Origin of the sequence: Paenibacillus hubeiensis, assembly GCF_032334105.1 — a bacterium.
In the GTDB taxonomy this organism is placed as follows: Bacteria; Bacillota; Bacilli; order Paenibacillales; family Paenibacillaceae; genus Paenibacillus; species Paenibacillus hubeiensis.
Genome location: NZ_JAVYAE020000026.1, coordinates 1 through 52,333, shown reverse-complemented (window position 1 = coordinate 52,333; position 52,333 = coordinate 1). Strand labels below are relative to the sequence as shown.

Annotated in this window: 47 protein-coding genes, 1 tRNA gene, 1 other RNA gene and 1 riboswitch; of the genes, 11 read left to right on the top strand and 38 right to left on the bottom strand. The window is 49.0% G+C overall.

Annotated elements, in window-relative coordinates:
- Window positions 1-185: 185 nt before the first annotated feature.
- The 12 genes from recR to rpoE form a co-directional block, all read right to left on the bottom strand.
- A complete protein-coding gene (recR, locus tag RSX24_RS31510; protein ID WP_236421511.1) occupies window positions 186-785 on the bottom strand; it encodes a recombination mediator RecR in 600 nt (199 codons plus the stop codon).
- Window positions 786-819: 34 nt separating this feature from the next.
- On the bottom strand, window positions 820-1,131 hold the full coding sequence (locus RSX24_RS31505) for a YbaB/EbfC family nucleoid-associated protein (RefSeq protein ID WP_236421510.1): 312 nt from the start codon (window positions 1,129-1,131) through the stop codon (window positions 820-822).
- 55 nt (window positions 1,132-1,186) lie between these two features.
- On the bottom strand, window positions 1,187-2,944 hold the full coding sequence (dnaX, locus tag RSX24_RS31500) for a DNA polymerase III subunit gamma/tau (protein ID WP_343262797.1): 1,758 nt from the start codon (window positions 2,942-2,944) through the stop codon (window positions 1,187-1,189).
- A gap of 171 nt (window positions 2,945-3,115) precedes the next feature.
- Window positions 3,116-3,383, bottom strand: an RNA gene (ffs, locus tag RSX24_RS31495) — signal recognition particle sRNA large type.
- Window positions 3,384-3,546: 163 nt separating this feature from the next.
- Complete coding sequence (rpmE, locus tag RSX24_RS31490) at window positions 3,547-3,744, bottom strand: 50S ribosomal protein L31 (RefSeq protein WP_236421508.1); 198 nt, start codon at window positions 3,742-3,744, stop codon at window positions 3,547-3,549.
- Between the two features lie 99 nt (window positions 3,745-3,843).
- Window positions 3,844-5,121, bottom strand: a complete 1,278-nt coding sequence (locus RSX24_RS31485; RefSeq protein WP_236421507.1) for a radical SAM family protein — start codon at window positions 5,119-5,121, stop codon at window positions 3,844-3,846.
- A 97-nt stretch (window positions 5,122-5,218) separates the two neighbouring features.
- Complete coding sequence (gene rho / locus RSX24_RS31480) at window positions 5,219-6,544, bottom strand: transcription termination factor Rho (RefSeq protein WP_236421506.1); 1,326 nt, start codon at window positions 6,542-6,544, stop codon at window positions 5,219-5,221.
- A 516-nt stretch (window positions 6,545-7,060) separates the two neighbouring features.
- The gene (gene murA, locus RSX24_RS31475) at window positions 7,061-8,314 is read right to left on the bottom strand and encodes a UDP-N-acetylglucosamine 1-carboxyvinyltransferase (RefSeq protein WP_236421505.1); all 1,254 of its coding nucleotides are present in this window, start codon (window positions 8,312-8,314) and stop codon (window positions 7,061-7,063) included.
- A 149-nt stretch (window positions 8,315-8,463) separates the two neighbouring features.
- A complete protein-coding gene (gene fba, locus RSX24_RS31470) occupies window positions 8,464-9,318 on the bottom strand; it encodes a class II fructose-1,6-bisphosphate aldolase (protein WP_236421504.1) in 855 nt (284 codons plus the stop codon).
- Window positions 9,319-9,590: 272 nt separating this feature from the next.
- On the bottom strand, window positions 9,591-9,977 hold the full coding sequence (locus RSX24_RS31465; protein WP_290371514.1) for a response regulator: 387 nt from the start codon (window positions 9,975-9,977) through the stop codon (window positions 9,591-9,593).
- A 370-nt stretch (window positions 9,978-10,347) separates the two neighbouring features.
- Entirely contained in the window at window positions 10,348-11,955 is a 1,608-nt protein-coding gene (pyrG, locus tag RSX24_RS31460; RefSeq protein ID WP_236421503.1) for a CTP synthase, read from the bottom strand.
- 482 nt (window positions 11,956-12,437) lie between these two features.
- Window positions 12,438-12,995: a DNA-directed RNA polymerase subunit delta gene (rpoE, locus tag RSX24_RS31455; RefSeq protein ID WP_236421502.1), complete on the bottom strand. Its 558-nt coding sequence runs from the start codon at window positions 12,993-12,995 to the stop codon at window positions 12,438-12,440.
- Window positions 12,996-13,427: 432 nt separating this feature from the next.
- On the opposite strand from rpoE, the gene RSX24_RS31450 reads away from it, so the two are divergent.
- Complete coding sequence (locus RSX24_RS31450; protein ID WP_236421501.1) at window positions 13,428-14,582, top strand: S8 family peptidase; 1,155 nt, start codon at window positions 13,428-13,430, stop codon at window positions 14,580-14,582.
- Between the two features lie 119 nt (window positions 14,583-14,701).
- On the opposite strand, the gene argS is transcribed toward RSX24_RS31450, so the two are convergent.
- The 7 genes from argS to speE all read right to left on the bottom strand — a co-directional run bounded on the left by argS (window position 14,702) and on the right by speE (window position 21,014).
- Window positions 14,702-16,381, bottom strand: coding sequence for an arginine--tRNA ligase (argS, locus tag RSX24_RS31445; protein ID WP_343262796.1), 1,680 nt, complete (start codon window positions 16,379-16,381; stop codon window positions 14,702-14,704).
- Window positions 16,378-16,803 (bottom strand): YwiB family protein, encoded by a 426-nt coding sequence (locus tag RSX24_RS31440; protein WP_236421499.1) that lies wholly within the window; start codon window positions 16,801-16,803, stop codon window positions 16,378-16,380. Before RSX24_RS31440 ends, argS begins: the two co-directional genes overlap by 4 nt.
- Window positions 16,804-17,103: 300 nt before the next feature.
- Window positions 17,104-17,391 (bottom strand): DUF6171 family protein, encoded by a 288-nt coding sequence (locus tag RSX24_RS31435; protein ID WP_236421498.1) that lies wholly within the window; start codon window positions 17,389-17,391, stop codon window positions 17,104-17,106.
- Window positions 17,392-17,399: 8 nt separating this feature from the next.
- A complete protein-coding gene (locus tag RSX24_RS31430; RefSeq protein ID WP_343262795.1) occupies window positions 17,400-18,890 on the bottom strand; it encodes an alpha-N-arabinofuranosidase in 1,491 nt (496 codons plus the stop codon).
- Window positions 18,891-19,091: 201 nt separating this feature from the next.
- A complete protein-coding gene (locus RSX24_RS31425) occupies window positions 19,092-19,238 on the bottom strand; it encodes a hypothetical protein (protein WP_343262794.1) in 147 nt (48 codons plus the stop codon).
- A gap of 64 nt (window positions 19,239-19,302) precedes the next feature.
- The gene (speB, locus tag RSX24_RS31420) at window positions 19,303-20,172 is read right to left on the bottom strand and encodes an agmatinase (protein WP_236421496.1); all 870 of its coding nucleotides are present in this window, start codon (window positions 20,170-20,172) and stop codon (window positions 19,303-19,305) included.
- Window positions 20,173-20,186: 14 nt separating this feature from the next.
- Window positions 20,187-21,014 carry a polyamine aminopropyltransferase gene (speE, locus tag RSX24_RS31415; protein ID WP_343262793.1) on the bottom strand — a complete coding sequence of 276 codons (828 nt, stop codon included), beginning with the start codon at window positions 21,012-21,014 and terminating at the stop codon, window positions 20,187-20,189.
- Window positions 21,015-21,424: 410 nt separating this feature from the next.
- On the opposite strand from speE, the gene RSX24_RS31410 reads away from it, so the two are divergent.
- The gene (locus RSX24_RS31410) at window positions 21,425-23,503 is read left to right on the top strand and encodes a transglycosylase domain-containing protein (protein ID WP_343262792.1); all 2,079 of its coding nucleotides are present in this window, start codon (window positions 21,425-21,427) and stop codon (window positions 23,501-23,503) included.
- Window positions 23,504-23,680: 177 nt separating this feature from the next.
- On the opposite strand, the gene RSX24_RS31405 is transcribed toward RSX24_RS31410, so the two are convergent.
- Entirely contained in the window at window positions 23,681-24,184 is a 504-nt protein-coding gene (locus tag RSX24_RS31405) for a YwhD family protein (protein ID WP_236421493.1), read from the bottom strand.
- 100 nt (window positions 24,185-24,284) lie between these two features.
- Here RSX24_RS31405 and RSX24_RS31400 point away from each other — a divergent pair, with 100 nt between their 5' ends.
- From RSX24_RS31400 to RSX24_RS31380, 5 genes are all read left to right on the top strand, one after another.
- A complete protein-coding gene (locus RSX24_RS31400) occupies window positions 24,285-26,276 on the top strand; it encodes a M1 family metallopeptidase (protein WP_343262799.1) in 1,992 nt (663 codons plus the stop codon).
- A 10-nt stretch (window positions 26,277-26,286) separates the two neighbouring features.
- Window positions 26,287-27,129 (top strand): hypothetical protein, encoded by an 843-nt coding sequence (locus RSX24_RS31395; RefSeq protein WP_236421492.1) that lies wholly within the window; start codon window positions 26,287-26,289, stop codon window positions 27,127-27,129.
- A gap of 252 nt (window positions 27,130-27,381) precedes the next feature.
- Window positions 27,382-27,519, top strand: a riboswitch (cyclic di-AMP (ydaO/yuaA leader).
- A gap of 4 nt (window positions 27,520-27,523) precedes the next feature.
- On the top strand, window positions 27,524-27,994 hold the full coding sequence (locus RSX24_RS31390; protein WP_438286911.1) for a C40 family peptidase: 471 nt from the start codon (window positions 27,524-27,526) through the stop codon (window positions 27,992-27,994).
- Between the two features lie 278 nt (window positions 27,995-28,272).
- Entirely contained in the window at window positions 28,273-28,725 is a 453-nt protein-coding gene (locus RSX24_RS31385) for a GNAT family N-acetyltransferase (RefSeq protein WP_236421515.1), read from the top strand.
- Window positions 28,726-28,916: 191 nt separating this feature from the next.
- On the top strand, window positions 28,917-29,273 hold the full coding sequence (locus RSX24_RS31380; protein ID WP_236421491.1) for a c-type cytochrome: 357 nt from the start codon (window positions 28,917-28,919) through the stop codon (window positions 29,271-29,273).
- 132 nt (window positions 29,274-29,405) lie between these two features.
- On the opposite strand, the gene rbsK is transcribed toward RSX24_RS31380, so the two are convergent.
- The 3 genes from rbsK to RSX24_RS31365 form a co-directional block, all read right to left on the bottom strand.
- Entirely contained in the window at window positions 29,406-30,386 is a 981-nt protein-coding gene (rbsK, locus tag RSX24_RS31375; RefSeq protein WP_343262791.1) for a ribokinase, read from the bottom strand.
- Between the two features lie 44 nt (window positions 30,387-30,430).
- Entirely contained in the window at window positions 30,431-30,727 is a 297-nt protein-coding gene (locus tag RSX24_RS31370) for a 4a-hydroxytetrahydrobiopterin dehydratase (RefSeq protein WP_236421489.1), read from the bottom strand.
- Between the two features lie 189 nt (window positions 30,728-30,916).
- The gene (locus RSX24_RS31365) at window positions 30,917-31,210 is read right to left on the bottom strand and encodes a hypothetical protein (protein ID WP_236421488.1); all 294 of its coding nucleotides are present in this window, start codon (window positions 31,208-31,210) and stop codon (window positions 30,917-30,919) included.
- A gap of 231 nt (window positions 31,211-31,441) precedes the next feature.
- Here RSX24_RS31365 and motA point away from each other — a divergent pair, with 231 nt between their 5' ends.
- Entirely contained in the window at window positions 31,442-32,242 is an 801-nt protein-coding gene (gene motA, locus RSX24_RS31360; protein WP_236421487.1) for a flagellar motor stator protein MotA, read from the top strand.
- Entirely contained in the window at window positions 32,229-33,050 is an 822-nt protein-coding gene (gene motB, locus RSX24_RS31355; RefSeq protein WP_339275500.1) for a flagellar motor protein MotB, read from the top strand. Before motA ends, motB begins: the two co-directional genes overlap by 14 nt.
- Before the next feature lie 148 nt (window positions 33,051-33,198).
- On the opposite strand, the gene rluF is transcribed toward motB, so the two are convergent.
- Together rluF and RSX24_RS31345 are read right to left on the bottom strand one after the other, a co-directional pair.
- Window positions 33,199-33,900, bottom strand: a complete 702-nt coding sequence (gene rluF / locus RSX24_RS31350; RefSeq protein ID WP_343262790.1) for a 23S rRNA pseudouridine(2604) synthase RluF — start codon at window positions 33,898-33,900, stop codon at window positions 33,199-33,201.
- An 18-nt stretch (window positions 33,901-33,918) separates the two neighbouring features.
- Window positions 33,919-36,267, bottom strand: a complete 2,349-nt coding sequence (locus RSX24_RS31345) for a PAS domain S-box protein (RefSeq protein ID WP_343262789.1) — start codon at window positions 36,265-36,267, stop codon at window positions 33,919-33,921.
- A 332-nt stretch (window positions 36,268-36,599) separates the two neighbouring features.
- Between RSX24_RS31345 and tadA the strand changes: the two genes are divergently transcribed.
- On the top strand, window positions 36,600-37,100 hold the full coding sequence (gene tadA, locus RSX24_RS31340) for a tRNA adenosine(34) deaminase TadA (protein ID WP_343262788.1): 501 nt from the start codon (window positions 36,600-36,602) through the stop codon (window positions 37,098-37,100).
- Between the two features lie 32 nt (window positions 37,101-37,132).
- On the top strand, window positions 37,133-37,702 hold the full coding sequence (locus tag RSX24_RS31335; protein WP_236421482.1) for a GNAT family N-acetyltransferase: 570 nt from the start codon (window positions 37,133-37,135) through the stop codon (window positions 37,700-37,702).
- 67 nt (window positions 37,703-37,769) lie between these two features.
- On the opposite strand, the gene RSX24_RS31330 is transcribed toward RSX24_RS31335, so the two are convergent.
- From RSX24_RS31330 to guaB, 13 genes are all read right to left on the bottom strand, one after another.
- Window positions 37,770-38,810, bottom strand: a complete 1,041-nt coding sequence (locus RSX24_RS31330) for an ABC transporter substrate-binding protein (RefSeq protein ID WP_236421481.1) — start codon at window positions 38,808-38,810, stop codon at window positions 37,770-37,772.
- A gap of 100 nt (window positions 38,811-38,910) precedes the next feature.
- Window positions 38,911-39,780, bottom strand: coding sequence for a helix-turn-helix domain-containing protein (locus RSX24_RS31325; RefSeq protein ID WP_343262787.1), 870 nt, complete (start codon window positions 39,778-39,780; stop codon window positions 38,911-38,913).
- Window positions 39,781-39,934: 154 nt separating this feature from the next.
- Complete coding sequence (locus RSX24_RS31320; protein WP_236421479.1) at window positions 39,935-41,029, bottom strand: hypothetical protein; 1,095 nt, start codon at window positions 41,027-41,029, stop codon at window positions 39,935-39,937.
- 260 nt (window positions 41,030-41,289) lie between these two features.
- The gene (locus tag RSX24_RS31315; protein ID WP_236421478.1) at window positions 41,290-41,445 is read right to left on the bottom strand and encodes a small acid-soluble spore protein P; all 156 of its coding nucleotides are present in this window, start codon (window positions 41,443-41,445) and stop codon (window positions 41,290-41,292) included.
- Between the two features lie 23 nt (window positions 41,446-41,468).
- Window positions 41,469-41,645 (bottom strand): hypothetical protein, encoded by a 177-nt coding sequence (locus RSX24_RS31310; protein ID WP_236421477.1) that lies wholly within the window; start codon window positions 41,643-41,645, stop codon window positions 41,469-41,471.
- 25 nt (window positions 41,646-41,670) lie between these two features.
- Window positions 41,671-42,012 carry a hypothetical protein gene (locus tag RSX24_RS31305; RefSeq protein WP_236421476.1) on the bottom strand — a complete coding sequence of 114 codons (342 nt, stop codon included), beginning with the start codon at window positions 42,010-42,012 and terminating at the stop codon, window positions 41,671-41,673.
- Between the two features lie 531 nt (window positions 42,013-42,543).
- A complete protein-coding gene (locus RSX24_RS31300; protein WP_343262786.1) occupies window positions 42,544-44,130 on the bottom strand; it encodes a hypothetical protein in 1,587 nt (528 codons plus the stop codon).
- Window positions 44,127-45,425, bottom strand: a complete 1,299-nt coding sequence (locus RSX24_RS31295) for a hypothetical protein (protein ID WP_343262785.1) — start codon at window positions 45,423-45,425, stop codon at window positions 44,127-44,129. The genes RSX24_RS31300 and RSX24_RS31295 overlap by 4 nt, the downstream gene beginning before the upstream one ends.
- A 583-nt stretch (window positions 45,426-46,008) precedes the next feature.
- Window positions 46,009-46,097: transfer RNA gene (locus RSX24_RS31290), tRNA-Ser, on the bottom strand.
- A 149-nt stretch (window positions 46,098-46,246) separates the two neighbouring features.
- A complete protein-coding gene (gene serS, locus RSX24_RS31285; RefSeq protein WP_236421475.1) occupies window positions 46,247-47,530 on the bottom strand; it encodes a serine--tRNA ligase in 1,284 nt (427 codons plus the stop codon).
- A 263-nt stretch (window positions 47,531-47,793) separates the two neighbouring features.
- The gene (gene pdxT / locus RSX24_RS31280) at window positions 47,794-48,387 is read right to left on the bottom strand and encodes a pyridoxal 5'-phosphate synthase glutaminase subunit PdxT (RefSeq protein WP_236421474.1); all 594 of its coding nucleotides are present in this window, start codon (window positions 48,385-48,387) and stop codon (window positions 47,794-47,796) included.
- A 248-nt stretch (window positions 48,388-48,635) separates the two neighbouring features.
- A complete protein-coding gene (locus RSX24_RS31275) occupies window positions 48,636-50,024 on the bottom strand; it encodes a D-alanyl-D-alanine carboxypeptidase family protein (RefSeq protein WP_438286910.1) in 1,389 nt (462 codons plus the stop codon).
- A gap of 459 nt (window positions 50,025-50,483) precedes the next feature.
- The gene (guaB, locus tag RSX24_RS31270) at window positions 50,484-51,941 is read right to left on the bottom strand and encodes an IMP dehydrogenase (RefSeq protein WP_236421473.1); all 1,458 of its coding nucleotides are present in this window, start codon (window positions 51,939-51,941) and stop codon (window positions 50,484-50,486) included.
- Between the last annotated feature and the right edge of the window lie 392 nt (window positions 51,942-52,333).

Sequence of the window (52,333 nt, the reverse complement as noted above, 5' to 3'; positions counted from 1 at the left end):
TCCCTCCACCCGCATAGCAGGTGGTTTTTTGTTTCGCGCGTTTCACGCACTCAACTGGCTAAAGCCATAACAAAAAAGAGAGCCTTTCGGCTCTCTCCACCCCCATAATCAGACACAGGGCTGTTATTCCTTGTGAAACACCTTCAAACCCGGATTAACCCCAAGCTAAAGCAACCAAGGGATGCTTACCGAATCTCTCTTCTTCCTTCCAACGCCTTGGACAGTGTAACCTCGTCCGCGTATTCCAGGTCTCCCCCCACAGGTAACCCATGAGCTATACGGGTGACGGTGATCTCGAACGGGCGAACAAGACGGGAAATATACATCGCCGTCGCTTCTCCTTCAATGTTCGGGTTCGTAGCCAGTATAAGCTCCTTGACCCGTTCATCGCTAAGACGGACCAAAAGTTCCTTTAACCGAATGTCGTCAGGCCCAACCCCCTCCATCGGCGATATGGCCCCCTGCAGCACATGATAATATCCGTCAAATTCCTTCGTCCGCTCCATGGCCACGAGATCCTTGGAATCCTGAACCACACAGATGACCGATCCATCCCTGGATTTGTCCTGGCATATCCGGCACGGATCTGTATCCGTAATATTGCAACACACGGAACAGTAGTGAAGATTGCGCTTCACACTGACCAACGCTTTAGCAAAATCAATAACATCGTCTTCCTTCATGTTCAACACATGAAATGCTAATCGAGCAGCCGTTTTGGGGCCAATCCCCGGCAATCGGGTAAAGGCATCAATCAGCTTCGATATCGGTTCGGGATAATACAATCGCGCGAGTCTCCTTTGGCAGGATCAATTTCAATTAAAACAATCCCGGAATTTTCATGCCGCCAGTGAATTTGCCCATATCCTGGTTGGCAAGTTCGTCAGCTTTGCTCAGTGCATCGTTCACAGCCGTCATCACGAGATCTTGCAGCATTTCGACGTCGTCCGGATCTACCGCTTCAGGTTTGATCGTAACAGAGAGCAATTTTTTGTGTCCGTTCACTTCTGCCGTAACCACGCCGCCTCCGGAAGTACCTTGAACCGTTTTGTCGCCCAGTTCTTCCTGCGCTTTCAGCATTTGTTCCTGCATTTTCTTCACTTGCTTCATCATTTGGTTCATGTTATTCATCTGTAATCATCTCCTTAATAAAATGATATTGCATTGACAACAAGACATTGCGACATTATTCCTTAATAATGACCAAGTCTTCCCCAAAGAGCTGAATAGCCTCGTCAATCCACGGCTGCTTGCCTCCCGAGCCTCCATCCGCATGTTCGGGTTCGAGCTTAAATTCCTCCTTCGGGGACTCAACAGCTCCCTCTATGACGCCATTCCAATCCTTCAGCATCATGGTTACGAGACGCATCGGACGTCCTATTTGTTCCGCAAGCACCCGTTCAATCACTTCGCGATTCGCCTGTTTCTCGGTCGTTTCCCGGTGAATGTTGTTTTTAAACGCAACCAGAACGTTGTCTTCCAGTACCGACACCGGCTCGCCATCCATAAACCAGGCATGAACGGTAACCTTTTCTTCCTTCACTCGCTGCAATATTTGCCCCCAACGCTTGCTGACATCCGCAAATTCCGGCGACCCTTTCCGTGCCACATACTGATCCAGATGCGACGGAAGTTTGGCAGGTGCGTTGCCTCTGGACACAGGAGCACGCGTCGCAGGACGCGCAGGACCACTAGAAGCAGCCTCGCCTCCACTCAACCCGGCTTTAAGCGCTCGATCAAGTTTCTTCTCAAGCTCCGATACCTGCTGTTTCAAACGCTGGATTTCCCCATGATCGCCAGGCATGGAAGCAGATTGCGCAGAAACGCCCGCCGCCGCTTCGCCATCCGACCCTTGTTGACCAGGAATGCTGCACAGCTTCAACAAAGCCACCTCGAATAACGTTTGCGGTTGAACAGCGTACTTCATCTCGCTCTGATAGCGGTTAAGCGTATCAATCATCTGAAACAGTTGCCCTTTGGTAAAGGCTTCGGCCATTTCCCGGAACGCCCCCGGGTGAAGCACGCGATCCGTCAGCTTGTCGGCATCCGGTACCATTTTGATCATAAGCAAGTCGCGGAAATAATACAGCAGGTTCTCCATGCATTTATCGGCACTTTTACCCTCATGCATGAAGCCCTCGATCATCTGTAAAATATGACCGACATCGCCCTTGAGCAAAGAAGCTGCAAGTTTGGCAAACTGTTCCGAGGGAATTCCGCCGGTCATATCCATAACCTTCTGATAAGTCACCTTGCCGTCGGTGAAGGAAGAGATCTGGTCGAGCACGCTAAGTGCATCCCTCATCCCGCCATCAGAAAGTCGAGCAATATACTGGAGGGCATCCCTGTCGGCTTGCATGCCTTCCTGTTCACAGATCAGCTCAAGCCGGTCAGTCTGCTCATCCAGCGACACCCTGCGAAAATCGAATCGCTGACAACGCGATATGATCGTCGCAGGAAGGCGATGCGGCTCGGTTGTAGCCAAAATAAACATCACATGCGGAGGCGGCTCCTCCAATGTTTTCAACAAAGCATTGAAAGCTTCTGTCGTCAACATGTGCACTTCATCAATAATATAGACCTTCTGGCGAACCTCGGTCGGAGCATATTTAACCTTCTCCCTCAGATCGCGAATTTCCTCAACGCCGCGGTTGGACGCAGCATCAATCTCCTGCACGTCCATAACTGAGCCGGAAGTAATTCTGCGGCAGGCCTCGCACTCGTTGCAAGGCTCGGGCGCAGGGCCGCGTTCGCAGTTTACAGCCTTCGCCATAATTTTGGCGGCACTCGTTTTACCGGTTCCCCGGGGCCCACTAAACAAATAAGCATGGGAAGTCCGCTGCTCACGAATCGCGTTCTGCAGGGTCTGAATAATATGCTGTTGTCCCACCATATCCTGAAACGACTGGGGGCGCCACGCCCGATATAACGCGATATGCTCCATGATGCGTTACCTTCCTTCCACTTCGCATTCGAGTCTCTTGTCGTTCCCCCATTATACTATATTCCGGGGTGAATCCAAACTCCATCTGACTCAATCTCGCATCCTTTTTTGGTAAAATAAAAAGACCTCTGCATGTCATATCTGCAAAGATCTCTGAAATATCATCGTAAGCCGTGCACCTGTTATTGATAATTGCGATCCAAGTGGCACCCCTGAACGAAAGCTCAGGCTAGGCAACCCTTCGGCACAAGAGTGGTCTCACTTATGGCTGCTTCCTTCCGGACCTGACCAGGTTCATGAGTACTCATTGCGAAGGACCCAACCGTCAACGCCCCATTCAGGGACCAAACCTCACATCGACAATACCTCTAACAGGAATTCAACCTCGCTATAGCGGATTGCGAGTAACAGGGCACCGCTACCTCCCCATCTAGCACGGTAAGAAATAGTATAGCGTAACCTCATCGAAAATGCAACCAATCTGCAATGGGAAGTGTCACCATCTCTCGTGCACACAAGCCATTACAACAAAAAAACCCCTGCCGCTAGGGCAGAGGTGTTTTGCAAAGCAATGCTCAGACCGTTCATAACGAATGGCTGAATTAGATGCCGTATTTTTTCTTGAAACGATCCACACGGCCGCCTGCATCGATAAACTTCTGTTTACCAGTGAAGTGCGGATGGCACGCGGAGCAAATCTCTACACGCAGTTCGTCTTTAACAGAGCCTGCTTCAAAAGTGTTACCGCAAGCGCAAGTTACGTTTACTACAGTGTATTTAGGATGAATTGCTGCTTTCATTTCCTTTCACCTCTTTCCGCCCTGAGCCTCAAGCGGACCCAGAGTAAATGAAACAACTTTGACGATTATAACACGGGACATTCCGACTTGCAATTGTTATTACAAGGGGGTAATCAGCCGCTTCGGCCGCGCCATGCCCACCGGCGGAACATGCGTATAAGATCCGATGACGACGTCCGGAAGCTCCTGTTCAAAGATCTCAAGCGCCTGTTTCATGCCAAGGATATCTCCTTGAGCGGGCGGGATCAGTTCCAGGTAACTTTCAGGATCAATGTTCAGGTTACGCATCTGGATCAGGCGCAGATTTGTTCTGCGGGCGAATTCGATCATCGCCTCAATCTCTTCCTCGCGGTCTGTTACTCCCGGGAAGATGAGATAGTTAATCGACGTATACACTCCTTGGTCAGACGCATATTTTAGCGATTTTTCCACATTGGCCAGCGTGTACCCGCGCGGTTTGTAATATGCATTATAATGATCATCCAGTGCACTGATCGTGCTTACTCGCATCAAATCAAGCCCGGCATCAACAATACCGCGGATATGGTCGCTCAAACCAGCATTGGTGTTGATGTTAATGTAGCCCATATCCGTAATGGATCGAACCTCGCGAATCGCCTCAATGATCAATTTGGCTTGAGTGGAAGGCTCTCCCTCACACCCCTGTCCAAAACTGATGATCGATTCCGGCGTCTTGAGATGTTCCAGCATGACCTCAACGATTTCTTCCACGCGCGGACGGAAATTCATGCGTGTCTGAGGGGATACAAAACCGCTGTCATCCGGTTGCTCGGAAATACACCCGAAACAACCCGCATTACAGGAATACGAAACAGGCACGCCGCCTTCCCAACGATTCAAAAACGTATTGGATGATGTCAGACACTCATAACCGAGGGCACAATTGGACAAATGCGTATACAGCCGGTTTTCGGGATACTTCTCGGTCAGGCGCTTCACGCCGCTCCGTACCTCATCGCGATCGCAGTTCAGCGGATTCCACTGGTCCGGCTGGTCGGACATCCGGGCCGTTACGTAGAAACCATCTTCTTTCCATACAACCGCCGAATATCCAAACAGCGGCAGCTTGTATTCCTTATCCGTTTTCACATAACCAGGCAGACAGAGACGCGTAAAGCCTTGTGGCAGAAGCGCGCCTACGGCCTGGGTGTCCTTCGGCAACGGCAGCATTTCTCCAGTCTCCGGATCCATCCCGATCGGACGAGTGCTTGGCAATCCCACAAGCGTCGCGCCCTCGGGCAACGGAATCAACTCGTCCTCCATAATTTCCACGATCATATCTCCGCTGCGGGCGAGCCCGAACAACGAAGGATGATCAAAAACATTACCTTGTTCATCTGCGTACACTAAATACATGATGTTCTCCTTACATCTAATGGGTTAATCCTCGCGTCGGGGTCAACGTCCGAAGAAAGATGGCCCGCAGCCGGGCCAATGCTGATGGCTGGCAAAACTAGGTTGTTGTCGCAGAGGTTGCGGCCTGTCTTGTAGACCGGCGAGTTGTCGTCGTTCCCGAGTTGCTCGTCGGGCTGCTTCCCGCCGTATCGAAAGCGGCCAAAAACTCGGTGTTCGTTTTACTATTGCGCAACTTTTTCAGGAAGCTTTCAACAAAATCATGAGAGTCGTTCATGTTTTTGCGGATCGACCAGATTGTATCGAGTTCTTCTTTGGTCAGCAGCACTTCTTCGCGGCGCGTTCCCGATCTGCGAATGTCGATGGCCGGGAAAATGCGGCGTTCCGCCAAACGGCGATCCAGATGCAGCTCCATGTTCCCCGTACCTTTAAATTCTTCATAAATGATGTCATCCATACGCGAACCGGTATCGATGAGGGCCGTAGCCAGAATGGTCAAGCTGCCGCCCTCCTCCACGTTCCGCGCTGAACCGAAGAAACGCTTCGGACGATGGAATGCAGCGGGATCGATACCACCGGAAAGCGTTCGTCCGGAAGGCGGAATAACCAGGTTGTACGCACGCGCTAGACGCGTGATACTGTCCAAAAGGATAACCACATCCTTTTTCGCCTCAACCAAGCGCAGGGCCCGTTCAAGCACCAATTCCGCAACCTTGATATGGTTCTCCGGCAATTCGTCAAACGTAGAAGCCACAACCTCACCTTTGACAGAACGGGACATATCCGTCACTTCCTCCGGACGTTCATCAATCAATAGCACAAAGAGTTCAATGTCGGGATTATTGGTTGAAATGCTATTCGCGATCTCTTTGAGCAGGAGTGTTTTACCCGCTTTGGGAGGTGCCACGATCAATCCGCGCTGTCCCAGACCTACTGGCGCTAGCAAATCCATGATTCGGGTAGACAAATGGTTGGGGGATGTTTCGAGAACCAGCTTTTTTTGCGGATACAATGGGGTTAGCGCCGGGAAATGAAGTCTTTCCGCAGCAGCCGAGGGGTTCTCGCCATTGACGGCGTTCACTTGCAGCAATCCGAAATAACGTTCGTTTTCCTTGGGTGTTCTGCATTTTCCGGATACAAGATCGCCGGTTCTCAGGTCAAACTTGCGAATCTGCGAAGCGGAGATATAGATGTCTTCTGTGCTCGGCAGGTAATTGATCGGTCTAAGGAACCCGTAACCTTCCGGGAGAATCTCCAGCACGCCTTCCATGAACATTAATCCGCTCTGTTCCGCCTGTGCGCGCAAAATCGCAAAAATCAGTTCCTTCTTTTTAAGTTGGCCGTAGTATGGAATTTGATATTTTTTGGCCAGTTTGTAAAGATCCGTAAGCTTCATTTCTTCCAAATCGGAGATCTGTAGATCCATATAATAACCACCTATTCAATTAATAAGTCCGTGAAATGGATAGTTTTTCTTGATATTCCGGCAAGCGAGCCCAGCACTCTCTCCTGCTGCACTCTCTTCTGTCCATTGTACGGAATGTAACCGTTATATTGCAAATCGTTGTCCTAGAATGTAAGTTTTCCGAGCGGGGTATTCAAGATTCCGCTGTCGGTAGTGAGTGAACAAATTCATGAGGCGATTGATCCGGGTGACCAGCGATGAAGTGAAGTTCAAACAAACCGGGGTACGGGGAATGGAATACAAGCTGTTGGAATGAGCAAACTGAAGTTCAGCTCAAAAAAAGACCCTCCGGATAAGGAGACCAAACCATATCCACTTACTCCGGAGAGACTGAGAACTCTATTAGTATAGGTTAACCCAGTTGTCTAAAAGATATGCAGTTAAACGAGAAAAAAACACTTTGTCGACAAGATTCCATCACAAAAAGAGACATGCCGACATTGAGCAGGCTGTTTCCCTTGCCAATCAGGTGTCGAATCAAATCGTTTCACGCCATACGTCAGCGCCCAACATCCGCAGATTGGTTACAAGGTGATCGTAACCCCGATCAATCAACTCTACGCCCGTCACCTCGGTTACACCTTCCTTAACGGTAAGTCCAGCGATAACCAGAGCAGCTCCGGCGCGGAGGTCGGCCGCCTTGACCTTGGCAGCGTTCAGTTCCCCGCCTTCAATAATGGCCGAACGTCCCTCCACTCGAATTTTGGCTCCCATACGAACCAGCTCGGGAACATGCTTGAAGCGATTGCTGTAGACGAAATCGCTAAGCACGCTTACGCCGCTGGCTTGGGTAAGCACACTTGTCATTGGAGATTGCAAATCCGTCGGAAAACCGGGGTATACCAACGCCTTCACGTCAACATGACTATAGGACGGGCGCCCGATGACACGAATGCTCTCATCCATTTCCTCGATGCTCACACCCATTTCCAGCAATTTGGCCGTTAAAGCCTCCAAATGTTTGGGAATAACATTATCGATCAGAACGTCCCCACGCGTTGCTGCAGCAGCAATCATATAGGTTCCTGCCTGAATGCGGTCGGGAATAATGGAATGGCGGCACCCTCTCAGGGATGGAACGCCTTCTATGCGAATCGTCTCGGTTCCAGCGCCTTTTATGCTGGCACCCATGGAATTCAAAAGTGTTGCTACATCTATAATCTCAGGCTCTTTGGCCGCATTTTCGATAATTGTGGAACCTTTGGCACGAGTGGCTGCCAACATAATGTTAATGGTTGCGCCAACACTGCTTACGTCGAGGTAAATCTTTGCACCGCGCAGTTCTTTGGCGTGCAGATGGATGGAACCATGCTCGTTGGTCACAGTCGCTCCCAACGCTTCAAAACCTTTGATATGTTGATCAATCGGACGAGGCTCGAAATTACAGCCTCCAGGCAAACCGATGGTTGCCTCTTTAAAACGCCCAAGCAGCGCTCCCATCATATAATAAGAAGCTCGAAGCTTTTTCACGGGACCGTTAGGCATGGGGATGGATTTAATATCGGAAGGATCGATCTTCATCTGATTGCCTTCCCAAGATACACGTGCCCCAAGTTCCTCCAAAATTTCCGCATAAACTGCCACATCGCTCAAAAGCGGCAGGTTGTCCAGCACGACTTCCGACTCGGCAAGCAATGCTGCAGGAATAAGCGCAATGGCGCTGTTCTTGGCGCCACTAATAGTCACAGTCCCCTGCAACGGGCGTCCGCCACTAATCATCAATTTTTCCATAAAGCTTAAAGTCCCCCTACGTGTTTTGCGGCCGATGAACGGCAATTCATGCTGACGGCTTTCGGTGTGAAACGGGCGTTAAAATGGAAAGACACCGGCTAGGCGGTGTTCTTTCCACTTGTACCCATATGGAGCTGCAAAAAAGCAAATTAAGCTTTGTTGTTGGAACCGAACTCACGGATTTTGCCAATAACCGTTGCTTTGATCGCGTCGCGACCTGGAACGATGTATTTGCGCGGATCGTAAGCATCCGGCTTCGCTGCAAGCACTTCGCGAACCGCTTTAGTGAATGCAATTTGGTTTTCAGTGTTTACGTTGATTTTGGAAGTACCCAAGGAAATCGCTTTGTCGATATCATGTTTAGGGATACCAGTACCGCCATGCAGAACGAGCGGCAGTTTAACGGCATTGCAGATTTCTTCCATCTCTTTGAAGCCCAGGTTTGGTTCGCCTTGGTATGGCCCGTGAACGGAACCCAGAGCCGGAGCCAAAGTGTCGATGCCTGTTTCTTTGACGATACGGATACATTCGTTCAGGTCAGCATATTGGATGCCGCCGATTACGTCATCTTCTTGTCCGCCCACAGTACCTACTTCAGCTTCAACGGAAACGCCTTTAGCGTGTGCATATTCAACGACTTTTTTCGTCATTTCGATGTTTTCGTCGATTGGGTGATGGGAACCATCGATCATAACGGAAGTGAAGCCGGCATCGATTGCTTCTTTACATTTATCAAAGCTGGAACCGTGGTCCAGATGAATAGCAACTTCAACCGTGATTTTCATATCGTGAATGAGTCCTTCTACCATTTTCACTACAGTGTAGAAGCCGCCCATGTGACGCGCTGCACCTTCGGATACACCGAGAATTACAGGAGATTTTTCTTCTTCTGCAGCTGCGAGAATCGCTTGCGTCCACTCCAGGTTGTTGATGTTGTATTGACCAACAGCATACTTTCCTTCGAGTGCTTTGTTCAACATGTTTGTCATAGAAACTAATGGCATGGTTTCAATCCTCCTAGGGGTTTGGGTTGTGTCTATGGTTTTTAGCCGAATCACATACGGGCTTATTATACCACATCCCGTGTCAAATACTAAACAAGCATTTGCAAAAATGCTGTGCTATGCAGCACAGTTTTCATAGACAACGCATAACGGGCTCCCCATATCCAATATTCCCCTGCCATCTGTTCGCAATACCCCTTTTACGACCTGCCTGTATCAAGCCGCCTCCAACAACCGAAAGCATGACAAAAAAATCCTGCTGGACACAGGACTCAACTGCATTTACCAGCCGTATCGCTGCGGAGCTGCATATTGACTGCCACCCGCATTTCATCAATGTCAAACGGTTTCGTAAAATGCATCAATGCCCCCAGATCGGTCGCTTCCTTGATCATATCCAATTCCCCGTAAGCAGTCATCATAATCACCTTGATGCTCGAATCGATCTCCTTGATGTGTTTTAAAATCTCCAGCCCGTCCATGCCCGGAATCTTCATATCAAGCAACACCAGATCAGGTTTGTCATTTTTGACAATCTCCAAAGCGACTTTGCCGTTCGGTGCCTGAAAGGTGTTATATCCCTCGCTGCTGAACACTTCCATTAACAGAATTCGAATCCCATTTTGGTCATCAACAATTAAGACTTTTTTGTTTTCCACGGATTAAACCTCCTACAATTAGGAAAAGCATGTACGCAATCGAGAACTGGATAACTATCCCATAGTCGACATGATAAGTATTCTACTTCGTGCAACGAAATCCTGCCTGATGGAAAAATCTTGGGCTGTAGAAAAGTAACCCCGTCCCCCCAGGTACTGCCTCTACCTCAATTAACCTTTGTTAAACGAACCAGAATTGTTTTTCTTCATGCACTAACTCCAAATTTTATACGTACATATATAAATCAAACGTTTATCTGACTCAAAAAAATCTCCCGCACGACTGAATTCACTTCAGTGTGCGGGAGATTCCATATCGCTGCATCCGACCCTTTGTCGGATTTCGCATTTATAGATGAATCGCTATGGCTTATTTGCTTTCAGCGTTTAGCAAGGACGCTTTCACAAACTCGCGGAACAACGGCTGCGGACGGTTCGGACGGGACGTGAACTCCGGATGGAATTGAACCGCCAGGAACCAAGGATGGTTCGGAAGCTCAACGATTTCAACCAAACGCCCGTCAGGGGACGTACCGGAGATGACCAGACCTGCCTTTTCAATCTCTTCGCGATACTCGTTGTTGAACTCGTACCGATGGCGGTGTCTCTCGTATACCAATTCGTCGTCGTAGCACGCCGCAGCCAGGGAACCTTCCTGCAGCTTGCACGGATACAGCCCGAGGCGCATCGTTCCACCCAAGTTTTCGATATCCTTCTGCTCAGGCAGCAGGTCGATCACTGGGAATTCGGTGGTAGGGTTGATCTCGGAGCTGTTCGCGCCGTTCATGCCCACGATGGAACGTGCATACTCGATCACGGAAACCTGCATGCCAAGACAGATACCGAAGAACGGAATTTGTTTCTCGCGTGCATATCGAATCGCCGTTACCTTGCCCTCGATTCCGCGATCGCCAAAGCCGCCGGGCACCAGAATGCCGCCTACGCCGCCCAGCAACTCGTCCACGTTCTCTTCGGTCACGTCCTCGGATTGAATCCAGCGAAGCTTCACGTCCGCATTAGCCGCAAAACCTGCATGGGACAAGGATTCCACAACGCTCAAATACGCATCGTGAAGCGCCACGTATTTACCCACGATCGCGATTTCAACCGTACGCTCCAGCTTGCTGATCCGCTCAACCAATCCTTCCCACTCGCTCATATCCGGTGCAGGAGTGGTCAATTTCAGATGGTTCACGACAATTTCGTCCAAACCTTCTTCGCGCAGGTTCAGCGGAACTTCATACAACGTGCTGGCGTCGCGGCATTCCACAACGGCGTTGGCATCAATATCGCAGAACAAGGCGATTTTGGCTTTCATGTCTGTGGACAGTTCATATTCTGTGCGGCAAACGATGACGTTCGGCTGAATGCCGATGCTGCGCAGTTCTTTTACGCTATGCTGTGTCGGCTTTGTTTTCACTTCTCCCGCAGCCTTGATATAAGGAATCAGCGTTACGTGGATATACATGACATTGTCGCGGCCCACGTCGCTCTTGATTTGACGGATTGCTTCCAGGAAAGGCAAGCTCTCGATATCGCCGACGGTTCCGCCGATTTCCGTGATAACAACATCCGAGCCCGCTTCGCGACCTGCGCGGAATACGCGTTCTTTAATCTCGTTCGTGATATGCGGAATGACTTGCACCGTGCCGCCCAGATATTCCCCGCGCCGCTCTTTGCTGATGACGGAGGAGTATACTTTACCAGTCGTGACGTTGCTGTTTTTGGAAAGGTTAATATCGATGAAGCGCTCGTAATGACCCAAATCCAGGTCTGTTTCCGCGCCGTCATCGGTTACGAACACTTCACCATGCTGATACGGACTCATGGTACCCGGGTCGATGTTGATGTACGGATCAAATTTTTGAATGGTCACCTTCAACCCACGATTTTTCAGCAATCTGCCCAGCGAAGCTGCCGTAATCCCTTTGCCCAGGGAGGACACAACGCCGCCCGTCACGAAAATATACTTTGTCACTTTCTTAACCCTCCTAATATAAGTACGAAAATTCAGGCGATATATGGTGTTATCGTAACCCGTTTCCCAGGTAATCATCGTCAAAAGGAGTTGGCAACAAATGCCACGACCTGCAAGCCGCTCTCCTTCACGAAGCCAGTTGCATAAAGTTTTCAGGCGAAGTCAACGTACCGTTTTTCCGTAAAGCCTACCCTCGTCCAGAGCGGCAATGCATTCCAAGAATAACTTTGCGCACAAGGTTTTTTTATAACCTAAATGGACCAAGATTCGTTGGCCGGGAGCATGGAAAAAGAATACTTTTTAACGAATTCAGCCTTAAAAACACAAAAAAAAAGCACTCCCGCAGGACGGGGCACTTTTTATAAAAATCATAAATATACAATCGCTCATTCATAAGCCCATGCAATAGTTTACCCGTTACCCAAGTCTGTGTCAAGGCTGACTCTCCCGGGAAAAAAGGGCAAAATATTGACGCCGGATGATTAGCGATCCTTTTCGTCGTTGTAATCCTCTTCGTCGTCAAACTCTTCTTCTTCTTCATCCTCAATGTCTTCTTCTTCGAGGTCGTCGTCTTCAACCAAGACTTCTTCGTCGCTGTCGTCTTCGTCAAAGATATCGTCGTCTTCATCCTCATCCTGATCATCGTTGGAATCGTTGAAGTCATCATCCACGTTGTAGTTGTCTTCCTCTTCGCCGAAGTCCTCGTCTTCCAGGTCATCGTCGTCATCATTAATGATGCGTGGACGATTGGTCCCCGAAACGGCATCTTCGTTCCCGCCAACCGGATACCAACGCTTCAGCCCCCAGAGACTTGTACCTACACATGCAAATCGACCATCGATATTGATTTCGGTGTACAGCTGGGCAATATATTCGTTGATCTCTTCATCCGTCATGCCGCGTTGTTTCGCAACCTCGTTCATCAAATCAAGGTAGTAGTACGGCGTGTTGGCCGCTTTAAGTACCATGAACGCAAGATCGACCAAAGGAATTTCCTTAACTTTTTCTTTATCAATTTTCAAATTGAGTGAGGTACTCACTGACTGACACTTCCTCTCACACATAATTCGCAAACACGTTATATCCCTGCAAGATGGACCGTTACGCATAACATATCCATTAACAAACCTAAGTAAAACCTATTTAGCGTCAAAAAGCAAGTTTTTATCCAGCCATTTTTTATATTGTCAAACGCCAGGTCCCCCGCACCCTACACGCCTTTTTTCGGAAAATAAATCAAATGGGAAAAAGACGGAGTTTCCTCCGCCTTTCTGACTGTATGCCCTTAAAGGATTGTTCCTCGCCCTGGGTCCCCGCAAGAGCCCTCCAACCCTCTATCCATCATATGTTTCTGTCCCCGTTTTGACACGGAGGGAGTGGGTTTTCGCAAAAAAAGGGCAAGTTCCCCATGCGCCGGGATGAACGCATTCATAGAATACTTCAGCATGTTCATCCCGAAGGGGGCTCCCAATATGGACTATACCGGCTTATTGCATCATTTGGCGGAAGGAATGCAACGCCTTGAACCAGAGCAGAGTGAACGGTATCTGATTCGGTTCGCCAGACCCGGGCAGTATGAAGCTTGTCTGATGCAATTATCCCGGATGCGAAACGAGATCGCCGGCCTGGGAACCGTTCGCTCTTCCCGGTTGGCCCGTTCCATTATCGCTCCACTGCCATGCCCTGAGGAATTGGTTCGTTTCGGAAATGATCTGACCGTGGAGAAGGATCAGAAAGTCACGATCCATACCGCAGCCCTTTACAACAAACCAAGCAGCGTTCAAGGCATCCCTTGGGGCGTCAAGCAGATTCGGGCACCCAAGGTTTGGTCTGTTTCCACCGGACATCGGGTCAAAATCGGCGTGATTGATACCGGGGCAGACTTCCACCATCCCGATTTGCGCTACTCACTCGCCCAAGGGATCAATCTCCTCAATCGAAGCCTGCTTCCGCACGACGACAACGGTCACGGGACCCACATTGCAGGAACCATCGCCGCAGCCAACAGCACGGCAGGCATGATCGGCGTTGCCCCGCGTTCCCTGATCTATCCCGTAAAGGCATTCGACCATAACGGTTCCGCATTCGTATCCGATATCGTCCTTGGCATTGATTGGTGCGTGCGCAACCGGGTCGACATCATCAATATGAGCTTCGGCATGAAAACGCGCAGCAAAGCCCTGCTCGACGTGGTCAATCGCGCTTACCAGGCTGGAATCGTTATCGTTGCATCGTCAGGAAATGACGGGAAACGACGCAGCATCGATTATCCGGCACGTTATCCTCAAACAATATCCGTTGGGGCCACCGACAAAAATCGGCGCATTGCGCCATTCAGCAATCGCGGCACCTACGTGGATGTTTATGCTCCAGGCGACAAAATCGTCTCCTCCTGGGTCCACGGAAAACATCATGAGATGAGCGGCACGTCCATGGCCACCTCTCATGTCAGCGGAGCCATTGCCCTGCTGCTCGCCAAGTACCCCGGCTTGTCGCCGGGCGAAATCAAAACGTTGGTCAAACGCGCAACCGTGCCGTTGCGAGCCCGCAAACCATCGGCCGCCAAGCCCAAAGTTCGAGGCGGAGAGATCGATGCTCTCAAGCTGATGCAGGAGAAACGTGAGTAGGGCGGAACGGTCTGCCCGCGCAGGCAGGAAAAAGAAGCCTCCATACATGAGGCCAGGCGTAACCCGCAGCATGCATGGAGGCTTCTCAGCGCAGGCGCGCCAGAGCGCCTGTCATGTAATTACATTTTGTCCGGTGCGGACACGCCGACCAGACGGAGCGTTGTCGCGATCACAGTACGAACGGCACCAATCAGCGCCAGACGCGCCTGGGTTTGAGCAGCGTCTTCGGTGATGACGCGTTCAGCGCGATAATAACTGTGGAACAGGGATGCCAGCTCATACACGTATCGAATCATGCGATGAGGGGCATAACCGGCTGCCGCAGCAGCGATTTCCTCTGGAAGTTCCCCGATTTTGCGCAGCAAATCATACTCATGCTCCGTGTTCAACTTCGAAAGGTCGATCTCGGAGATCGGCAGCAATTGAATGCCCTGCTCTTCCGCTTGGCGGAATACGCTACATACGCGAGCATGCGCATACTGCACGTAAAACACCGGATTCTCATTCGAGGTAGAAATGGCGAGGTCCATGTCGAAATCCAGATGGGAGTCCATGCTGCGCATCGTGAAGAAATAACGGATGGCATCCACGCCGACTTCGTCCATCAAGTCCTCCATCGTTACCGCTTTGCCCGTACGTTTTGACATCTTCACTTTCTCGCCGTTCTGGAACAAGCTGACCATTTGTGCGATCAACACGACCAATTTGGCAGGATCGTTTCCGAGTGCCTGCATGGCCGCTTTCATCCGCGGAATGTAACCATGATGGTCCGCTCCCCAAATGTTGATCATGATATCGTAACCACGAGCATACTTGTCGCGATGATAGGCAATGTCTGGCGTGAGGTAGGTATACGTTCCGTCGTTTTTAATCAATACACGCTCTTTGTCGTCGCCGTATTGCATCGTTTTCAGCCAAGTCGCCCCGTCTTGCTCGTAAATTTCGTTGCGATCGCGCAGCTCGTCAAGAACGCGCAGCACCTCACCGTTGTCGTAAAGCGATGTTTCGCTGAACCAATTGTCGAATGGCACGCGGAAGCGTCCCAAGTCACGCTTGATTTTGTCCAATTCCTTTTCCAGGCCATAGTCGCGGAAATACGCCGCACGGTCCCCAGGGCTCATGGACAACAGCTCTTCGCCCTTCTCCGCCACGAGTTCCTTCGCGAAACCGATAATGTCCTCTCCATGGTATCCGTCTTCCGGCATTTCGGCATCCTGGCCGAGCTCCTGCAAATAACGGGCTTCGATGGAACGAGCCAGGTTGAATACCTGGTTGCCGGCATCGTTAATATAGTACTCGCGGGTAACCTGATATCCCGCAAAATCGAGAACGTTGCACAGCGCATCGCCGACAGCCGCACCGCGAGCATGTCCCAAATGCAGGCTTCCTGTCGGATTGGCGCTGACAAACTCCACTTGGACCTTGCGGCCTTCACCCGCATTGATGCGGCCATAATTTTCGCCTTGCTCTTGCACGAGCTCCAGCACAGGGTACAGATAACTCTTGTCCAGCTTGAAGTTGATGAAACCTGGTCCGGCAATGTCGGCCTTTTCGATGCCGGCTTCCGCCAGATTCAGATGGTTTATGATCTCTTCCGCAATTTGGCGAGGATTGCGCTTCGCAATTTTGGTCAGCTGCATCGCAGCATTCGTAGCCAGATCGCCGTGTGCTTTGTCGCGTGGCACTTCAAGCGTGATGACAGGCAGCTCTTCCTGCGAAACAATGCCTGCAGCCACGATGGCATTGCCAACAGCCGTGCTTACCCGTTCGTTAATCGTATCGAGTGGATTACGTGTCATGAAATTGGTTCCTCCTGTATATGCAAACTAATCGCAAAATGTCCGGATGCTTCATCAAATCGGTAAAATTCGTAGCTCCACGCCGCTTTTGCATTTAACCCGTCCATGGAAAGCTCCATTTTCCGGGTGTGCGTGGACAGCGCAAACGACATGTAAGGCGAACGATAAAACCCGGGCAGCTTGCGCCCAAGCTCAAACGTCTGCTCCGACTCCACCTCGCCGTGGCGCATGATCTTGATGGATTGTGCACTGAGCTTCAGGGTCGTGCGGGTGATGCCGCCCTGCGGGCCCGCTTCAGGCTCTACGTAACGCACGTATAATGCCTTTCCTTTTAGCGTCGCTTCCCCCTGAAGATCCTGCACTACATTTTCACCATCATAACGGCTGTGCAGCCGGATCCGAACCGGTCGCATGTTCGACATGAATGTTACAACCTCCAATATATTCGAAGACGGCACAAAGCGGGGCGGCTGGTGAGAACAACCCATCCCCCGTCACGACCGCTATACGCATTCAGTATACGGAAAACGCTCGGCCTCCCGCGCATTTCTTTGCGTATGTCTCATTCGATTCCCATACATTCAAAATCTCTACTGTATAACTATATCCAGTTCAACCGTTCAATTCAAATCCAAATTCAGAGTTTTTGCCCAGCCGCGACAAAAAAGAGCTGCACTTATTGTGTACAGCTCCATCAAAATTCGTTCATTATTCGCAAGCGTTCAATTCCATCTCGGCTCATAAGGGTACGGACAGACCGAATCGGCCAGTTTGGCGCGCACATGAACAATGCAGCCGCAGTAACGGCAGGTGGTCCCGTACTGCAAACCCGGACAACTTGAACAGATGGATAGCCGATTAGCGTATCGCTCATCCGTCACAACCGCGCGAGCCCGAGAAGCCAGCTCCACGAGTTTGGCCAGTTTGGCCTCGCTGATCTGCACGCCGTGCTCCTCGCTGCATCCTTTGCAGCGTCCCTGCCGATTCGTGCGTTCATCCGTTTGGGACATTGGCGCCGTCATGCCTTCAACGCAATCACGCCGACGGATGCGGGAGGGAGCGTGAAGCGCAATTCGTTGTTTTCTAGCGATAGATCGCTCCAATCCGCCAATTGAACCCGGTTCGGTTCTTCAAATGTATTGTATGCCCCGAAGTCGTCATGGTGGAGGATTCGCCCCGATACCGATGCCGCATCGGAAGTTTGGAAGGAGTCCAGACGGCAAACCACTTCCAATTCATCCGTGTGGCTCAGATTGCACGCCGTTACATGAACGACTCCCTCCGCATTGCGGGACGCGGACAAGCTAAGCTGAGGAATGGCCTCATCCCCGAAAGTGTATGCCGGACTCTCATAGTTCAATTCCAACCGCTGCGCGTCCATATGCACCTGATACATATCAAAGACGTGATACGTCGGAGTAAGCAGCATACGTTCGCCCTCGGTCAGCACAAGAGCTTGCAGCACATTGACGATCTGCGCCAAATTGGCCATCTGCACACGTTTATTGTAATTGTTGAACAAGTTCAGGTTAATTCCCGCCACAAGCGCGTCCCGCATCGTGTTTTGCTGGTACAGGAAACCCGGGTTGGTTCCCGGCTCCACGTTGTACCACGTCCCCCACTCATCGATGATCAGCGCAACCTTGTTCTCCGGATCGTATTTGTCCATAATCTCCGAATGCTTCACGATCAATTCTTCCATATGAAGCGTGCGTTTCAAAGTGCGGAACCAGGCTGCTGCGTCAAATCCGGTCGCTTCCCCTTTATCCTGCCAGTTCCCTGTCGGGAGCGTGTAATAGTGCAGACTTAATCCGTCCATGAAACGTGCTGCTTCGCGCATCAGCACTTCCGTCCATTCATAGTTGTCCTCATTGGGACCGCAGGCGATTTTGAAAATGCGGTTGTCGGAATAATTGCGCACATATGTGGAGTAACGGCGATATTCATCGGCGTAATACTCGGGTCTCATGTTTCCGCCGCAGCCCCAGTTTTCGTTCCCCACCCCGAAATAGGTCAGCTTCCAGGGCTTTTCACGCCCGTTGGATTTGCGCCAGTTCGCCATCGGGGATTCGCCGTCAAACGTGATGTATTCGACCCATTGCTGCATTTCTTGAACGGTTCCGCTCCCGAGATTCCCGCTAATGTAAGGCTCTGTGCCGAGCAATTCGCACAAACGGAGGAATTCATGCGTGCCAAAATGGTTGTTTTCTTCCACCCCGCCCCAGTTGTTGTTGATCATGCGCGCGCGTTCGCTTTTGGGACCGACGCCATCTTTCCAGTGATATTCATCGGCGAAGCATCCGCCCGGCCACCGCAGTACCGGAATATTCAGCTTCTGCAGCGCTGTCAACACGTCATTGCGAATGCCGTCCGTATTTGGAATGGGCGAGTCCTCCCCCACCCATAACCCCTCATAGATGCACCGTCCCAAGTGCTCCGAAAAGTGACCATAAATATTGCGATTTATTAATCCTTTATCCGAATTCGAATTTAAAATAACATCAACCATAATTCCTGCCTCCCCAAATTATATTGTTATCGCTTACAATACTATTTTTTGGCATAGGTTTCAACCGTTATTATCACCGCACAAAAAAAGACTTTCCAGCTTATCACAGCAGGGAAAATCCTCTCGAAACACCAACGGGGCTGCAAATCACACTGTACCTTCAAATTGTGGTTCGATATATGAAATAACAAAATTATTAATTCATATCCTTCCCGTGTTTAGCCAAAAGTCAGAACGTATATCGTAGTGGTTCGATCCCAGGACAACCGCTGCTTCCACATGTTCCACCGTCCGTGTCTGATCCATGGCAAAGGCATCAGCGCCCGTTACAACAAACCATCCGGCCATAAAAAAACGTCCCCTTCCACGCAGGCCATAACCTGACGCAGAGAAAGGACGTCGTTATTCTCGGTTACTTCACGAATCCAAGCAGCATTTCGCGAATCAGTTTTGCTGCAACGATTTGCGTCTGTTGCGTCGGATCGTAGATCGGAGCCACCTCGACCAGGTCGCAGCCCACAACGTTCACGCCGGAACCTGCAATCAAGTGTACCGCTTCAAGCAGCTCTTTGGACGTAATGCCTCCCGCTTCGGCGGTACCTGTGCCTGGCGCAGCCGACGGGTCAAGCACGTCGATGTCGATCGTCACGTATACCGGACGGTTGCCCATGCTTGGCAGAGCTTCCTTCAGCGGGGCAGCTACTTCGAACGGATAGAAGTTGATGTTTTCGCGGCCATATTGGAACTCTTCGCGGGAACCGGAACGAATACCGAATTGATAAATGTTTTTGCCGCCCATCAGCTCGGCAGCTTTGCGTACCGGCGTAGAGTGGGACAGCGGTTCGCCTTCGTATTGCTCGCGCAGGTCAGCATGCGCATCGATATGAATCAGGATCAGGTCCGGATACTTTTTGTGCATTTGCTGAATGACTGGCCAAGTGACGAGATGTTCCCCGCCAAGACCGATCGGAAATTTGTCATCCGCCAGCAGGCCGCCGATGTATTCGCTAATGACGTCAAGGCTGCGTCCGGCATTGCCGAAAGGCAGAAGCAGATCGCCTGCATCAAAGTACGTCATATCCACAATGCTTTTGTCCAAGTATGGGCTGTACTCTTCCAGACCAACCGATGCCTGGCGGATATGGGACGGGCCGAAACGAGAGCCGGGACGGAAGCTGACGGTATAGTCCATCGGCATGCCGTAAATCACCGCTTTGGAGTTTTCGTAATCTTCGGAGCTGCAAATAAATACGTTGCCGGAATAGGCTTGATCCAATTTCATGAATAATGTCCTCCTTATTTCGTCAGGTCCTCCACGAATTTGGGGAGCACAAAGGCTGCCTTATGCAATCGCGAGGAATAATACCTGGTATCCAATTCGGGAATTCGAGTCTCGTCGACGCTGAGCGGGTCATGCGTCTTGCTGCCCATCGTGAACGTCCAAAGGCCGCTCGGGTATGTCGGAATATTGCACCCGTATACGCGCACGATCGGGAAAATCTCTTTAACATCCTTGTTGACCTTTTGGATCAGATCCGCCTTGAACCAGGGGTTATCTGTCTGGGCCACAAAGATGCCGTCTTCCTTCAACGCTTCGTATATGCCTTGGTAGAAACCGCGTTCAAACAAAGGCGCCGCAGGACCTACGGGTTCCGTCGAATCAACGATGATGACATCGTATTCGTTTTTATGTTCAATAATGTGCATATAGCCGTCATTCACGAGCACTTCAACGTTAGGCTCGTTCAGTTTGCCGGCTATTTCGGGCAAATATGTTTTGGAATACTCGATGACTTTGCCGTCGATTTCAACCAAAACGGCTTTTTCTACGGCATCATGCTTGATGACCTCGCGAATCACGCCGCCGTCGCCGCCTCCCACGACCAGAACCCTTTTCGGGTTCGGATGTGTATTCAGGGCAGGATGAGCCGCCATTTCATGGTACACGAACTCATCTTTTACCGTGGTCATGACCATTCCGTCCAACACCAGCATGTTGCCGAACTCTTCTGTCTCAATCATCGCCAAATCCTGAAATTCCGTTTGCTCATGAACATAGGTCTGTTTGATCTTCGCAGTGATCCCGAATGTGGGAGTCTGCTTCTCCGTAAACCACAATTCCATGATCCTACCTTCTTTCCGTATAGTTGATGCTCAGGGCGTCCCGAAAGCTTCGCCATCAGGAACGTCCGAACTCGTCCAACAATTCGGCCTTGGCAACGGAACTCGCTGAGGCCAGCGGGAAAGTCCGCACTCACTTCATTTACGACAGGAGACAAACCGGATCAGATGATAAGCCGTATCGTACCATTCAACCAAACTACACAGCGTTATACCGATCAATGGATCGTGCCTTCTGTATGTTGTGCTGAACAGTACCTTTTCATTACCCTTTTGCATTATACGCGATAGATGTTTCATCTGCAAAACGGTTTTTTTCCGTGAAAATGCTACAATTTACAAGGACTCCGGCTAAACTGAATATACCTTACAACAGAATCCCATACTGGAAATAAAAGAAAGGAGCCCGTCCCATGAAACAACCTGCCCAGAAGACCCGCAAACGCGGGTTCCGCCTATGGAAGTGGATCAAAGGCCTGTCCCTGCTCCTCATGCTCAGCCTCATCGCTGCAGCTGCGGGACTTGTCTATTTATATGCAACCAGTCTGCCTTTAGCCGATTCTGACCGGAATTCCAGGCTGCTGGACAGCCAGGGCGAGGTCATCGCCACGTTTTCTGCCGGAGGCAAAGATTCGGTTCCCGTGCAGCTTGATGCCATTTCTCCTGACCTGATCAACGCGACGTTGGCTGTTGAAGACCGCAAGTTTTATGACCACCACGGTTTCGACATTCGCGGACTGGGACGGGCCGTATTGGTCAATCTGCAGCATATGCAAATGTCCCAGGGGGCCAGCACGCTCACCCAGCAGCTTGCACGCAACCTGTATCTGTCCCATGAAAAGACGTGGACCCGAAAAGCCAAGGAAGCCATCTATACCGCTCAATTGGAGATGAAGTACAGCAAGGATGAAATTCTGCAGATGTATCTAAACGAGATTTATTACGGTCATGGAGCGTATGGAATCGAATCAGCCGCAAGAATGTATTTCGGCAAATCGGCCAATCAGCTCGACTTGGCGGAAAGCGCCATGCTCGCCGGCATCCCGAAGGGTCCGACCTATTACTCTCCATATAATCATATGAAAAACGCCAAAGACCGCCAGCGCATCGTACTGAATTCCATGGCGGAAACCGGAAAAATCACGCAATCCGAGGCGGATAAGGCCTATGAGGAAATACTCTCCTTCAAGCCGGAAAGCGAGCGCAAAACGGTGGAGCAGGCACCTTATTTCCGTGACTATATCCGCAGCCTGGCGATCAACGAGCTGGGCATCAGTGAAGCCATGCTGGACCATGGAGGACTGAATATCTATACCACCCTTGACCTGCGCATGCAAAAAGCAGCCGAGGACGCTGTAGCTAAAGGCATGGATCCCAAAAGCGAGCTGGAAACGGCCCTGATTTCCATTGACCCGCGAACCGGGTATATCAAAGCGATGGTCGGCGGCAAAAATTATCGCACCAGCCAGATCAATCATGTGCTGGCAACGACCCGCCAGCCAGGCTCGGCTTTCAAACCGATCATGTATTTGGCGGCACTGGAGTCCAAACAGCTCACGAGTGCCTCCATCTTTAATAGTGAACCTACCTTGTTCCATTATGATAACGACCGCAAAACCTATAAGCCCGGCAATTTTGGAGACAAGTATTTGGGCGAAATTGATTTGAGGCAAGCCATAGCAGCTTCGGACAATATCTATGCGGTCAATACGATCATGAAGATCGGACCGGAAAAGGTCGTGGACATGGCCCATACGTTGGGGATTACAAGCAACCTCAGCCCGGTGCCTTCCCTTGCGCTCGGCACTTCGCCAGTCAGCCCGCTCGAGATGGCCTCGGCGTTTTCCGTTATCGCCGCAGGCGGGCAGCGTACCCCGCCCGTCGCAATTCTCCAGATAACGGATGCAGCCGGAAGAGTGCTGTATGAAGCGCCGCAAACCAAGGCAGAAACGGTCGTTGAGCCCTCTGCAGCGTATGTTCTGACACGTTTAATGGAGAGTGTGTTCGAGAGTGGCGGAACCGGCAACCGGGTATCGGCAACGATGAAGCGCCCCGTGGCAGGCAAAACCGGCACAACCAACACCGATGCCTGGCTTGTCGGCTTCACGCCCGAGCTGTCCACTGCCGTATGGGTGGGTTATGATCAAGGAAAATCCATAACCACCTCGGACGGAAGACGGGCTGCCCCCATCTTTGCCCAATTTACCGAACAGGCGCTGGCGAGCGTGCCGCCCAAAATATTCCCGGTACCGGATAACGTCGTGAGCGTGTACATCAATCCGGAAACCGGACAATTGGCAGGCAACGGTTGCGCAGAGAAGCGGCTCGAAGTGTTTATGGCGGGAACGGAACCAACCGATGTATGCCGGGGTGCCGATTCGGATCCTAAAGATGCTGCAGACCACAGTAAGCCTGATCAACAGAGCGAACAAGCGCTGCAGGAGGAAAAGCATTCCTGGTGGAAGGACTTTAAACGCTGGTGGGTGGAATAGCGCTATTGACCCCACCCTTTCCGAATTATCCAATGACGAGTAATACCGCTGCAGCCAATGCGGCATAACGCAAAAGCCCTGCAAGCCGAATGAATCAGGCTGCAGGGCTCTTTTGACGTTCGTTCAATCAGGTTAAACCCTGATGATGCAAGCGGCGGTTACGCCAATGCTTCGTTGTTATGCCAACGCTTCTTTCAACTCATCCGGGGAAGCGTTCCACCAATCTTCATTGTGGGAAATCAGCAAATTCTTGAGCGCCGCACGTTCCGCGGGTCCAAGCTCATCCAGCATAATGCGGCGTTTCAGTGCATAGTCCATACGATTGACGTGATCTGCAAGCAATTTCCAGCCTCGTTTTGCCTCTGTATCGATCCACATCTCGCACGCGGTAGCTCCACCATACAGCTGCCCGTTCTCGTTGCGATCCACGGCTACCCATACCAGCCAAACCTGGCGTCCGTTCGGTACGTCTTCCCGATTTGTTGAAAATTTGATGCCTCGCTCCACCTTGCTTTTGGCATGCATTGCACCAATATCGATTTTGGCCTCCCCTTGGTCGATGATGACCGGGGAAAGGTTGTTCAGGTCGATGGATCCTGCTCCAAAACCTTTATGCTTGCTTTTTGAACTTACGATATTCAAGGCAATCTGTTTCTTGCCGTTTTGCTCGTTCTGATCCATGTTCTAGCCTCCAAGGGTTGATACCAATATTTTAACTAATAATCGTCCGGTTGCAAACATATACATGCTTTAGATGCTTGTCAACGGGAGGTATTGAATGATGATTTCACGACGCGCCAAGATCCGGCTCACTGCATGTCTTGTCCTTTTTCTTCTAGCCGGAGCGGCATGGTTCATTCTGGGTAAACCCCAAGCCACAATATCCGAATTGCCCGCGTTCGCTCCGGAATCGGGCAAGCCTGTGGCACCCGCACAGCTCCCGAACTCCCCTGAGAGCGTGCAGACACCCACTGCAGAAGTGCTCAGTGATCGCGTGGTGGAATATCACATCGACGTGAAGCTGGCGGATGATAACGTCCTTCAAGGAACGCAGACCCTCACTTGGACCCATCCGGGCAAAAAGACGGTCAACGAGCTTTACTTTCATCTGTACCCCAACGCCTTTTCCTCCCAAAACACAACATTCATGCAAGAATCGGGCGGAAAACTGCGAGGTGACGTCATGCCGGCGAACGGTTACGGTTCCATGACGATCACTGAGATGAAAACGGAGGACGGGCTCTCCCTAATGCATCGCATGCAGTATGTCCAACCGGACGACGGTAATATCAAGGATCGTACATTAATCAAGGTTCGTTTGCCTAAACCGGTCAAAGGCGGAGAAACCATCACGCTGCATACCCGATTTGAGGTCAAGCTCCCCCAAATCTTTGCCCGAATGGGCACCGCGGGCAATTTCGTCATGGCAGGCCAGTGGTTTCCCAAACTGAGCGTCTACGAGCCTGCAGGCCGTAGAGACCGTGCCGTTGAAGGGTGGAACCTGCACCAGTACCACGGCAACTCGGAATTTTATTCGGATTTTGGCATCTATAGCGTACGCATTCGGGTACCGGAGAAATACAAGGTGGCAGCCACAGGTTTCCCAACCAGACCCTCTGTCGTAAAAAACGGAGAAAAAATCTATCAATTCTATGCCGACGACGTGCATGATTTTGCCTGGGCCGCCTCACCGGACTTCGTCTATGCCGAAGAGCCCTTCTCCGCACCCAACGTGCCTGGCGTGCGCATCAAGCTATATTTGGATCCTGCCCATGAGGACTTGAAAGAACGTTATTTCTATGCAGCCAAAGCCGCATTGACCAATTACAGCAAATGGTTCGGGCGTTACCCTTACTCCACATTATCCATCGTAGTTCCTCCGAAAGCCGGTAACGGTGCCGGCGGCATGGAGTATCCAACGCTCGTTACAGCGTTTGGCGCGGACGATACGTCCCCGGGTTATGATCTGGAACGCACCGTTGTGCACGAGATTGGGCATCAGTATTTTTACGGTATGGTCGCAAGCAACGAATTCGAGGAGGCTTGGTTGGATGAGGGCTTCACCTCCTATGCCGAGGATAAGGTGATGGAACTGGAATACGGCCTTATTCCCAACCTGCCTGTACAAGCTGGTCTCATTACCTCCCCTGCCCCGCTTACGCAAGAGTCGTGGAAGTTCGATTCGCAGAATAACTACGCCTCCAACGTGTATACGCGCGGCAAACTCGTGCTTCTCGGCATCGAACAGCAGGTCGGCGCCAAAACGATGGAACGCATTCTTTCGACCTACGTCAAAAAGTACCGGTTCAAACATCCTTCCTCCACGGATTTTCAGAGGGTGGTGGAACAGGTCACGCGAGCCTCGTGGTCCGAATATTTCAACCAGTACGTATACGGCAGCGGCATGGCCGACTTCGCGGTTGAAAAAATCTCGGTGAAACCCGTGCAAAAGGAAGGTAACACCTGGTATGAATCGTCTATCACGGTCCAGAAAAAAGGCAGTGATTACAAGGGCGTGCCCGTTCGGATCGTGTTTGAAGACGGCCACGTCGTGAACAAGCAATGGGATGGACGGGAAGAGCGGATTACTTACCGTCTCACTTATTCTTCTCCCGTCTCCTGGGCCATGACCGACCCGCTGTACAGCATGGTGCTGGAGAACCGGCATATGAACAATTTTTTAAAAGCCGGCCTGGATGAGCCCGTCCAATTCCGCTGGAGCCTGGGCGCAACCAAACTAATAGAAGCCATTTTCGGAGGTCTGACATGGTGAGGTGGAAACAGTGAAAGCTAAAATACGCGAAGGCTGGTTTCTCGTCCGCCAGCACATGTTCATTGCCGCGCTTTTATTCTTGTATCAATTGGTCTGGGGTTACTTCCTGTTCCGGATGGTACAGTCGGCAGTCGTGCCGCTCCTGCGGCGCTATCCCGAGCCTGAAGCGGGCGAACTCAGCACATTATTGTTCAAAATGGAAAGCCAGCTCAGCCTGTCTGCCCATCCGGAAGTACATCGATACCTTTGGATTCTGGGGGCCATGCTGCTCTTGCGGATGCTAATCAGCCCCCTGATCCATGCCGGCCTGATGTACTCGCTGCAGCATTTCGAGCAAACGGATGAACGTATCCCGTTTGTGAAAGGCATTCGCCAGCTTTGGAAGCCGATCCTGCTCCTGCAAACGGTCCGGACCTTGCTCATCTTGTTGCCCGGCTACTGGCTTCTGCCAAAGCTGTATGCCATTCTGATGGACGGGTTCCATTCACTCGCCCTGCTGATGCCCGGGATTCCTTATATCGCCGGCTGGATCGTCTATGGCTGGATCGTGCATCATGCCTTGTTGTACATGCAGTTCGGGGTCTCGGCTCCAGAAAGCCATGAACCGATAAAAAGCGCGTTCCACGCGCTGTGGATCGCGCTCCGGAGCATTATGACCGTGACGGGCATTGCCCTTATTCTCGGTGTTTTCCACCTGCTCCTCTTCGGCGCATTCACCTCGTTCTCCTGGTGGTTGACCGGTCTTGCCGGACTGATCCTGCAGCAAACCTATCCGCTTGCACGCTGCATCCTCAGCCTGTGGAAAATATGCGCTCATTTTCGCCTTTGGCAATCCAAGCTCGCCAAACATTAAGTCAGAGGGTTGGCGAGCAAATTTGTTACCATCTCCATGTTAACTTTTATTTATAAAAACGCTTTAAAATCAGCAATCCCCGACCTTTCCCCGTCTAAGGTCGGGGATTTTTTTGCTAAATTTGCTGTTAAACGTTGCCAAACAGGTACACCTCTGTTACAATATTCCCAGTGATCTTTTAGTAACAACTTTGTAATCTTTAACTTCATAATTGTAACTACTTAAAATTGTCATATTGATTTCACAGGTGCACATCATGATAAGCCAAATTCCTGGCACCTGGGAAGCGGGGGAACCAGTTATGGGTGAATTGATCTTGCTACAGAGGGATCATAGGGGACCTTCAACCGAATCCTTAAGCTAACCTCGCAGGCGTTGGAAGGGGAAAAATCTTTTGTTTAAGAAGAAAATCACCGCAGCTGTACTCAGCCTAACATTCGCACTATCGCTTGGGGCAGGAAGCGCATTCGCAGATTCTAAAATGGATGAAGTCATTGATTCGGCAATGGGAACTACATATAAAAGCGGTGGAACAACCCTTAGCGGTTTCGATTGCTCAGGATTCACGCGTTATGTATTCGACAAGCTGGGCATTGATTTGGCACGTCAATCAAGCGCTCAATATGAAATGGGCGATTCGGTATCCCGCATGGAAATGAGACCAGGCGATCTGGTATTCTTTAACACGACAGGTAAAGGCGTTTCCCACGTCGGCATCTTTGTCGGCGAAGGCAAATTCGCACATTCTTCTTCATCAAAAGGTGTAACTATCAGTTCCCTGAGCGAAAACTATTGGGCTGACCGTTATATCGGCGCCAAACGCATTATGAGCACGGACGCATATGAGACGCTTGCACTCGACTAAGGACAAGCTAGGCAACGTCATACTGTAACGAAGCTTGAACAAAAACCGTTGGCATCATTCTCCGCAGGAATGATCCCAGCGGTTTTTTGCATGCGTCCGTGCCCTTATGATGATTTTACCCATCCTGTTATAATATAAACGGCGAATGGCGTATTATGAATATATATAACGGAATAGACAGGACTTTTGTTTCACTTTTTTCAAAGCTTGTCCTGTTTCGCATCAGGAAAGGAGGCACGGTGGTGTACGAAGGTTCAACCACATTCAACGTTATTCCGATGCAGGAAGAACACGGCGAACAGATCTGCAGTTGGGCATATGATCCCCCGTACAACATCTATGGGTTCCTTCCTTGGGAACAGATGAAGGCGCTTGAGATCGAATTTGGGGATGATCGGCTAAGACGAGAACAATATGTCGCCGTCCTCACGGAGCATGGCGAATTAGCGGGATTCGCGCAATACTTTCCGCTGGAAGGCGTAACGCGCATTGGTCTCGGGATGAGGCCGGAGCGCTGCGGACAGGGCCAGGGCATGGAGTTCGTGGCAGCCATCGTCCAGGAGGCCCGGCGCCGCAATCCTGAAAATGAAATCGATCTGGAGGTTCTGACCTGGAATCATCGGGCCATTCGGGTGTATCAAAGGGCAGGATTTGCGATTCACGACACCTATGAACGAATGACGCCGGAAGGAATGAAGCTTTTTCACTGCATGGTTTATGAAGGCTTTTAATTCTACCGGACGGCCGCCTCTCTATTAGTCGGTTGAATTGAATGATATGTGAACCAGCATCGCAAATCCTGCAAAGGTGTAATTGGTTATGATAATTTCCACAAAATGCTATGCTCTCCCACCCGGTTCCGGTATAATGAGATGGACAGTTGGAGTAAGATGATCTTTCATTCTGGAGGGGGACTTAAGGGATGCACAAATGGATCATGAGCGGAATATTTTTTGCAGCATGCGCGTTGGCAATCGTGTTAATGTTTACGCTTCCAGGGAAAGAGGAGGTGGCTGAGGAGGCCAAACCCACCATGCCGGAAGTCACGATGGACGCTGCCCAAGCGGAGGCGACCGTCAAAGCCAACTGTATCTCCTGTCATGGAGATCAGCTTCAAGGCGCCGTTGGCCCCAATCTGCAAAAGATCGGAAGCCAGGACGACGTGGACAAAATCTACTCCGTCATTCTCAAGGGCAAAGGCGGCATGCCTTCCTTCAAAGGCAAGCTGAAAGAAGAGGAAATCGCCAACATTGCGATGTGGTTGTCGGAGAAGAAATAATACGCAAGCATGGCCCTTCGCATGGGGTGCACATGCAGAAAGGCTCACGGCCCTCTATTGAAGGATCGTGAGCCTTTTTCCATTGCAAACCATAGGCAGCACGGCTGCTGCAGCGCCAAGCCTTGTAGAAGGCTATTTGGACGTTCGCTCCGCGAGGAATGCCTCTACCTCGCGTGCCGTCGGCATCCCGGACTGGGCGCCTAGCTTGGTCACCGACAACGCTGCCGCGCCCATGGCGAAGCCTACGGCCGCGTCCAGCGTTTCGCCGCGCGCCAGGGCTACCGCCAGCGCGCCGTTGAAGCAATCGCCGGCGCCGGTCGTGTCGACGGCGCTCACGGCATAGCCGGGCGCACGGCATGCGCCGGCTTGCCCTGCCTGTACGCGGCCGCCTGGCGCAGCCGCGTAGGCAGCCCCCTCGGGGCCGAGCGTCGTGACGACGGCGGCCCCGAGGGATGCGGCGAGCTCTGCGACCGCCGCATCGACGTCTTCCGGCCGGAGGTGGTCCCGGCCGGTAAGCACGGCGAGCTCGCTGCGGTTCGGCGTAATCACGTCGACGCACCGCAGGAGCTCCTCAGGCAGACCCGGCACTGCGGGAGCCGGGTTGAGCACCACCAGAGCGCTGCCTTCGGCCGCGAGCTGAGCCGCGCGGGTCACCGCAGGCAGCGGAATCTCCAGCTGAAGCAGCACGGCCGCCGCTTCCTTCAGGCTTTTTGCCGCATCAGCCTCATCCATCATTTCCGGCACAACGCTCCCGTTCGCCCCAGGAACGACGATAATTCGGTTATCTCCACCTGACAGCCAGATCGAGGCTGTACCGGTCCCGATTTCATCCAGTACGCGTACCTGAGCAACGTCTACCCCGCTTTCGGTCAAGCTGTCCATCAATCTCTGGCCGAAACTGTCGTCGCCGATGGCGCCGATGATCGTTGTCTCGGCGCCAAGACGCGCGGCTGCCACAGCCTGGTTCGCTCCTTTGCCCCCGGCCAGGTAATGGAGCTCCTCTCCGGTCACGGTCTCGCCTTCTTCCGGAATGATATCCGATTTCACGACCAGATCCATGTTCAAGCTGCCCACGACAGCAATATGAGGCCTCATCTGATTCTGTTCTGACATGTATGCTTCACTCATTTCCAGCCGTTATGCAATAACCGTTTCAGTTATTCCGAGCTCATTTTCTCGAAAGCTTCATTATACTGTTCCGCTTCCTTGATATCGACCGAAGTAATGCCGCCTTCGTCCCATGACGTCAATCGCAGTGTCACGGTCGTATAGTCGATCGTAATGAAAGGATGGTGATTGAACGCCTCCGAGATCGCGGCTACTTCATCCACAAACGCAATCCCCTTCATGTAACTGGAAAAAACGAACTTGCGTACAATCCAGCGTCCCTCTTCCAGCTCCCAGCCTTCCAGCCTTTCCAAATACGCTTCGATCTCCTCTTGCGAAAAAACCATGTGTCATCTTCCTCCCCTTTGGACGGAAATTATAGGCATCCTTCCGTACTCCCGCTCGCATTTCCATGACTATTATCTTACCACGGCGAAGCCTTTAATCCAACCAGGACGCGGTTTCGCAGCGATGCCGGCTCGGATTCGAAAGCATCACCTTTTGTGTTCACCACAACAAAGATAAATATCCCATGGTCAGATCAACGGAACAAAGGTCAGTTCCTCTTCTCCGATCAACACGTTAATTCGGTGCAGGTCCTTGTCGTGCATGACGACGCCGCTCCCCACCGGTATGACGGGCTGTGTGCCGAGCGCATAGAACAGATCCTCCGCCAAAGCTTCATCGACCTCCAGTTGCTCTGGAGCATCCAAACGGGTCCAGTCCTCTTCGTCCATTTCGAAAAAAACATACCGGTCCGGTATCCGGCCGATCGCCCCTGTCAAATCTGTCAATATTCCTTCATAATCCCGTCCATGCTTTACGCCCATTGGCTTTTCACTCCTGTTCGGCCCCTGCGGAGCGGATTTAATCCTATTATACCTGAAAATAAACCTTAAAAAAAAAGGCCCCTTGGTCGATAAATACTATACATGACCGTTTTAACTATTGGGTAGTTCCCGAGACCTCCCGGTTAGGCGGAATGCGGCGTTACGTTCGTCCGGAAGCCCGAATGAAGCCGCTCGAAAGGATTCAATTTTATCTCATGGATGAGGTGTATAATGGAAATTTCAACGATTATCGGACTCGTTTTGGGACTTGTTTCCCTTGTAGTCGGCATGATACTAAAGGGTGCTCCCATCATCAACCTGGTAAACAACCCGGCAGCTTACATGATCATTTTTGTAGGTACGGCAGCAAGTATTTTTATGGCATTTCCCATGTCGGATGTCAAAAAGATTCCCAAGTTATTCGGAATTTTGTTCAAAAAGCAACAGCTGATCGACCGCGTTTCCCTGATTGGCACGTTTATGGACTGGGCTTCCACCACCCGTCGGGAAGGTCTGCTGGCGCTTGAATCGAAAGTCGAAGAGATCGACGACCAGTTTCTGCGCGGCGGCATGCGCATGATTATTGACGGCAACGATCAGGAATTCGTCAGCGATGTCCTGATGGAGGATATTCACGCAACGGAAGAGCGTCACCGCGCCGGTGCATTGATTTTCTCCCAGGCGGGTATGTACGCTCCTACGCTCGGGGTACTCGGGGCGGTCGTCGGTTTGATCGCGGCGCTTGCCGATCTCAGTGACATGGAAAAATTGTCCCATGCGATCGCGGCTGCATTTATTGCCACATTGCTCGGTATTTTTACCGGTTACGTGTTATGGCACCCGATGTCCAATAAGCTGAAGCGGTTATCCAAGCAGGAGATCGAAATCAAGCTTATGATGGTTGAAGGATTGTTATCCATTCAATCCGGTGTGTCCACCATCGCCATTAATCAAAAATTGTCTGTATTCCTGACGCCTTCCGAACGTAAACAGCTGGAGGAGAAGGAGGGAGCTTCAGGTGAAAAAGGCTAAGAAACACGAGGCGCACGAAGAGCATATCGACGAGAGCTGGCTGCTTCCGTATTCTGACTTGATGACCTTGCTCCTGGCCCTGTTTATTACGCTGTTCTCCATGAGCTCGCTCGATGCAGCCAAATTCGAGCAGATGGCCAGTGCGCTAAGCAGCGCATTGAATGGAGGATCAGGGGTTTTGGACCACACGTCCATGAACCCGACAGACTCCAGCACGGATCTTGGCAAAATGAAACAGGAACCTCAGGAAGTGACTAAAAATAAAACCAATCAGATCACCGATGCGCAGATGGCCCAGAAAGAGCAGGAAGATCTGGAGAAGCTCAAAAAACGGTTGGATCAGTATATTAAACAAAACGGTCTTTCGGACCAGTTAAACACCAAGCTGAACCAATCCGAGCTCAAAATCACGATCAGCGACAACGCGCTGTTCGCCTCGGGACAAGCCACTGTCAAACCGGAATCGCGCGCATTGGCCAAAGCCATTGCCAGCATGCTGGTTGAATTCCCTGAGTACGAGGTGGTTGTATCCGGCCATACTGATAATGTTCCCATTTCCAACAGCCAATATAAGGATAACTGGGACTTAAGTGCGGATCGTGCCCTGAATTTCCTCAAAATATTGTTGTTGAATGCGTCTCTTGATCCCAGCAAATTCACGCCTAGCGGGTATGGAGAATATCATCCGGTTGCCAGTAACGATACTTCGGCTGGAAGAGCCCAAAACCGGCGTGTAGAGGTCTCGATTATTCGTAAATACCAGAGCGGAAACACCGCCACGCAGTCTGTGAATCAGAATAACAACTAAGGTCGCTGACCCATTGATTTTTGGACCGTCCTCCCTAGCGGGGGACGGTTTTTTTATTGCCCCGCATCCATGGGAACGCATACATTCGCCGTTTATAAAAAACCCTGTCATCTTTAGACAACAGGGCTCGTACGGATTTCCGGCTACGTCACTCCAGGTGATAGTCGAGCATGCGGCCCAGTTCCTCTTTCTCATCGGCACTCAGCTCTCTCCATACCCCTGTAGCTTGTTCGCCCAAATGAATGTTCATGATGCGGACGCGTTTAAGTCGTTTAACCTCATAACCAAAGGCACTGCACATCCGGCGTATTTGGCGATTCTTCCCTTCGGTTAAAATAATGCGGAATACTCGCTCCGATATTCGGGTTACTTTGCAGGGCAACGTCATTTCTCCCAAAATGCGCACGCCCGTGCTCATACCTTTCAAAAAACTCGTCGTCACTGGACGATCGACCGTCACGATATACTCCTTTTCATGGCGGCCCTCCGATCTCAGGATCCGGTTAACGATATCCCCATCGTTGGTCATTAGAATCAGACCCTCCGAATCCTTGTCCAAGCGGCCGATCGGAAAAATGCGCTCTTTATGACCCACGAAATCAACAATGTTGCCGCGTATATGCCGCTCGGTCGTACTCGTAATGCCTACCGGTTTGTTCAGGGCAATGTACACATGCTTCCGTTTCTCCCGAATGGGCTTGCCATTAATCCGGACATCATCGCCCTCTTCTGCCTGACTTCCAAGCTCCGCCTTCACTCCATTGATGGTCACTTTTCCGCTTTCCACCAATTTATCGGCTTCACGTCTGGAGCAATAGCCGGTTTCACTAATAAACTTGTTAATACGCAAAAGCTCATCTCACCCCATCTAATTCTCTTTGTCTGCCAAAGGAGGCTGCTCTTCCTCATCTTCTTCCTGATGTTTCTCCTCTTGCTGTTGCAGCCCGGAAGAAGGAAGCTCAATGATTACGGTAGTCCCTTTGTTCATGACGCTTTTAATATCCATCATGCCCTTATGGGATTGAATGATGCGCTGGCTGACCATTAGACCAAGACCCGTGCCGGTCTCCTTGTTCGTAAAGAACGGCTCACCCAGCTTGGGCATAATCTCTTCAGGAATACCGATGCCCTCATCCTTGATTTCGATTCGCACCCGCTGCTGTTCCTCCATATACTTCAGCTTGATCCGAATCGCCCCACCTTCAGGCATGGCCTCCATGCCATTTTTGAGCACGTTAATAAATACCTGCTTCAGTTGGTTCTCTTCACAGTGTACCATAGCCGATTCGGACGAGGCATTCAATATAAATTCAACGCCGTGCAAATGCGCCTGGCTGTCGAGCAACGAGATCACGTCTCCCAGAATGAAGCGAATATCCCGGTCCTGAAAATGCACAGCCTGGGGTTTGGCAAGAATCAAGAACTCGCCCACAATCAAGTTGATTCGGTCCAATTCGGATAACATCAGGTCCAAATGGCGATGGTTCAACTTGTTCGTCTGTTGTTGGAGCTGCAAAAATCCGCGCAGCGTTGTTAACGGGTTGCGAATTTCATGCGCCACACCTGCGGCGAGCTGGCCAACGGTCGTCAGCTTCTCCGAGCGTCTTAGGAGCTCTTCCATGCGATTTCGGTTGGTAATATCTCGCGATACACTGATGAGCGCCGTAATTTCCCCTTCCTCGTCTCTCACCGGAGCTGTACTGACGCTAACTTCAACCCGGCTTCCATCCTTCTTCATCCACACCGTCTCATTGGACGTAATGGATAATCCCTCAACGAGTTGGGCATGCTGCTCCATCATCTCTTCCTCCGCATCCGGAGGAATGATTCTGAGCTTACGTCCCTCTACCTCCCGGCTCTTCCATCCGTATAACTGTTCGAAGGCCCGATTGACCCTAAGCACATTACCTTCCAGATCGGTAATGTGTATGGCATCCGCAGTCTGATTGATGACGGATTCGAGGTGTTCCTTTACGGCCCTGTTTTCCTCATACATCTGCTTGAGGCGATTCGTGTAATGTCCGAGATTGCGAATCATGGCATTGATCCGGTTGGCCAACTGTCCCAGTTCGTCTCTCCTTCGAATTTTGAGGCGGAAGTCGAAATGCCCGTCGGCAACATCGTTCACCTTGTCCAGAATGGATTGAATCGGACGCGTAATATACCCTGCCAGCAAATAACTGCCAAAGATCACAATCTCCAGCAGAACCAGGGAGATTGAGGCATGGCTGACCAACTGTTCGGAAATCATGGAAGAGATCTGCCTATAGTCCGTGACGATGCTGATAACGTATGAGGACTGATTCGGCGCAAAGATCGGAATAAAGCTTTTGAGCACTTTTTGACCACGCGCTTGGCTCACGAAGGTGACGTTCTGGCCTGTGCGTACGGCTTTGACTACGGCTCGATGATCTTCTTCAGCAGTGCCGTACTGGTACGTGCCGAAACGGATGGGTTTATTATTGAGCTTGTTGAACTTCTCGTCTCTCCCGTCCACGTTCATGGTTGGACTCCCGAAGGTCAGAGGGTTGATTCCGGTAATTTCAAGAATGGAAGGATTGACCTCTCTGATTTTGTTCAGTATCTCATTCGGGCTAGAGATCTTCACATAGTCATCAACTTCGGCGTTATTATAGAAGGGATTGATTATGTAGTTTCTCTTGCCATCATGATAATAGCCCCATATATCTACATCCGACGGGCTTGAAGTGGAGTACTCGAAACCGTCTGACCAGAAATGGTCCTTCGTTTGACCTTGCGGAATCGTAACTTGATGTTTATCGAACAACTGCTTGAATGCTTCATACCAATAACTCATTGATTTGGTGGACAATCCAATCTCCCTTGGATCAGAGGAACGGGTGACGACAATATCGTCCGGGGTTTGCTCCAACAGCGAAATATGGGAAACGCCGACCTTTTGGCTCAGGCGAACCAGTTCTTCATTTGTGATATTATTAATATCCGGGTCCAGCTCTTCGGCAGCTATGATGGATGCAAGCCACAAATTGTTGCCGATTTGCCGTGTGACATAATTCGAACTGTACTGGTTCTGTTCGACAGCGATTGCAATCTGCTTGGCCGTGAGCACCATTTTCATTTCACTGTCCTGTCGCAGGTTTTCTTCCGTAGTATAATAATTTAGCGCGATGTTCAAAACGAGTATGACAAACACCGAGCACGACATGATTATGGATAACTTCGTTTTGATAGACAAATTTTTTGTTCACCTCTTGGCTTGTACCTTTGGCGATATATGGCAAATACTATATCCATCATAACGGTTGATTGGGTATTTGAAAAGGAGAATTGACCACAGTCCAAAAGTTACCGTTTGGGTCATCAGGTCGAAATTCATTGTTTTTTGTCATTTTCGCATCTACAATAAAATCAATCATGATTTTATACACAAATCCACAGGCTTGTGGATATCCTGTTTATAACTATGTGAGCAACTACTCTGTTATCCACAGACTTATACACAACATGTTAACAAACGAATGTTTGTTCTCTTACATTGTTCTCTTCTGGAAGGAGTTTGACTAAAGCATGTTTGATCATTCTATCCCTACTGACTTCTCATCCTATTCCGAGGAGGAGCGGCATCAATTCTGGATGCGGGAAGCCATTGCCGAAGCACGTCAAGCCGAAGCGCTGGGGGAAGTTCCGATCGGTGCCGTCATCGTTCAAAACGATCGTATTGTTGGACGCGGTTACAACCTGCGGGAAACCACTCTCGATTCAACCGCTCATGCGGAGATGGTAGCCATTCGGCAAGCCAGCGAAACGATTGGTGCTTGGCGCCTATTGGACTGCAGCCTGTACGTTACGCTGGAGCCTTGTCCGATGTGTGCGGGAGCTATTGTGCAATCACGGGTGCCGCGCGTAATTTTCGGTACTGCCGATCCCAAGGCCGGTTGCGCTGGAACGTTGATGAATTTGTTGCAGGAGCCTCGTTTTAACCATCAAACCGAAGTCATCGCGGACATTTTGCAGCCGGAATGTGCCTCGCTTTTAACTGAGTTTTTCAGGCGATTACGCAAAAAATAACACTGGTTTATTTATGAAAGGACGTGCTGTATATGCCTCTGACCCTTTATGATACCCCTAACGGGATCCGCATGCGTTTGCTTACCACTTTGGATGCTGAGCCCTATTTGAACATGATCCGGGTTACTCGTGTCCCCTACCAAGCTGTGGAACCGATCCGAGACGACGAGTTTTACACATTGGATGCCCAGACCAGGCGTCTTGCAGATCGAATGAACGCGGCCGAACAAGGAACGGGGTATCAATTCGGGATTTTTTCATTGGGCGACGATGCCCTCATCGGTCAAGTGAGTCTTAACAACGTCGTTCATGGCGTTGCCAACTATGCGGATTTGGGTTACTTTATTCACCCCGACTATCAAGGCGGCGGACGAATGACTGCGGCTGTCAAGCTGGCTGTAGCGTATGCCTTCCGGGCATTAAAGCTGAATCGTGTTCAAGCCGCCATTTTGCCTTCCAACATGGGGTCGCAGCGCGTACTGGAGAAGAACGGCTTTCAGGCCGAGGGCATCGCCCGTAAATATCTCAAAATCAACGGCGAATATCAGGATCACCGGATTTATGCCATTGTTGCTGAGGATCTGCCCGAAGAACACGAATGATCTTGTGAGGACATAAAAAACTGCACCCTCAACACAGAAATGTTGGCAGTGCAGTTTTTTTATGACGTTATTCGGCCTGAGCCGCATGGACGATCGCTTCTACTCCGTAATTTTTGCTAATAGGACCAAATCCGAATGCAATCTGTCCGTTTATTTTATACACATGTCCATTTCGGACGGCTTTGAGCCCCTTCCAGACAGCACTTTTTTCCCACTCATCGGAAACTGCCGGCAATGACGGGTCTTCCATATTGAAGTATCCCAGGAAGAGATAATCCGGATCGAGCTCAGCCAGCCCCTCCAGCGTTAACTCTCCAGCCTCGGTCGATGGCGGTGTCAATCCCAGACCTTCATAATACTCGGTAATATAGTCTTTCCCTTGCAGGTAAGCTTGTTTCTCCCGAATTTGCAGAAAGGCAACCGTGCCATCCATCGATGCCAACTTGTTCTTGCCCTCGGCCAGCTTGCCGTCAAAATCACTGATGTATTTCTGCGCTGTCTCTTCTTGTCCCAAAATGTTACCGAACTCGTTAATGGTGGCACGCCACTCCTTGAAAACATCGCTTTTGGTCTCATCTATAACAATGGTCGGAGCGATCTGGTCAAGCTGCTCGATAATATCCTTGTTGGTCTCGCTTCCGGCAATGATCAAATCGGGATCATAGGCGAGCAGTGCTTCCAGGTTAACCTGCGTATTTTCACCTACCACTTCGATCTGTTTCTTTCCTTCGACATATGGTTTATAAATATCGCTATCCAACAAAGATTGGTTCTTCGTAAATGGAAGCGTGATGGCGATCGAATCCAGCTCAAAAACCAACAGATCATCACTCAATCCCCAATGAGCGAGAGCTACCCTTTTCGGCTGCTGTTCCAACGTTACGCTTCCACGAGCATCCTGAATCGTACGTGGATAAGTTACGTTTGCCTCTTCCGTCGATTCCGGATCCACCGAGGTTTTCGAGTTTTCGGCCTTCTCGTTAGCGCTCTGTCGTGTATCTGTTTGCGTTTGACCCGATTCCGATTGTCCCGAGCAAGCCGCCAGCATGAAGACCAAAACGATGAGAGCAGCTAATAATCCTCTATTTTTATACTTTTTTCTGTACATCCGTATTATTCCTCCAGTGTGTATCGCACTCGAATATGATAACAATTATCATTATCAATTATACGGATGAAGCTTGTTTATACAATGGATATCGTCCGATTCAGGATGGATTTTTCCCTTCCCTACCCTTCTTTTTTATCTCGGAAGGCGCCAAGCCCATATGCAATTTGAAAACCCTGCTGAAGTAATACGGGTCTGCATAACCTACCTTGGCCGCAACCTCCTTTACGCTATAGTTGCCTACTTCAAGTAGTTCCCGTGCCCGATTCAAGCGATATTTAGAAAGGTAGCGCATCGGACCCATTCCCGAATACTGTTGAAATCTGTGAGAAAAATATTTGGATCTCATCCCGAACCTCGCCGCCAAGCCTTCCAGTGTCAACGGCTCCATGTATTGACGATGAATAAACTCCTGCGCCGCATTCATTATTCTGCCGCTCTCCCGATTCCGGGTGTTCCTTGATGCGCGCAGCACCGATTCGAGCAAACGATAGAACAATGTCTGTTTCTCCAACTGTTCCATATGCCCCGGCTTCGCAGCTACTTCAAGAAGGGCCAGCATCAGCTCTGCCTGCAGGCTCACCTCAGAGTCGTTCTGATCCATATTGATTTCCTGGATCATATGCGTATGGGCCGGATAACCCTCTCCCTCCATTAAGGATACTGGCATATAATGAATTAGTACATATTCGAAGTCTTCTTCCCCAACCTGAATTTCCAAATTCATATTCAAACCACCAATAAAGGAATTCCCGGGCTGTAGTGAAAGCCTGCACAGTTGGCCCTGAATATCCGTAAAACGAAATTCCGCCCGACCATTAAGCACCAAGAGCAATGCGCATTTCTCGGTTCGCTTTTCTTTGTGGCCATCATAGTATCTTTCTGCTTCCAGTAACGTGCGATAAACACCGTAAACACGAACAGGATGCCGGGCGAATTCCAGCGCAAGCTGTTCATCTCCAAGGGTCATGCTTGCCTTCTCCTTCCTGTTTCGTTGCGTAATATTGTTTTTATTTAGTTTATCTCTCGCCTTTCCCATTTGTATAGAAAAAAACCGCCTCCGTTCAAATGAAGAAACACTCCTTCATTTTACGAAAGACGGTTTGTTTTTATTTCAGATAGGCTTAGTAGCCGTAAGAACTATTCATCAGTTCTTCCAACTCATCCATTTTGATGACGTCATCGCCAGAAGGGATGTTAATTTGGAATGCTGGTTTTTCATTGATTTTCGTATACGTATTCGATGCGGTAAATGCAAGTTTGATTTCATCCTTCGTATCCGGATCTTTGATCAGAACGTCTGCATTCATTTTTTGGTATACCGGGAAGTCTTGTTTATCCAGGGCAAAATCAATGTTGAACGCATTGATGGTCAGTACATCTTTCAGTTTATCCAGATCCTTTTCCATCTCCGCTTTATCTTCCTCGGTCAGTTTCAAATCCGATTTAGCTTGATCGATATCTTCTTGCGTCAGTTGCAGCACTTCGCGATATTCGTCTTTGGAAATAATGTCGATCACTTTAGGCAAAGCTTTGGTTACCAATACGGTAACGGCTTCCTTCACGTTGTCATTGTTTACCGTGAATTGAACCACTTGTTTTGCATCTACGCCTTCAGGCAGTTTTGCATCCTTGGTGTCGAGGTTTTTGAAAAACTTGTTTTGGTCATACTCGCTAAGTACGGCATCCATCAATTCGTTGCTCAGCTTTTGCGTTTTGGCCGCATCCATCGCGCTTGGGTTCCATTCGGTACCCTCCTGTTCAGCAAGCTGCTTCAGGTCAATCTCGACAAATTTGTTTACCAACGTTTCCGGAATCGGCAAGAACGGAATGCTTGGAACCTTAACATACATTTTCTCCGCAGTTAAGACCATCGGGATGTTGAACGTCATGCCCATGTCGCCTTTAAGCTCGATGCCTAAAGTCATTTCGGTTTGCATTGGCTCAGCTTGGTATACACCCGTAATATTCAGCTGGGCATCCTTCAGCATGCTCATGAATTGAGTTACGGTCGGATCCTGCGTCGATTGGTCCTGTGGTTTATAGCTCAGTTCGTTAATGGTAAAGTTGGATTTCATCTCATACGAAGTCAGTTTAGATGCGTTCGCTGCTGCTGTTTTTAACGCTTCTTTCGGTTCTTGTTTGCTGCTGCATGCGGTTAATGCCAAAGATACCGTCAACAGCAATGTAAGAAGAAGCGCCCCCATACGTTTTGTCATTGATTTGTTTCTCTCCTCTCGTGTGTCTGCCCCCAAAAAAGCAATTCAAGTTCAATGATAAACCATAAATTGAAAAACGGAAACACATTTTGGGAAATTTGTGTCCCAACACGGAAAAATAGCTAGAAAGACCTATGTTAGGTTTAGGCGCGCACCGTTACCATCCCAAGGTATATGTATTAATACGCAAAAACTCTGGTTAGGTAACCAGAGTTTTATGTCTTGCTAAATATATAAAATCCGTTATATTTTGATTCTGCCTAGCCTTCAGGATTCAAGTGACCCACATGGTTCCGGTTTTTTACTTTTTTCGACCCGGATAATGGCTCTTGCATGGTCGAATCCTTGCGTGAATCCCGATGATTTTGTCCGGAATCTTGAGCTTCGGGTACGGGCACAGCCTTTGGTTTGCTCATATGGTTACCTCCAGTACAAGAGATTAGGAATGGGATGGGTCCATGTCTTCCGTTTTATCATGATTCAAGGAATCCTGATGGCGACGGTCGTTGGTATCCTGCTGTATCTGTTGGGCATGATGGCTATTGACGACAGTCTGCTCCAGATCGGCGGCAACGTTTTGCAAATTTTTGTCCACGCCTGCTTTGGCTTTGCTCAAGTTCCTCACTCCTTTGGATCACAAGTTATCGGTTCGTTTTCGACTGCAAAGACTGGGCACATTCATGGATGTGACGTTTATAGTCGTAAGCTAGTTCTTGTATGGATTCGGTGCGCTCATCGGTAGTTCTGCCATCCCGTTCAACGTCCACGAGCTGGACCTCGACTTCACGCGAGTCCACGTAAGCACATTTAAAGTCGAAGGAATACATCTGATGCCCTGCCGTCTCGATGTGTATGCGTATCGCTTGCTGATCGGCTTCATCGGCCATTACCTGTGCCTGATCGCCTACATTCAAGACCTGGGGCAGCACTTCCTGCCAAGCGTCCACAAGCTCATTTTGATCCATGTTCAACTCGCGGTTCATTATTGACCACCTCCACCCCTATAAGTTGCGGCGTTAAGCATGTTTTTATGCATCTGCTTCGAACGCGTTAGGAATCAACAGATACCAATTTCAATCCAAATAAAAAAACGTTCTCTCGACGTCATTAGTATCAAAAAAGGATTCAGGCTTACGCCCAAATCCTTGTCATTCATAAGTTGGCTGAGAGGGTGGAATTCGAACCCACGTGGGCTTGAATCCTAACGGTTTTCACCCCCCTCACTATAGAACACCGCAATTCCTTGCGTTGATTAACTTTATAATACTTCATTGTTACGACGTCTAAGCTTATCATAATTGGTAAGAACCCTTAGATTCATTGATTTTAGTATCTTTTGAAGCGTGCTTTATTATTAATTTCTAATTCTATAGTTAGCAAACCAAAAAACAAGCAGGAGCTTCAGTCTAATAAAACTGGACTTTTTTAGTGCTAATTCGGAACAGGTGAAAAAACTGACATTCAATACATTAATAATTTAGAAGAAAATGGAGGAAAGTCACCCATTCTCAATTCTATTTCTTTTTCAATTCTTCGATATTTCTGTCTATAGCATCGTTTATGGCTTTCTCTAAAAAATCATCCCATGTATTGCAACTACTTATTTCTCTAGCAAACTCATCGAGCTTTTCAGAATCCATTCTTATTATATCATTGTAAGATTGAAATTTGTTTTCTTTTAATAACTGCCCTAAATCTTTGTATTTTGTATTATTACTCATAAATACATTATTCAGGTAAACTAAAGGTCTCTCTTTAATTGTATTTCTTACATCTTGAGTTTTATTTTCTAATAAATCATTTTTAGGGTTGTATCTCAAAGTCTTAGCATCCAATAATGGTTGAAACTTCTTATTAGAATCCTCCTTCTTTGCCAATTCTTCTTTTTGCTCTTGCTGCTTTAGGGTTATTTTTTGAAAAGTGTCCCTCGACACACCTTTACCACTGTCGTTTTTGGAGGTCGAATTATCCCCCCTTTCAACTTTTGGTAAAATCATTGCCCATTCAAAGCCAGATGTTTCTTTTAAAAAGGCAAATATATTTTTAGCAACCTTCATCTTCTCCTCTGGGTATGCATCTCTGAGCATGCTTCTATATTCTATATCGGAAAAATTTTTCCCCTTTAAGCCTTGCTCAAAAAGCAGGAAGTCTATTGTCTGGGGCAAATCTATATACCAGCGAGGATTATTTATAGCTCTCTCAACTAAACCAATCAAACTATAGGCGTAAGTCGGTGCGGGCATTTCTCTAATATTCACCATTTCTTGTTGAGGGAACTTTGCATCAGGGTTGTAGGAACGGAATACTTCTTTTGACAAGTTAATTGCTGATTGCATCAACGAAATTACTTGTGTTGGCTGAAACTGTCCATATGTCAGTCTATTTATTATTCTCTCCGCTCTATCTTCCACACTTAATAAAAATGTATCTTCACATATCCAAAGTAATTGTAAACTTACTAAAACTATTAGTTCACAAGCAAGATATCTCCAAAAAATAAATCTATCTGCATTCTTATCATCAATTTTCAGCTGTTTTAATGATTTATCTAAATAACTAAATGCAATATTGATACAAGTATAGGGGTCATCCCTCAGGTATAATTTTCTTACAGTTTGCCAGTCACGTTCTGCTAACTTATCTAATTTAATTACTTTATTAATCGAATCAAATATCGGTTTATAAAATACTTCATCAGCAACCCCATAAGATCCCAGAGGCGTTGAAGAAATTTCATTAATTTTATCACTAGTAACAATTCTTACTTTTTCTTTTAAAGCAAAATTGATGATTTCAGAAGAAACCTTAGGCAAAGAAACATACACATCGTCAGCTTTAGAAAATTCCCCCAACCCTTTAGCCCAGAATACTCTTTCATAAGGTTTAGAGCGTTGTTTATTCTTACAATCGCATATAATACGATGCCCTTTAAAGGGCATCGTAAAATATATACCTACTACATCAACATCTGTAGCATCTTGGTTAGCAGGACCTGAGTGTACTGGAATAGAACGTCTTGTCAAGTACCCTTGGCCTTGAAAATAGCCAGTCACTGCATACTCTAGGGAGAAACCCTTTTCTCCACTTTTTTTAGTCGTCATTCGCTCAACCCCGTCCTTACCGTATTTAAAAGTAACGCTCGTGCATTTGCTACAGAAGCAGTATCCTGTGCTTCAATTTGTTTTCTTCTAACCTCTGGTGTAATGTATGAGTTCGGTTGTTTCCTCATGAACTCTTCTACGTTAACTTCACTTTCAGGAAGCAGCTTATTATGGTTCAATAACTGTTGAACCATCGTTCCAACTTCCATCTGACGAAGCTTCATGTAAAATTGTCCGCCCCCGGCAGGACTAGTCTCAATAACCCCATCCATTTCTAACAACTGATAGTCTTGTCCGATAGCTGTACATTTTCCTACCCATTCTCCACGACACAATTTATTGACAATCCTCATCATCTTTTGTTGAGTAGAAATTCTTCCCCTACCTGATACAGATTCTGTCTGTCCAAAACGCAAGCAACTTAGCAAGACCTTTGCTTTATGAAAGACATCCGCTGAAACAGGAAATGTATTACCAATACCTTGTCCTTTCGACTGAGGCGCTGTAAAGTAAGTCGCTTCTCCAAAAACAGAGCGAACGGTAATCCCGTCAAGCAACCCTACTCCTTCCATTAATTTTATTATAGTAGGGTCAATATGTTCAGGAATTGCCGAAGAGAGAAATCCAGGAGTGTCCATTACGAGATTCTGGACCTCTTCAACCATTTGCCTTTTTTCCCGTTCTAATCCACGAATGGCTTTAGCTACTTTAGAAACATCTCCGCTAAAGGCATATTCGTTGTAAAAAAGCTTTTCGCTTTCCACATCACTCGTTTTTACCAGCCCAAGAGCTGCCTGCAATTGAAGAGTGGTCGTTGCTGCCTCTTCATCCACTCCTTGCGTTGTAAGCATCTCTGCAACCTCATCTTGGTAACGAGGACGTTCATAAGTAGCTTGCAGTCCTAGAAGACTTGCTTCTTCATGTCTTCCCGGTTCAAAACTATCATAAATATTAGCAACCGTATTCAGAGCATCTACTGCAGAAAAACAGTAGATTTCAAGCTCATGAATCTTCCCTAAAGAATCAATATTGTAATCAATTTTCTCTACCAATTTAAGCGCATCTAAATGAGCCTTGATTTCAACTGCTGAAATTCCCGACTGTCTCGCAAAAACTTTAGCTTTCTCAAAAGATATAATCTCCTGCTTGTCTGCAATCAAACGACTAAGAAAATTTCCAGCTTTCCCAGCCTGGGCAGTTGCTTCGAAATATGATAATTCAGCAGCAGTAGATTTTACTTGAACAAGATGATTAGCAGAGTTCACGAGCCATGTTCCTTTTGTTAAGTTGTCCATAGTTAACTCCCTCTTTTAACTTATTATTGCATATAGCAAGGCATTAAATGCCTATATTATGTGATGTACTAGATGTATACTATTTATCTTAATTCAAAAGTCTTTTTTAGGGAATCCAATTTTTAACAAGTGATTTTCGGAAGTTTTTATGAACTGGACATCTCTAAAACATGTTCCTCCATAAATTTATATCCTTTAACTTACGGAAGTCTGAACGAGTTTAACTTATATATTCTAAGTATTTCTGATAAGATGCTTATCTAAAGTGCAGGAGAGAATATTCGCCGGAGCTAGAAAGTCAGGGCTACGCAGGGTCACACACAAACTCTGGTTTACTTAGGGTGTTTCTAAGTCCGAAAAAGTAGGCCGTTTACTAACCGTTGGAGACTGTCTAAAATTGTACTTTCTTCGCCCGTTCTTATGCGGTGTTTCTCCATTTCTGGAACTCATATTGAGTACCTCCCGTCAAATTTCCCTCTAACGGTCACGAACACAAAAAACGCACAAGACCGCTATTCAACAGTCAAGTGCGTTTCAATCATAATCACCGCAAAGCCCTATGCGGCGTGTTATAAGTATAAGTTGGCGGAGAGAGTGGGATTCGAACCCACGTGAGCTTGCACTCTAACGGTTTTCAAGACCGCCCCGTTATGACCGCTTCGGTATCTCTCCAGGTTATAAAGAACTATAAAGTTGCCACGAAACATATCATACCACATCATTATATGCGGAAGCAACCCTTTTACTTTGCTCCATGTGGGATTAAAATCCGGCGTTTTATTACGAAATGTTACGCCGGATCCCCACTTGGTTTTTATTGCCTACGAACGGCGGGTGATTACGCTAATGCCTCCCATATAAGGGCGAAGAACCTCAGGGATCACAACCGAACCATCCTCTTGCTGGTAGTTTTCCAGGATTGCTGCAAGGGTACGGCCAACCGCCAGACCGGAACCATTCAAGGTATGTACGAATTCCGGCTTCGCTTTAGCCTCCCTGCGGAAGCGGATGTTGGCACGGCGTGCCTGAAAATCCTCGCAATTGGAGCAAGAAGAAATTTCACGGTACGTATTGCTCTCCGGCAACCATACCTCTAGATCGTACGTTTTGGCAGATGTAAAGCCCATATCCCCTGTGCACAACGTCAAAACACGGTAAGGGAGCTCAAGCAATTGAAGCACGCGCTCCGCATTTTGGGTCATTTTCTCCAATTCCTCATACGAGGTTTCTGGCGTCGCGAGTTTGAGCAGCTCCACCTTGTTGAACTGGTGCTGGCGAATCAAACCGCGTGTATCTCGACCAGCGGAGCCAGCCTCGGAACGGAAACAAGAGCTGTACGCCACGAAATGCTTCGGCAGATCTTCCACGTTCAAAATTTCTTCGCGATGATAGTTCGTGACGGGAACTTCCGCTGTCGGAATCAGATAATATTCGGTATCTTTCAGTTTGAACAAATCTTCTTCGAACTTTGGCAACTGGCCTGTACCAAACAAGCTATCTCGGTTGACGATATAAGGAGGCAAGATTTCTTCGTATCCATGCTGATCGCTGTGCAGATCCATCATGAAATTGATCAGTGCACGCTCCAAACGTGCTCCAAGCCCTTTGTAGAAAGTAAACCGGGAACCTGTAACTTTCGCAGCCGCTTCAAAATCAAGGATGTTCAGCTCCTGCGCAATTTCCCAATGTGCTTTTGGTGTAAAGGAAAAGCTTTTCGGTTCGGACCAGCGGCGAATTTCCACATTATCCTCTTCGGATGCGCCCACCGGCACGCTCTCGTTTGGAATGTTGGGAATAGCCATGGTCAGGTCATTGATTTGGGCTTCCAGTTCGCGAACCTCTTCATCCATTGCTTTGATCCGATCAGAAACCTCACGCATTTCAACGATGAGTTCATCCGCATTCTCACGGTTTTTTTTGCGTTTGGCCACCTCGGCGGAAACGGTGTTTCGCTGGTTTTTCAACGCTTCGCTCTCCTGCAGAAGCTCGCGGCGCTTGGTATCCAACTCGGTGAACCCCGAGATCAGGTCCAACGACTTGCCGCGGTTGTTAAGCGCTTCTTCCACTCGATTCAATTCATTTCGCAAAATTCTTACATCAAGCACTACTACCCCTCCTAAATCCTCCGCGTAATAAGCCCCTTACTCTTTTATCGGCATTATTAGGGAGCCCTTATAACTTCGCTTTTCATGGAACCAAAAAAACAACCTTTATCTCCCGGTGACAAGATACCCCACGCTGCGATCCCCGCTTTGTCTCATCAAGCAGATACGGGCAACATCAGGCATCTGATCACATACAATTCCTGAGCAATGGCATAACCATCACAGGGGTGATCGATATCGGGAGATCATAGGTTGTGCATTATTTATTCATGGTTAGGTACAGCATTCTTAGCAGAACGAGCCATGTCTACAAAATAAGCATGCAGACGATAATCGTCCGTAAGCTCCGGATGATAGGAACATGCCAGCAAGTTCCCCTGACGAGCTGTGACGATTTCGTCGTTATAGGTGGAAAGCACATTTACCCCTTCCCCTACGCTTTCGATCAAAGGCGCGCGTATAAATACGGCCCTTACCGGTCCTTCAATGCCTTTGACAGGCAGATCTGTTTCAAAGCTCTCCCTCTGACGACCAAACGCATTCCGGGATACCGTCATGTCCATAAGGCCCAGGTGAGCCTCTTCCTGTCCAGCTATACGCTCTGCCATAACAATCAATCCCGCGCATGTGCCGAAAACAGGCTTTCCTTCAGCTGCAAAAGAACGAATGGCCTCCATAAAGCCGTATTTGCGCATAAGCTTGCCTATCGTCGTACTCTCTCCGCCAGGAAGGATCAGGCCGTCCAATTCAGCCAATTGCTCAACCTGCTTGACAGGTACGCCCTCTGCCCCGGCAAGTTCGATGCTGCGTATATGTTCGGTTACCGCACCTTGAAGTGCCAAAACGCCAATCTTCATTTTCGCATTTTCCTTCCCTTACATGCCACGATCCTGCATGCGCTCGGAAGGGGCAAGTTTGGAGATTTCATTACTGTGGTTAAGCTGGAAAATCATCAGATTATACGTAGAATCCTAACTTGATATTTTACCGGAAAACCAACCAAGTTACAATCCATCCGATCGAATAACACGCAAACGGCTAAAGGCTTATCCTCTGCTGCCACCTTTGCGTAATATTCATTGATGGTTCGGATCGGCCCTGCTCGTTAGAAGAGGTTCTTGATTCCGTCGAACAGATCAACGAAGAAATCTTTAATGGCACGGAAGAACAACCGGAACCATCCGCCTTTTTCCGCGTCTTCTGCCGTGATCAGGTTTACCGTTTTCTCCTGAGGCTCCATGCCGTCCGCTTTATAGGTGTAGGTTACCGTTCCAACCTTGGTTCCTGCTTTGATTGGGGCCACCAGGTCGTTATCGTTCGATACGTTCGTCTTGAACGTAACATCCAGGTTCTGCGTACCCTTCGGAACGACAAAGCTTACCGCATTATCGGTCACGACAGGAACTGTTGTTTCACTCCCCTTTTTAAGAGGAACGGATTCCAGACCGGTTACCTTCGTTTTTGCAGCAACTGCCTGCTTGACCTCAAAATTGTTAAATCCATAATCCAGTACCTTCCGTGTTTCCGTAAAGCGTGCTGCTTCAGAAGTGGTGCCCATTACTACGCTGATGTAACGCAATCCATTACGCTCAGCAGTTCCCGTGAAATTGTTGCCTGCTTTCGTAGTGTGACCTGTCTTCATGCCGTCCAAACCTTCGTAAGCAAAGCTTTTGAAGTTGGTGATATCTTTATTTGCTTCCAGCATCCAGTTGTAGTTAATGATTGGCGCCTTGTCGTTTGGACGGAATTTGTAGGATTGAATCGTCGTAAAATCCTTATAGTCCGGATGGTCTTTAATGATGTATCTGCATAGGATCGCCGCATCATACGCCGACATCACCGTTTCCTTGTCTTCGGCAGGACGGTAATCCTCCGGCATGTCAGCACGGTCAAGACCTGTAGAGTTAATAAAATACGTATCTTTCATGCCCATACGCTGTGCTTCTTCGTTCATCATTTTTACGAACTCGGCTTCAGAGCCAGCGACATATTCCGCCAGCGCAACCGTAGCATCATTTGCCGAGCCTACAGCCATCGCGATGTACAGCTCCTTAACTGTATGCTTGTCCCCTTTGGCCAGAAAAATGCGGGAACCGATACTTTTTGCTGCGTTATCCTTAACCTCAACGACGTCATCCCAGCTGAATTTTCCTTGTTTGACCTGTTCAGCCACGATATATTCCGTCATCATTTTGGTCATGCTCGCAGGTGGCATAGCTTCATTCGCATTCACATTCAGAAGAACTTCCCCTGTGGAGGCCTCCATGAGAATCGCCGATTTAACCTTCAGCCCGAGGGAATCCACGGATGGAATCTGTGCTGCTTTTGCCGTTTGTGTTTTGGTAGCTGCTGCAGTAAGAACCTGACCCGAATTATTCGCTGCCGCCATGACCGGCATGACCGCGGACATGCAGAGCATGTTGACCAGCATCATCGACGCTACGCTTTTTTTGAGCAATTGGCGTTTATTTTTATTCGTTCGTTTAGCTTTCAATGTAGTGAATTCTCCCTTCACATCCGAAGCTGTGGAACAGCTTGAACTGTGATATTTTTTTGCCCTGAACCGTGCAGATGTTGGTGTGAATCTTTTTCTTTGTATATGCGCTGTATCGAAAGAGCGATGCCGTCGCTCTGAAAGTACAAGATCGATCGTCACTTAATCAGCATATCTACATGCTTATGTAGAAGGACATATGCGCTTCATAATGATAAAACAGAAACTGCATTGGTGCCTCTTGATAAGGCCCATGCAGCAAGGACTTCAATAAACGAGAAACCCTTCATAAAAACGCCACAGGCTTGTCCGGGCAATTTTAACAACAATGTCGCTTCGCCCTCGTTTGCCCATGGTCCGTAACCACCCTTACTATTCTATCACAGGGGTATCCGCAAAAAAAGACAAGCCCGGCGAAAATCGCCGAGCCTGCCTTGGGAATAAATGACACCCTTCTGATTACAAGGAGTAGTTAGGTGCCTCTTTTGTAATTTGTACATCATGCGGATGGCTTTCGCGAAGCCCTGCACCGGTAATGCGGATAAACGCCGTATCGTTGCGCAGCTGCTCCAGGTTGCTTGTCCCGCAGTATCCCATTCCGGAACGCAGACCTCCGATCAACTGGTGAATCGTATCCGAGATCGGCCCTTTGTAAGCAACGCGGCCTTCGATCCCTTCAGGAACGAGCTTCTTGTCGTCATCTTGGAAGTAACGGTCCTTACTGCCTTGTTTCATGGCAGCGAGGGAACCCATTCCGCGATATACTTTAAAGCGGCGTCCTTGATAAATCTCCGACTCGCCCGGGCTTTCTTCCGTACCTGCAAACAGGCTTCCCAGCATAACTGCATGAGCCCCGGCAGCAAGAGCTTTTGTAATCTCGCCGGAATATTTGATCCCGCCGTCGGCGATGATCGGTACACCGTATTCGCGTGCAACCGTTGCGCAATCGTATACGGCCGTTACTTGCGGAACGCCGATTCCCGCGATAACACGGGTTGTACAGATCGAACCCGGGCCGATACCCACTTTGACTACCGAAGCACCTGCCTCGATCAAGTCGCGTGTTGCATCACCCGTTGCAACGTTGCCTGCAACAATGGTCAGGTTCGGGAAACGTTCACGCAGTTGGCGAACCGCATCTAGGATATTAATGTGATGGCCATGAGCGGAATCAACCGTAATCAGGTCCACGCCGGCTTGTACCAATGCTTCAGCACGTTCGAACGTATCTTTGGAAATGCCGATCGCTGCGCCGACGAGCAGGCGTCCTTGAGCATCTTTGGCTGCGTTCGGGAATTGAATTGCTTTTTCGATATCTTTAATGGTGATGAGCCCTTTAAGGGTGTTCGTCTCGTCCACCAAAGGAAGCTTCTCGATCTTATGCTTCTGCAGAATCCCCTCGGCTTCTTGCAGCGTTGTGCCGACAGGAGCAGTTACCAGGTTTTCACGAGTCATTACATCATTGATTTTGATTCCGTAATCGTGAATGAAACGCAAATCGCGATTTGTCAAAATACCGACCAGCTTTTGATCGGCATCCACGATCGGCACACCGGAAATCCGGTATTTAGCCATAACCGCTTCGGCATCGGATACCAGGTGATCGGCAGTGAGAGAGAACGGATTGGTGATGACGCCACTCTCGGAACGTTTAACACGGTCCACTTCTTCAGCCTGTTGTTCGACGGACATGTTTTTATGGATGATACCAATGCCGCCTTCCCGAGCGATGGCAATTGCCATTGTTGCTTCTGTAACGGTATCCATCCCGGCACTGATCAAAGGGATGTTCAATTTCACGTTATCGCTCAAACGAACGGATACGTCTACTTCTTTAGGCAGTGTCTCGGATTTCCGTGGCACCAGCAAAACATCGTCGAAGGTCAAGCCTTCCTTACCAAATTTGTCTTCCCACACGCGGGTGTTCCTCCTTAATATGTGCTCTGCTTTACGGTCCAAAATCTGTTGATTCCAGGCTGTATGTTCCTAAAAAGTACGTTACTTAAAAATTTATTATTGCCATGATAGCAAAGCGCTATTTAGACTGTCAAGGAAAACCGCCCTCTTCTATAGGGTGTACTGTCTGTTGAACACATATGTATGTACACTGAGGACAAATGAAAAGATGAGACACATTACCGTTCCAATTGGAATGGTATGTTTGTAAAAATGTACTATATAATAAGGCCTTTTTTTGATGCATAAATTCACTAAATATATCTATAAAAAAATAAAAACCACCGCCGATTACATCGGCAGTGGTTCTTCGCTTGGCGGCTTCCTACTCTCCCAGGACCCTGCGGTCCAAG

Excerpts from the sequence above, each read along its gene's own strand:
- RSX24_RS31505 (WP_236421510.1), bottom strand. The coding sequence starts at position 1,131 with ATGAATAACATGAACCAAATGATGAAGCAAGTGAAGAAAATGCAGGAA.
- dnaX (WP_343262797.1), bottom strand. The coding sequence starts at position 2,944 with ATGGAGCATATCGCGTTATATCGGGCGTGGCGCCCCCAGTCGTTTCAG.
- rpmE (WP_236421508.1), bottom strand. The coding sequence starts at position 3,744 with ATGAAAGCAGCAATTCATCCTAAATACACTGTAGTAAACGTAACTTGC.
- RSX24_RS31485 (WP_236421507.1), bottom strand. The coding sequence starts at position 5,121 with ATGTATTTAGTGTACGCAGATGAACAAGGTAATGTTTTTGATCATCCT.
- rho (WP_236421506.1), bottom strand. The coding sequence starts at position 6,544 with ATGGATCTACAGATCTCCGATTTGGAAGAAATGAAGCTTACGGATCTT.
- murA (WP_236421505.1), bottom strand. The coding sequence starts at position 8,314 with ATGGAAAAATTGATGATTAGTGGCGGACGCCCGTTGCAGGGGACTGTG.
- fba (WP_236421504.1), bottom strand. The coding sequence starts at position 9,318 with ATGCCATTAGTTTCTATGACAAACATGTTGAACAAAGCACTCGAAGGA.
- RSX24_RS31450 (WP_236421501.1), top strand. The coding sequence starts at position 13,428 with ATGGACTATACCGGCTTATTGCATCATTTGGCGGAAGGAATGCAACGC.
- argS (WP_343262796.1), bottom strand. The coding sequence starts at position 16,381 with ATGACACGTAATCCACTCGATACGATTAACGAACGGGTAAGCACGGCT.
- RSX24_RS31440 (WP_236421499.1), bottom strand. The coding sequence starts at position 16,803 with ATGTCGAACATGCGACCGGTTCGGATCCGGCTGCACAGCCGTTATGAT.
- RSX24_RS31435 (WP_236421498.1), bottom strand. The coding sequence starts at position 17,391 with ATGTCCCAAACGGATGAACGCACGAATCGGCAGGGACGCTGCAAAGGA.
- RSX24_RS31430 (WP_343262795.1), bottom strand. The coding sequence starts at position 18,890 with ATGGTTGATGTTATTTTAAATTCGAATTCGGATAAAGGATTAATAAAT.
- RSX24_RS31425 (WP_343262794.1), bottom strand. The coding sequence starts at position 19,238 with ATGGCCGGATGGTTTGTTGTAACGGGCGCTGATGCCTTTGCCATGGAT.
- speB (WP_236421496.1), bottom strand. The coding sequence starts at position 20,172 with ATGAAATTGGATCAAGCCTATTCCGGCAACGTATTTATTTGCAGCTCC.
- speE (WP_343262793.1), bottom strand. The coding sequence starts at position 21,014 with ATGGAATTGTGGTTTACGGAGAAGCAGACTCCCACATTCGGGATCACT.
- RSX24_RS31410 (WP_343262792.1), top strand. The coding sequence starts at position 21,425 with ATGAAACAACCTGCCCAGAAGACCCGCAAACGCGGGTTCCGCCTATGG.
- RSX24_RS31405 (WP_236421493.1), bottom strand. The coding sequence starts at position 24,184 with ATGGATCAGAACGAGCAAAACGGCAAGAAACAGATTGCCTTGAATATC.
- RSX24_RS31400 (WP_343262799.1), top strand. The coding sequence starts at position 24,285 with ATGATTTCACGACGCGCCAAGATCCGGCTCACTGCATGTCTTGTCCTT.
- RSX24_RS31385 (WP_236421515.1), top strand. The coding sequence starts at position 28,273 with ATGCAGGAAGAACACGGCGAACAGATCTGCAGTTGGGCATATGATCCC.
- RSX24_RS31380 (WP_236421491.1), top strand. The coding sequence starts at position 28,917 with ATGCACAAATGGATCATGAGCGGAATATTTTTTGCAGCATGCGCGTTG.
- rbsK (WP_343262791.1), bottom strand. The coding sequence starts at position 30,386 with ATGTCAGAACAGAATCAGATGAGGCCTCATATTGCTGTCGTGGGCAGC.
- RSX24_RS31370 (WP_236421489.1), bottom strand. The coding sequence starts at position 30,727 with ATGGTTTTTTCGCAAGAGGAGATCGAAGCGTATTTGGAAAGGCTGGAA.
- RSX24_RS31365 (WP_236421488.1), bottom strand. The coding sequence starts at position 31,210 with ATGGGCGTAAAGCATGGACGGGATTATGAAGGAATATTGACAGATTTG.
- motA (WP_236421487.1), top strand. The coding sequence starts at position 31,442 with ATGGAAATTTCAACGATTATCGGACTCGTTTTGGGACTTGTTTCCCTT.
- tadA (WP_343262788.1), top strand. The coding sequence starts at position 36,600 with ATGTTTGATCATTCTATCCCTACTGACTTCTCATCCTATTCCGAGGAG.
- RSX24_RS31335 (WP_236421482.1), top strand. The coding sequence starts at position 37,133 with ATGCCTCTGACCCTTTATGATACCCCTAACGGGATCCGCATGCGTTTG.
- RSX24_RS31330 (WP_236421481.1), bottom strand. The coding sequence starts at position 38,810 with ATGTACAGAAAAAAGTATAAAAATAGAGGATTATTAGCTGCTCTCATC.
- RSX24_RS31325 (WP_343262787.1), bottom strand. The coding sequence starts at position 39,780 with ATGACCCTTGGAGATGAACAGCTTGCGCTGGAATTCGCCCGGCATCCT.
- RSX24_RS31320 (WP_236421479.1), bottom strand. The coding sequence starts at position 41,029 with ATGACAAAACGTATGGGGGCGCTTCTTCTTACATTGCTGTTGACGGTA.
- RSX24_RS31315 (WP_236421478.1), bottom strand. The coding sequence starts at position 41,445 with ATGAGCAAACCAAAGGCTGTGCCCGTACCCGAAGCTCAAGATTCCGGA.
- RSX24_RS31305 (WP_236421476.1), bottom strand. The coding sequence starts at position 42,012 with ATGAACCGCGAGTTGAACATGGATCAAAATGAGCTTGTGGACGCTTGG.
- RSX24_RS31300 (WP_343262786.1), bottom strand. The coding sequence starts at position 44,130 with ATGACGACTAAAAAAAGTGGAGAAAAGGGTTTCTCCCTAGAGTATGCA.
- RSX24_RS31295 (WP_343262785.1), bottom strand. The coding sequence starts at position 45,425 with ATGGACAACTTAACAAAAGGAACATGGCTCGTGAACTCTGCTAATCAT.
- pdxT (WP_236421474.1), bottom strand. The coding sequence starts at position 48,387 with ATGAAGATTGGCGTTTTGGCACTTCAAGGTGCGGTAACCGAACATATA.